Raw genomic sequence first — 55,646 nt, 5'->3', positions numbered from 1 at the left:
ACGCTGTCGGTGCCCAGGGTCTCGGCCTCGTGCGGCTGGCGGATGGCGACGGGGCGGGAGGTGGTGTTCATGGCAAGCTCCGAATTATTCGATGGGTTATAGTTCGCTATCGAACTATATAGGAGCGAATAAGATGCTGTCCATGGGTGAGACGAAATCCGATGCGGTCGACACCATCACCGCGCAGTGGCATCGCGAACGACCCGACCTGAACCTGGAGGCCATGGCCATAATCGGCAGGCTCGGCAGGCTCTCCATCGTGGCCGGGCGGCAGATCGAAGAGGTCTTCGCCGCACACGGCCTACAGCGCGGCGAGTTCGATGTGGTTGCGGCACTACGCCGTTCGGGGGAGCCCTATGAGCTCAACCCCTCGGTGCTCGCCGATACGCTGATGCTCTCGCGCGCCGGGATGACCGGCCGCCTGGACCGCCTCGAACAGGCGGGACTGGTGCGCCGCATCGCGGACGCGGGCGATCGCCGCGCGATCCGGGTGGCGCTTACCGATCGCGGCCTCGAACTCATCGATCTGGTCATCACCGAACACGTGGACAATGAGACCCGCATCCTGTCGGTGCTCTCCGCCAAGGATCGCAAGGATCTGGATCGAATCACCAGACTGTTGCTGGCGGATCTGGAGCGCGGCGACTAGGGCGTCAATTCTTGCGGCGCACAGAGGCTTCCACGACATCCAGGACGGCCGAGAGGTTGTCGTTGGCGTGGCCGGAGGCGATGCGGGCGATCAGGCCGTCCAGTACGAGGTCCAGGTAGCCGAGCAGGACCGTGGTGGGGACGTCGTCGCGCAGTGCGCCTTCGGCTTTGCGGCGCTCCAGGCGCGCGACCGTCGCGGCGGTCAGCTCGACCGAGCGTTCCTCCCAGTTGGCGCGGAATTCGGGATCGTTGCGCAGGCGGCGCGCGATCTCCAAACGCGTTCCGAGCCAATCGAAATCCTCGGGGCGCGCGAGCATATCGCGCATCACCTGGATCAGACCCTGGTTCGCGGCCACCTCGGCCATGCGACCGGCGTCCTCCTGGGCCAGGGCCAGGAACAGTGCGTCCTTATCGCGGAAGTGATGGAAGATCGCGCCCCGGGACAGACCGGTCGCCTCTTCCAGCCGACGCACGGTCGCGCCCTCGTAACCGTATTCGGCGAAACAGCTGCGTGCTCCGTCCAGAATCTGGCTGCGGCGGGCGGCGAGGTGGTCGTCACTGACCTTGGGCATGGACTCCTCCGAAACGGGATGTGCGGGATCTCCACACCGATCATGAACGACCGGTGCGGAATCCCGCACTAGCGACGAGCGAAGCGGCCCTTGCGGACCGCGCGGCGGGATCACGGAAAACCGTTGCCCGCCACCACGACTCGGCCGTGAAACAGCCCTTCCCAGCCGAGTCGTGTGGAGCCGAACTAGCCGCGGATCATGTTCCGCAGCACGAACTGCAGGATGCCACCGTTGCGGTAGTAATCCGCCTCACCGGGGGTATCGATGCGCACGACAGCGTCGAACTCGACCTTGGTGCCGTCGGTCTTGGTGGCGGTCACCTTCATGGTCTTCGGAGTCACACCCTCGTTCAGCTTGGTGATCCCCTCGATATCGAAGGTTTCGGTGCCGTCCAGGCCCAGCGACGCGGCGGACTCGCCGACCGGGAACTGCAGCGGCACAACGCCCATGCCGATCAGGTTGGAGCGGTGGATGCGCTCGAACGATTCGGTGATGACGGCCTTGACGCCCAGCAGGCTGGTGCCCTTGGCGGCCCAGTCACGCGAGGAACCCGAGCCATACTCCTTGCCGCCCAGCACGACCAGCGGGATGCCCGCGGCCTGGTAGTTCTGCGAGGCGTCGTAGATGAAGGCCTGCGGGCCGCCTTCCTGGGTGAAGTCACGGGTGTAACCGCCCGAGACGTCGTCCAGCAGCTGGTTGCGCAGACGGATGTTCGCGAAGGTGCCGCGAATCATCACCTCGTGGTTGCCACGACGCGAACCCAGCGAGTTGTAGTCCTTGCGCGCCACACCGTGCGAGTCCAGGTACTGCGCGGCCGGGGTGCCCGGCTTGATCGGACCGGCGGGGGAGATGTGGTCGGTGGTGACCGAATCGCCGAGCAGCGCGAGCACACGAGCGCCCTTGATATCGGTGACCGGGCTCGGATCCATCGACATGCCCTCGAAGTACGGCGCCTTGCGGACGTAGGTCGAGTTCTCGTCCCACGCGAAGGTGTCGCCCTCGGGGGTGTTCAGGCCCTGCCAGCGCTGATCGCCGTCGAAGACGGTGGCGTAGGAGCTGGTGAACATGTCCCGGCTGATCGCCGACTTGATGGTGTCGTCGATCTCCTGCGGGGACGGCCAGATGTCCTTCAGGAAGACGTCGTTGCCGTCGGAGTCCTGACCCAGGGCGTCGACCTCGAAGTCGAAGTCCATGGTGCCCGCCAGCGCGTACGCGATGACCAGCGGCGGGGAGGCCAGGTAGTTCATCTTCACGTCGGGGGAGATACGACCCTCGAAGTTACGGTTGCCCGAGAGCACCGCGGTGACCGAGAGGTCGTTGTCGTTGATCGCGGCCGAGATCTGCTCCGGCAGCGGTCCGGTGTTGCCGATGCAGGTGGTGCAGCCGTAACCGCCGACGTAGAAGCCCAGCTTCTCCAGGTACGGCCACAGGCCGGCCTTCTCGTAGTAATCCGAGACGACCTGCGAGCCCGGGGCCATATTGGTCTTGACCCACGGCTTGGACGCGAGGCCCTTCTCGACCGCGTTGCGGGCCAGCAGCGCCGCACCGATCATGACCGACGGGTTCGAGGTGTTGGTGCAGGAGGTGATGCCCGCGACCACGACGGCACCGTGATCGAGCACGAAGTCACCGCGCTCGGGATCGGAGACCTTGACCGGCTTGGACGGACGGCCCGCATTGCCGTTGGCGGCGGACTCGACGCTGTTGTCATCGAACGCGGTGCCCGAGGCGACCGGATCGCTGGCCGGGAAGGACTCCTCGATCGCCTCGTCCAGCGCGGTGTGCGGGACCGGATCGTTGGTGTAGGTGCGGATGTCCTTGCGGAACGCGTTCTTGCTGTCCGACAGCAGGATTCGGTCCTGCGGGCGCTTCGGGCCGGCGATGGACGGCACCACGGTGCTCAGGTCCAGCTCCAGGTACTCCGAGTACGCGGGCTCCTTGTCGGCGTCGTGCCACAGGCCCTGTTCCTTGGCGTACGCCTCGACGAGCGCGAGCTGCTCATCGCTGCGGCCGGTGAGGCGCAGGTAGTTGATGGTCTCCTCATCGATCGGGAAGATCGCTGCGGTGGAACCGAATTCGGGGCTCATGTTGCCCAGGGTGGCGCGGTTCGCCAGCGGAACCTCGGCCACACCCTTGCCGTAGAACTCCACGAACTTGCCGACGACGCCGTGCTTGCGCAGCATGTCGGTGACGGTGAGCACCACGTCGGTGGCGGTGACGCCGGGCTTGATCTCACCGGTCAGCTTGAAGCCGACCACGCGCGGGATCAGCATGGAGACCGGCTGGCCCAGCATGGCGGCCTCGGCCTCGATACCGCCGACGCCCCAGCCCAGCACGCCCAGGCCGTTGACCATGGTGGTGTGCGAGTCGGTGCCGACACAGGTGTCGGGGTAGGCCTGGCCGTTGCGGACCATGACCGTGGGGGCCAGGTATTCGATGTTCACCTGGTGCACGATGCCGACGCCCGGCGGGACGACCTTGAAGTCGTCGAACGCGCCCTGGCCCCAGCGCAGGAACTGGTAGCGCTCGCCGTTGCGCTGGTACTCCAGGTCGACGTTGCGCTCGAGGGCGTCGGCGGTGCCGAACACGTCGAGGATGACCGAGTGGTCGATGACCATATCGGCGGGGGAGAGCGGGTTCACCTTGCTCGGATCGCCGCCGAGGGTGGTGACGGCCTCACGCATGGTGGCGAGGTCGACGATGCAGGGCACACCGGTGAAGTCCTGCATGATCACGCGGGCCGGGGTGAACTGGATCTCGGTGTCCGGCTCGGCGGACGGGTCCCAGTTCGCGAGCGCGCGGACGTGGTCCGCGGTGATGTTCGCGCCGTCTTCGGTGCGGAGAAGGTTCTCGGCGAGAACCTTGAGGGCGTAGGGCAGCTTCTCGGTGCCGGGTACGGCCGCGAGGCGGAAGATCTCGTAGGAGTTGCTTCCGACCTCGAGGGTGCCCTTGGCGCCGAAGGAATCAATACTCGTCACTGTCAGCTCCACTCGTCTGTGAATGGGAGGGCCATCGGCGGGGCTGTGCCGGTGGCTCGTCGAGGCGCAGGCCTCGTCCGTACTTCACCCTAACAGTACGCTTGTCCTGTGAGCGCATCGGGGAGGTCCCCGAGCGGCCCGGAGCCGTTCACCCGGGTCCTGCGCCGCGGTCGTGCGAGGTTCATTCAGCGGGACAGTCGCAGCTTACGGCGTGCCGCGGTGCGGTGATGGGACATGTAGTCCAGTACTGTGCGTTCGTGACCGTTCCGCGCGCCTCGGTTTTCACGCCTATGAAGGCGGAACTACCGCCCAACACAGACCTGAAGTCGATCCTGCTCGATTTGGCCGACAATCACGTCGCCGCACCCAAGGATCGCAAGCAGGATGCGCTCGCGGCCATAGCCGCCGATGCGCGCGAACACGGCATCGATCTGAACATCGTTGTGGTGCAGGGCAACCCGGGCATCGAAGCGAATCTGCGCGATCTGGCGACCGAGGTGGGGCAGACCCAGCACGGCACCGTGGTGGTTTTCAGCGACGACTGGGTCGGCACCTTCAGCGACAGTTTCGCGCGGGCGCGGCTGGAATGGGCCGAGGACAAGTCCAAATATCGCGGACCCGATCACACCACCGATGCCGCGCAGGCGTTCGTGGATCGGCTGGAGCAGCCCGAGACGGTGTCCTGGACCGTGATCACGCTGGTCGCGGTGATCGCGCTGGTCGCCATGATCGGCGGGTTGTACGCGGTGAAGGTCAAGCGGGCCGGGGCGGATAAGACGCCGGTGCCCGCGCCGGAGCGTCCGCGCACCCCTGTCGCCTGATTTCCCCTCCTTCTCATCTGGGCCCTGTGCTCGATCGTGCCGCCCGGCCGACTCGAGCCAGGGCCCAGTCTCATTCGCGGGTGCGTCGCTGACGGCCGGAAGGTTTTTCCGGCCGGTCGGCCGCCGGTCGTGTGGTAATCCCAGCCCAAACCGGCTAATGGCTGGCAACGTCTGAATTGCCTTCAAGTCATTCCCGCGTGGCTGATTCACCCTGTGGCTGAAGTGTCGTACGGTTTCGCAACGACGCTGTTGGGGAAGAAGTGTCAGGCGGGTCTCGAGTTTCCAGTGGTAGAGGAATGTTCCATGAGACTCGTGAGGTGTTCCCCGGGGCCAGAGCGGGAACCAGGGAGGTGCGATGCGAAAACCGGCGAAACGACACATGCGCCCGGTTCGAGTCGCCACGGAATTGCTGGCGGCGATGATCGTGGTGACGGTCGGGGTGACCACCGGCCATGCCACACCGCCGCCACCGCCCAATCCCAGCGATAGTGAGATCGCCCAGGCGGGCGCGAACGTCGACGCCACCGTCGGCGAGGTGGGTGCGCTGATCAATCAGGTCGCCACCGCCGAACAACAGCTGCAGCTGCTCGACGACGCCGTCGCCGCGCGCCGCGAAGCCGTGAACAAGGCGCTGGTCGACTTACAGATCGCGCGCGATGCGGCCGATACCGCGGCACAGGCCGTCGCGGGCTGCCAGCGCGAGCTCACCGATGCCGGAGTGCACGTGGGTGACGCGCATCGGCAATTCGACAAGTACGTGGCGCAGGTCTACATGCGACCCGGTTCCACCTCGCTGATCAATTACATGGCCGCGCCGAGTCCGGAGATCGCGCTCGCCCGCGCGCAGGTGCTGACCATCGCCTCGCAGACTCAGCAGCAGGTGGTCGAGGGGTTGCGGCGCGCGCAGGTTGATCAGGCCAACAAGACCTCACTCGCCAAGCAGGCGCAGCAGGCCGCGGATGCCGCGGCCGCCGATGCCGAGGTGAAGAAGACCGACGCCCAGAACGCCGTCGCCGCGGCGCAATCCGAATTCGACCAGCAGGCGGCACAGCGCAACACCCTGCTGTCCCAACGTGATTCGGCCCAGCAGCGACTGGACACCGCGCGCTCCCAGGTCGCCGGGCTGCAGGGCCAGCGCGATGCCTACCTGGCGTGGGATGACCAGCGCCGCAAGGACGAAGCCGCGGCCCGCGCCGCGGCCGTCGCCGCCGGAGCCCGCGTCAACGCCGACCGCACCGCCAATGACCTTGCCTCCCTTGCCGCATCGGGCCACCGCCCGCACACCCAGCTCGGCAACTCCCCGCCCCCGCCGCGCTACACCCTCACCCGCCCCAGCGGTAACCGCGCCAACCTCGTCGAAACCGTCGTCGACCGCGCCATGGCCCAGCTCGGCGTCGAATACGCCTGGGGCGGTGGCGATGAGGACGGCGCCACCCTCGGCATCCGCGACGGCGGCACCGCCGACCGCTACGGCGACTACAACAAAACCGGCTTCGACTGCTCCGGCCTGATGATCTACGCCTTCGCCGGTATCGGCGTCTCCCTCCCGCACTACAGCGGCTATCAATACACCATGGGCTCCCGAGTCCCCGTCTCCGACCGCGAACGCGGCGATATGCTCTTCTGGGGCCCCGGCGGCTCCCAGCACGTCGCCCTCTATATAGGCGACGGCAAAATGATCGAAGCCCCCCAATCCGGCGACGTGGTCCGGGTTTCCGCGGTCCGAGAAGACGGCATCATGCCCTACGCCGTCCGCCTCATCTCCTGACCGGACTGCCGCAGCACCCGGATCTCACGGGGCGGGTGGCAGCGGGAAGTACACCTCGCCGTCCAGCGAATCGGCGTGAATGCCCAAGTCCGACAGGATGTGTACGGCCAATTCGGCCTGTCCGGCGACGGGGACGACCATTGCCGCGCCGTTCGCGTCCTGGCAGGAGGATCTGGTGTCGCAACCGCGATTCCAGAGGGCGGGGATGATCTCGCTGAGGCGGTGGTCGACGCAGGACTCACGTCCCGCGGCCCGGACGTGGAGTTGGCGATGTTCGACGGCGATCAGGCCGCCGTTGGTCTGTTCGCAGTGGGCGCAGAGCGGGTATGGGCCGAGAACCACGTGCCCGGATCGCGCCAGCCGATCCAGGAACAGCTCGCGGTTCTCGGTGGCCGTGGCCAATTGCGTTGTGACTGAACCCGGTTCTCGATCCTGGAGACGCTCGTAGATCCCGATGGATTCATCGATGGCGCGCAATGCGTTCGCGTTCTCTCCGGTGCCCGCCGCGTACACGCTGAGCTGGTGCAGGGCCGCGGCGAGGGCGAGGTTGTACTGCGGGCGACGGGAGGCCAGGCGGCGCAGGATTCGGGCGTGCTCTTCGCCGAAGGGGAGCGCCTCGTGGGGCTGGTCGGCCGCGTTGAGGGATCTGGCGACGATGTCCAGTGCGGCGAGCAGAGCGGGTCCGAAGCGGCGCGGGTCGTCGGGGAGCCGATATCGGCACAGCGCCACCGCTTCACGGCCCGCGGCCGCCGCCTGGTGTCCACGTCCAAGGTCGTCCTGGATATCCGCCCGCACGATGAGCGCCCAGACCAGCTGGAGATCGAAACGAGCTCTCCGAGTGGCGGTTTCGCGGCGGCAGAGCGCCACCGCCTCTTCGGCGGCGGCCAGGGCCTGTTCGTACTGTCGTTGTTCGGACAATCGTCGTGCCAGCAGCCGCAGCAATCCCGCGACAGTCGGGTCGAGGCCGGGCAATACCGTCCCCAGGCGCCGCGCCAATTCGACGGCATTCGCCACCGTCTCCCGATCCTGTTTGCCGCGCTCCAGCACACCGGTGACACGCGATACCCGCATGCGAGTCATACCGCACCACCCCGCTTCATTCACGATCATTCCGTCGATCACGCGACCTCGGCCTACACCAGGATACGGCGATCGTCATGCTTCGAGCCGGGTCGTGACGGGGTGGGAGTGGGCAGGGTGCCCGCGCGCGGTATCGCGGGCGGGCACCGCTGTTCGGCCGTTCCTCGGCCTTCCCCTCCGGACGGAGGCCGAGAAATCGTTCGCTGGCCGGAATCGAAAGTGCCTCTCGAACACTAGGTTCCGTCGACTCGGCGGTTCTACCGTTTTCCTGCCCAGTCACGGTCGTTTTCCGCCCGCTATGCTGCCGCGCGTGCATGAGAACGGCGGTGCGGCGGACGCGGAGTATCTGTCGGAGCGGTTTTCGACCGATGCCGACGATGCGGCGGGGTCGTGGAGTGACTATCTGTATCGGCGGCAGGGGTCGGTGGGGCTGGGATTCGGTGCGGGGGAGTTCAATTCGGATGCGTACGCGCAGAATGTCGGACAGTTTCAAGTCGTGCGGTTCACCTCGGGAGCGCTCGATTACCAGCGGTCGCGGCGGGATGTGCGGTGCGATGGGGACAACAGCTATCGGCTGCTGATACCGCTCGACGGGCGATTCATGTTCGAGCAGGGGGAATCTCGGGAGATCTTCGAGTCGGGACGGGTGTGTTTCTTCCACTGGGGCCGGCCACTGTGGATGACGCACAGCGAGACCATCAGCGCGCTGATCCTGACGGTGCCGGAGCGATCGGTTGATCCGGCTCGCGCCGAGAGCGGGCCGCTCGCGCTGGATGAGCAGCGTCCACTGGTGCGCGCGCTCCGGAGTCAGGTGCGCATGCTGGTCGAGGAAGAGGGTTGGACGGCAGCGGATTTCAGCGTTGCCTGTACCAGCGCGCTGACCCTGCTCGATGGTGCGCTGAATCCGTCGCCGGGTGTCGGATCCGGTCGCCGGGCGCTGGATGCCGAACGCGCGCGCCGTCTGATCGAGGCGCACGCGCATGATCCCCGGGTGACGCCGGAGGCCATTGCCGCGATGCTGGGGATCGGTGAGCGAACGCTGTACAAGGTGATGAAGAGTTCCGGGTATCCGTCGCCGGGTGCGCTGTTGCGCACGATCCGTGTGGAGCGTGCGCATCGGCGACTGTCGGTGGCGCTACCGATCGATATGGACCGGATCGCCTTCGAGGAAGGCTTTCCGAGCACGCGCCGATTCCGGGAAGCCTATCGGGAGTATTACGGGCTTACCCCGGTCCAGATGCGCGCGCGGGTGCTCGGCACGCGGGCTCAACCCGGTACGGAAGCGCCGGAATCGGCTGTCTCGTAACGGTAGTCGTCGAGGGGGAACTCGCGGGTCTGGCGGCGGGCGGCGAAGAAGCTCTCCGGGCGAATATATGTGCTGTCGCCCTGGGAGTTTCGGTAGTAGGTGGGGACGTGGGCGTTGAGCTCGCAGAGGTAGTAGCGGACGCCTTCGGCCTGCCGGTAGATCCTGCGGTGGTAGGCGTCGGCGGCCTCCTTGCGGACCTCGCAGACATCCGCACCGCGCGAACGGGTTTCGCGAATCGCGCGCACCGCGTGGTCGGCTGTGGTTTCCACGAAGGCGTGCCAGCTGGTGCCGCTCCAGGAGTAGGGGCCGACCAGGGTCCAGCGGTTGGGGAGGCCGGGGACCGAGACGCTCTGATAGGCCTGGAGACCTTCCTCTCGGTAGAACTTGGCCAGGTCGAAGCCGTCGCGGCCGATAATCGTTCCGGGGGTGTAGGTTTCGGGATCGGAGAAGACCTCGTAGCCGGTGGCCAGGATGAGGGCGTCGAGCTGGTGCAGTACGCCGTCTCTGGTCAGTACGCCGGTCGGCGTGATTTCGGCGATCGGGTCGGTGATCAGGGTGACGTTATCCCGGTTGTAGGCGGGGAGGTATCCGGTGGACATGGTCGGGCGCTTGGCCAGGACGCCGAAGCCGGGGCTCAGCTTCGCTGCGGTGTCGGGATCTTTGACCACCCGCCGGACGTACCAGCCGTAGCCCGCGATCATCCACGCGTCGAATTTGTCCGCGGCGGGCCGGAATACGCGCATCGGTGAGCGGGAGACCATGCGCAGCAACAGATCCACCACGACGAACGCGACGCCGTTGATGGTCGCCGATACACCGGGGACGGCGAGCGCCGTCTTCATGGCCTTGGGTACCACGAAGTCCGGCTTGGGAACCGACCAGACCGGTGTGCGCTGGAATATCGTCAGGGTGCCGACTTCCGGTGCGATGGCGGGCACGATCTGTACCGCGCTGGCCCCGGTGCCGATGATGCCGACGGCCTTGCCCGCCATGTCGTAGTCGTAATCCCACGAGGTCGGGCGCTGGACCTTGCCCCGGAACGAATTCGCGCCCGGGATGCCGACATCGTCCTTGGGGCGCACGAACGCGCCGATCGCGCTGATCAGGAATCTCGCGGTGACGATCGAGCCGTCCTGCAGATGCAGCGCCCAGAATTTCCCGGCATCGTCCCAAATCTCCCGCACCACATCGGAATTGAAGCGGGTCTTCTCGTACAGCCCGTACCGCCGCGCGATATCGGCGTGGTACCGCTTCACCTCCGGCCCGTACGCGAAGAACCTGGACCAGTTGGGGTTTCGCGCGAAGGAGTACTGGTAGGTGGTCGACGGCACGTCCACGGCGATGCCCGGATATTGATTCTCATGCCAGCTGCCGCCGACGTCATCGGCACGCTCGAGGATGACGATATCGTCGATTCCGCTCATACGCAGTTTCGCCCCGGCCGCGATACCGCCCGGCCCGGCCCCGATAACGGCGACCTCATATTCCGGATGTTCGGTGCCCATGGTCATTTCGCATCAACTCCACTGTTCAGATCGGCGCGGTATTGCGCCCACTCCACGACTTCCCAGGCCACGACCCCGCCGACCCATACGACGGGACTGAGAACACCCGCGAACGCGCCGATCACCCCGTTCTCGCCATTGAGCGGACCGGAAAGGGTGAAAACTCCTGTGAGAGTGCACAGATCGATCACGATCACCACCACGCACAACCTGTTCAACCACGCCGGAAACAGCCCCGTGCGCCGTGAGATGAGCAGTGCCGCAAGCGCGAACGGGATCCACACCGGTCCGAGCATGGCCGCGGAGACGAGCACGGTCACATGCAGGGCGTGCACGATGGAATCGGGCGCGTGCCCGGAGAGCAGCACGGTGCCCGCGAAGATTCCGGACTCCGCGAAGAAGAGGCCGAGCACCAGCACTTCACTGAAGATCGCGGACCAGGTGTAGACCCGATTGCGGCTGGTATCCGCGGCCCACAGCGTGCCGATGAACGCACCCGACCAGATCGCGCCGACCAGGAACATCCCGGCGAGCAGTGCCGCGACCCCGCGCAGCAGCGGATTGTATTCGTCGTAGAACTCCACCGTGCCCGCGATATCCGAACCCTCCGGCATGACCCGGATGAGCAGCACCAGGGTTATCGCGATCATGCCGAGGCAGATCGCGATGACGAGCGCGTACCACCGCTTGATGGTCGCCGGTTCGGTCAGGGCCAGCGCGATGCGGTCGAGCGCGCTCGCGGTGTGCGGCGGGGCCGCCGCGTGCCGGCTCATCGGCCATCGGCGAGCAAAGGTTTGCGACATTGCAGAACTCTTCTCTGAAGCCCCGGAGTCCCTCGATGGCCATCCGGGTCACTGGATATCGAGATTATCTGGATAGTAATGACATCACAAGGGTGCTTCGGGTGCGCTGGCCGGGCGTCCACATGGATAGCCATGAAATACGGATTGATTGACTATTCGGATAGTTGTACTATTTCGACTGTTCGGGCGGTGTGAGCGCCCTGCGGCAGGCTCATCGCCTCGGGATCCGCCGGGCGTCGAGTGAGGGTCGATCAGGAAGTCAGGACATTGGCGTCTAACACCAGAAAACGGGCCGTGCCCGATGTCGAAGCCGCGGTGATCGGAGCGGGTGTCGGCGGTATCGCCGCGGGCTGCCAGCTGCGCCGAGCGGGTATCGACGACTTCGTAATCCTGGACCGCAGAAGCGATTTCAGCGGCACCTGGATCGCGAACACCTATCCGGGCGTCGCTCTCGACGTCCCGTCCACCTCGTACGAGTTCACCTTCGCCCCCAATCGGTGGTCTCGGGTGTTCGCACCCGGTGACGAGGTGCGCGAGTACTGCCAGCGCGTCGCGCGCGAACACGGACTGTACGACCGCGCGCGCTTCGGCACCTCGGTGGAACGCGAGGTGTGGGATGACGAAAACGGTTTCTGGACACTGCATTTGACCGGGGGTGAGACGCTGACCGCGCGCTACGTCCTCAATGCGACCGGATTCTTCCTCGAACCCCGTTCGAACTCGGGCATACCCGATGTGGAGCGGTACACCGGCAAGGTGATGATCTCCGCCGGATGGGATCACTCCTACGATTACCGCGGCAAACGCGTCGCGGTCATCGGCACCGGAGCCAGCTCGATGCAGATCGTGCCGTCGATCGCGCCGGACGTGGCCCAGCTCGATGTCTACCAGCGCACCGCGACCTGGTGTTTTCCCAAGCCGGACTTCGCTTTCGGCCGTATCGGCCAGCGGCTCATGCGATCACCGCGCTTCCACACGCTGGCATACATGGCGAATTGGTATGTGTACCAAGCCCTGGTCGTCGGGGCCGAGCGCATCCCCAAGCGGGCCGCGATGGCCCTGATTACCGGCCTCGAGACCGTACTGCGCGCGGCGTACAGCCTGTACCTGAAAATCCAGGTGACCGATCGCGAGGCCCGTCGCGCCCTGGTGCCCAAGCATGGCCTGATGGCCAATATGCCGACCTTCGGCCGGGGCTTTCTGCAAACCTTCAGCCGCGAAAACGGCACCCTGCTGACCACCCCGATAGAACGCTTCACCGAAACCGGTATCCGCACCACCGACGGTGTGAATCGCGACTACGACATGGTCGTGCTGGCCACGGGATTCAACGTCGCCTCGGATCCCGAGGCGTTCCCGGTCGGTGCGGTCACCGGCCGTGACGGGTTCGATCTGGGAGAGTTCTACCGCGCCAACGGAATGCAGGCGTATGCCGGGGTGACGATCCCCAAACTGCCGAACCGCTGGTTCCTCTACGGTCCGTACGGGTGGAACGGCGTGACGTGGGTGAGCATGATGGAAAGCTCGGCGCTGCACGCGGCCCGGGTCATCGCCGCCGCGCGTGATCAGGGCACACAGGTCGCCGAGGTGACACAGCGAGCGCACGATGTGTGGCACGAAATGATGACCACCAGCCCCTTCACACAGGTCGCGCAAGAGTATCTGGTCGAACGGCAGTTCAAGCAGCATCACGTGCGTAGCTACTTCTTCAATGACCGGGGTGAAGCCCCGATCCTGCGCCCGTCCCGGGGCTTCCGGGATTCGCTCTGGGACCACAGTGAGCGCTTCGACCCGCGGCAGGACTATACCTTCCGGGCTGTAACCCACTCTGCCGCAGCGGATTCGGTCGCGAGCTCCAATGGCGCATCGCCCGAACCCGTCCGCGCGGCACGCGAATAGGATTCAGGCGCAAAACCCTTCAGTCCCGCGCCGGCGGCTGAAGGGTGTCGCGCACTCGCCGGATCCACAGTTCGACGGTATCGCCGAGCAGCTGTGCGGATTCCTCGGCGGTGATCACCTCGGCGGCACTGCCGATTGCCAGGCCCGCTCCGGTGGCGGCGATGGCGCGGATCGCCGCCCCGGCCGCCGGTCCGGTCGTCGGAATGTCCTCGGGCAGAAAGTCTTCCAGCAGGACGCGCCCGGCGGCCACGAATCGTTCGATGGCTTGCGCGGTGGTCGCGCGCTGATGTGCGTCCCGCAGGATGCTGATCAGGTATTCCGCACCCAGGGCCAGCAGCGGGTTGTTCGCCGAGGAGCTCGCCCACCACCTGGTTAGCACATCCATGCGGGCGTGCGCGTCCTCGGGTGCGGCCATGAGCGCGGGCATGAGTTTGGCGACTTCCCTGGCGAGCCCGCGCTGAATCACCTCGAGGCAGAGCGCTTCCTTATTGTCGAAATTGCTGTACAGCGCCCCGATGGTGCGTCCGGCCGCCGCGGCGATCGTCGCAATCGAGGTGGCGTGATAGCCCCGGGTGAAGAACAGCTCTTCGGCGGCGTCGAGGAGATTCTCCCTGGTGCGCGCCTGACTTTCGGCCCGCGTCAATACCTTTCGGCCACCCACGATCCCACCACCTTCCCGGTTGACGCCACCCACTATCGGTATAATACTGCTATGTGAATAGTGATGCTATTTAAGTATCGAGGCTGATCGCGGAAGGGGGTACGGCGGTGCATGATTCGCACGCCGCGTTGCGGGCGGCTTTGGGGGGACCCGACGATGAGGTACTGGCGGCGCTGACGGCGGCCGAATCCGAGCAATTGCTGGGGCTGCTGCGGCAAGCGCGAACCGCGCAACGCCGCAGTCTCGATCACGCGATCGACGACGCCATGAAGGTGCTGCCGCGCTTCCTGCGGATCCCGGCCCGCTCGATTCTGTTCGGAAAGTGAGAAGCCATGGCAGACTTGGTGACTCGCGCCCAGATCACGATGCTGGCGCAACTGCTCGATGTCGAACCCGCCGCGCTGAGCGGTCTGGAACGGCTGGGCGCGGATAAGGTCGAGGCACTGCGCAAGCGCATGTCCGATACGCTGTTCGATTCGCTGGCAACGGTTTTCGCCCGGGTGAGCAAGCTGGCGCCGCTGGTGCCGGACGCGGTCGCCGCGACGGTGGCGGTCAAGGCGATTCCGCCGGAGGTGGCGGGCCGCGGCGGTGGCGCGATCGGAATGGATCATCAGCACCGGGCGGCCGGGTTGGTGGGCAGGATGCCACCGGGCTATCTGGCCGATGCCGCACCCTATGTCGACCCGCGCGTGATTCCCTTCTTCGCACCGAAATTGCCTTTCGCCCTGCTGATTCCGGCCGCCGACGAACTGCTGCGCCGCCGGGACTACCTCACCGCCGCGCGGTTTGTCGAACATGCCACCGATGATTTGATCCGGGCGTTCGAAAACCATGTCCAGGACGATGAGGCCATCGTGCTCACCGGGGCCATGGTGTCGCGCACAGAGGTCCTGAACAGCATTCTGCGGACGGTGTCACCCGAGCGGCGGGCGCGAGTTGTCGCACTGGGAGCGTCCGGGAAGCCCGACGTACTGGTCGCGGCGCTGTCGCTGCTCGCCCGGGTGGATGACGAGTTCGCGCGTCCGATGAGCAGGATGCTGTTCGAAACCCAAGACGCCGAAGGTGTTTCGCGCATCTGCGGTCTCGCTGTCAACGCCGGAGCCATCGCGGAACTGCTCGATGTCGTCGGATATCTGCCCGATGAGACCGCGCGGGTGCTGGCGGGCGCACCGGACCTGCCGAGCACCGCGACCCTGGAACAGGCCGCCACCACCGAGCGCCGAGCCGCCTCGGTACAGCGGCTGCTCGCGTTCGCGGATCGGCCGCGCACCGGGCAATTGCACAATTGACAGCCGCTCCGCGAGCGCCGAGCATCGCGGCCAAGCGCTGTACCGACAGCAGGATTCGAGGAGATGCCATGGTCAAGCGGGTTCCGAAGGGCCGGGTCGCCCGGGGTCGCAAACTCGGCATGCTCGCGGCCGGACAGGCCGCGCGGGGCGCGACCGCCCGGCTGTCCATGATCGGCCGTTCGGAACACGCCCGTGAGGTGCTCTCGCGCCGTTCGACCCTGGACAGCGCCGAACAGCTCGTCGACGTGCTCGGCAATATGAAGGGCGCGGCCATGAAACTCGGCCAGATGCTCGCGGTGATCGATCTGGATCTGGTGCCCGAATCGCATCGGGAGCGGTTCCGCGCCAAGCTGGCGCTGCTGTGCGATCAGGCCCAGGTGATGCCGTTCTCGACTATGCGCGGCGTGCTCGAGGACGAATACGGCTCGCTCAGCAGGGTTTTCCGGGATTTCGACGAGGATCCGATCGCGTCGGCGTCGATCGGCCAGGTGTACCGGGCGGTGCTGCGCGACGGTCGCGAAGTCGCGATCAAGGTGCAGTATCCGGGGGTGGAGAAGGCGGTCCGGTCCGATCTGCGCAATCTCGCGCTGTTCGTGAAGCTTTGGAAGTCCATGTGGCCGGCGCTGTCCAGCAGCGCGTTGATCGACGAGATCACCCGCAACCTGGAGGCCGAACTCGACTACGGCCGTGAGGCGCGCACACAGCGTCTGGTGGCCGAGCACTATCGCGGGCACCCGTACATCGTGGTGCCGGACAGTGTGCTCGAACACTGCTCGGATCGGATTCTGGTCACCGAGTACCTGACCTCGAAACCGTTCGGGCACATGCAAACTTTGCCCGACGCCGACCGCGACCATATCGGCGAGGTGATCTATCGCTTCTATATCGGATCGCTGTTCGAGCGCGGTGAGTTCTGCGGAGATCCGCATCCCGGCAATGTGCTGCTGGCGTCCGATGGACGGGTCGGATTCATCGATTTCGGTCTCTACAACCGCATGGGCCCCGCCGATATCGAATTCGAGCGACAGGTGGCGCGGGCGGCCGTGGAGCATCGCGCCGATGATCTCTACGCGCTGCTGCTGGCGCGCGGCATCGTCGATCCGGCGGCCGGGGTGGATCCGGTGCAGTGCCTCGAATACATCTGGGCCGCATCGGAATGGAATCTGGCCGATCAGGAACTCACCGTCACCCCCGATCTCGCCACCGGGGCGTTGCTGGCCGCGGTGGATCCGCGCCTGGCCGAGTTCAGCGGTATGCGGCATCAGATGCTGCCGCCCGAGCATGTGTTCTCGCGGCGCGCGGACTTCCTGACCTTCGGACTTCTCGGGCAGTTGGTCGCGACCCGGAATTGGCATCGCATCGCCCGGGAGTGGGTCTACGGCGATGAACCGGTCACCGAGATCGGCCGCACGCTGGCGCGGCGGGCGAGCGCCGGAAAGGGCGTGTGAACACAGCCACCGGCGTGGCGTTGGCCAATTGCACAAATCCGGATAATGTCAGTACCTGGAATGCGCGGTATTCCCGCCCGCCCATGACTGACAACGGAGGAAGTGTGGCCGCTCGAAAGGTGCTGACCCGGGCCGAAAGCCAGGCACTGACGCGGGAAGAGCTGATCGAGGCCGCGGAACGCCTGTTCTACGCCGACGGCTACCACGCCACCTCCCTGGCCGCGATCGCCGCCGAGGCCGGTCGCACCATCGGCGCGGTCTACAGCAATTTCGACAGCAAGGAGGCGCTCTGCCTCGAAGTGCTGCGCAGCTGGGCGACGGCGCGAATGTCGCGGCTGGCCAATTCGATCGCCGCCACCGACGGATCGCTGGAACAGCGGCTGGATGCCATCGCCACCTGGTGGGATCGGGAATTGGTCAACGATAACGCGCCCCTGATCCTGGCCGCCGAATACGGCATCAGCGTGCTGCGCGATCCGGCGCAGCAGGCCCGCGCCGTCGAAGCGTGTGAGCGACTGGTGGATTCGGGCCGGGTGCTGATCCTGGACCATCTGCCCGAGAGCGCGGCCGAAGCCGGGCAACTGCTGGAGGACGGAGTGCACGGTGTGCTCGCTGCGGGCATCGGACTGGCGGCGGGCGGCGTGACCGGGCTGACCCCGCCCGGCCGATCCAGCAGCATTCTCACCGCGACAATCGAATTCTGGTTGCAGCGGCTGGGCGCGGCGGTGGGCGGTGCGTCCGCCGGGTGACACCGCTCAGGGTGAACCCGGCCAGCGCCAGCATCCAGAGACTCCACAGCACATAGCCGAGGAAATTGAGCTGCTGTGCGCCCGGGATACGCCACGGTGCGGCCATACCGGTCAGGATGAGGGCCGCCGCGGCGATTCCCGAATAGGTGAACCAGCGCGGGAAACCATTGCGCGACAGCGCCGTTGCCACGAGCAGGGTCCATGCGGCGGTCAACGCGTAGCCGCCGGTCTCGCCCAGCGCCGAGCCGAGTATCAGATTCGCCAGCTCGAATTGATGTGTCGCGGAGGCGTTCTCGGCGGCGTGTGTGGCGCGGTCGGCCAGGGTCGGCACCAGCAGTGGCCAGCGCAGCAGGCCGATCAGCTGAACCACGCCCGCCGCGATTCCGGCGCGTACCGCCCAGCGCATGCGCGGGGAGTCGTCGAGGCGGCCGATCATGATCGCGATGGGGATGAACAACGCCGCACCGAACGCCAGCAGCGAGAACCAGGACACCACGGCGGTCTCGTGCGCCCGGAACAGTGCCAGGACATCCTCGCTCGGACGGGACAGCACCTTCGGATAGTCGAACACCGCGCCCAAGCCGATGAATCCGGCGTTCATGCTCAGCACGGCCGCCGCGATCGGGATCGCGGTCCGGGCCGGAGACGTCGACCTCGTCATCGCCGCGGCTCCATTCCCCGCTGGGCGGTGTCGCCACGGAAAGCGTCGACGGTCCGGCGCAGGGTCTCCTCGAGCGGGGTGGCGTCGAGATCGAAATGCTTTGTCGCGGAAGCGGAATCCATGATGAACGGGCGATCGAACTGATAGCGCAGCTCCCGCATCTCGCGGGCGGCCGGAACGAACAGGCCCGCCGACCAGAGCAGCGCCGCGGGCATCCGCATCACCCTGGCCGGTGCCACGCCCGCGACCGCCGCGAGCAGATCGGCGAGAGCGCGCACCGACACCGGGGGAGCGGAGGGCACATGCCACGCTCTGCCCCAGGCGGTGTCGTCCGCGGCCACCGCGATCAGCAGCGCGGCCACATCGTCGGTGGCGGTCCAGGTATGCGGTGCGTCCAGATCGGCGGGGACCAGGGCGCGGCGGCCGGACAGTAGCGCCGGAAGCAGCAGGGTGGTGGCCGCCGAAACCGCCTGCGGGCCCAGGTAATCGGAGCCGCGCACCTCGGCGGTGCGAATGCGGCCCGCCTGGTGCGCGGCCAGCTGCTCGGTCCACATATCGGCGCGCACGCGTCCCTTCACCGAATTCGGCCGCAGTGCCTGGACTTCGGTGACCGGTCCGTCGAATTCGCCGTAGCCGTAGAGGTTTCCGACGGTGACCAAGACCGCTCCGGAGCGCTCGACGGCGGTGAGCACCGCGCGGTGCAGGGCCGGAAACTCCTGCGGCCAGCGGTGATAGGGCGGTTGCGCGCACTGGTAGACGGCGATCGCGCCCGCACAGTGGGCGGCCAGCGCCGCCGGGTCGGTGGCATCGGCGGCGATGCGTTCGATCCCCGGATGCTCGGGGCCGGAACCGTGGCGGGTGAGCAGGCGAACCCGCGCACCGCCGGTCGCGAGTTGGAGTGCGGTGGCGGTGCCGACGGGGCCCGCTCCGATCACGATGTGCAGGGGCATGAGGTGCTCGATCCGGTTGGGGAAGACTGTGCCGAGAACACTGTTCTCGGGATGGCTCAACGGTAGGCGAGCACGGCGTTCGGAGTCAAGAACAGTGTTCTCTCAACCATCTACCGTTCTCGAACTCGTCGACTGTTCTCTATACTGCGGAGATGTCCGCCGCATCCCTGCGCGCCCGCGTGCGCACCGAAATGATCGAGGAAATCAAGGTCGCCGCGCGCAAACGGCTGGCCACGGACGGCGCGGGGCTCTCGCTGCGCGGGGTCGCCCGCGATATGGGCATCGTCGCCTCGGCGCTGTATCGGTATTTCCCGAGTCGCGATGACCTGCTCACCGCGCTCATCCTGGAGAGCTACGAATCGCTCGGTGCGGCGGCCACGACCGCGTGTGCGGCGGTGCCTGCCGATGATCATCGGGCTCGGTGGCTCGCCGTCTGCGCGGCGGTCCGGGAGTGGGCCACCGCCAACCCGGCCGAATACGGCCTGCTCTACGGCAGTCCCATCCCGGGCTATGACGCCCCGCGCGACACCATCGTGCCCGCCGCCACCGTGGTTCTGCTGCTCGCGGAGATCGCGGCCGCCGCGGAGGGCGCGGGCCGGTTGTCACCGCCGGTGTTCGCGACCGGCCTGCCCGATACCGTGCGCGGTGATCTCCGCATCCTCATCGACGAGCAGGGTTCGGGACTGTCCGAGGAGGTGCTCGATCGCGTATTCCTCGGCTGGACACAGCTTTTCGGCCTCGTCACCTTCGAAATCTTCGGGCGGCTCGGCGGCACGATCAATGCCGTCGCGGACTATTTCGACCATCAGATGAACCTCATGGCCGACCTGATCGGACTGCCCGGTTGATCGGTGGCCGTCGATCGCGGCCGCCACGACCGATGAATTTCGTTCCGCCGTTCCGTCGCAAGTGGTGAGCACGTCCATTCCTTACGGAGGAGAACCATGACCGCTGTACCCGCCCCCGAACTCGTCACCCTCGATCCCGCCGTCACGGCGGCCGTCCGCGCGACCGTGCCGATGGCGGGTCTGCGCGATTTCTACGATGCCTCGTTCGGTGCGCTGGCCAAGACCGTCGCCGCACAGCAGATCGGGATCGCCGGGCCCGCATTCGGCCTCTATCGTGGGCCGATCGCGGATCCGATCGATGTGGAGGTGGGATTCGCCGTCGACGGCGAGGTGGAGCCCGATGGCGCGGTGTTCGCGGGTGCGCTGCCCGGCGGCCGGGTCGCGCGGCTCGTGCACGTGGGTGGCTTCGACGGGCTGGGCGCTTCGTGGGCCCGGCTCGTGGAGTGGGTCGAGAGTCAGGGCCTGACCGGCGCGGATCAGCGCTGGGAGGTGTACGTCACCGAGCCGTCGCCGGAGATGGATCCGAATGATCTTCGTACGGAACTGAATTGGCCGATCGCCGAGTGAGGTCGTCGTCGCGACGCGCCGGTATCGCGTCGAACCCTTGACTTTCCTACTGGGAAAGTGAGACTCTACTTTCCTGATAGGAAAGTAGGGAATCGTCATGGAGAACGTTGCTCCGGATCAGGCTCGCGCCGCTCTCGAGGCGGCCGAGCGAGCGCGGCGTCAGGTGGCCGATGAGGTCGGATTGCCGCGCGTGTACTGGTGGGGGATGGCGGCCGGCTGGATCGTGCTGGGCGTGATCGGCGATCTCGGGCCGGAATGGCTGGTATCGATCGCCACGCTCGTCTTCGGCGCGGGGCACGCGTTCGTGGCCTCGCGACTGCTGGACGGGCGGCGGCGCACCGGCGGCGTGCGGGTGTCGGCGGATGTGGCAGGGCGGCGCACGCCCCTCGTGGTGATCGTCATGCTGTTCGGATTCGTCTGCGTGACAATCGGTTCGGCGTTCGCGCTCAATGCCGACGGCGCGCGGCATGCGGGTATCTGGGCGGCGGTGATCGTCGCGGCGATCATCGGATTCGGCGGGCCGGAGCTGCTGCGGGTGCTGCGTCGCTGGGCGCGCGCATGACCGAGGCGCGGTTCGACGAATTGATTCACCCCAGCACCCGGCTCTCGCTGGTCGCGACCCTCGCCGCGGCCGACTGGGCGGAATTCGCCTTCCTCAAGGATCGTCTGGGGCTCTCGGATTCGGCACTGTCCAAACAGCTCGCGACGCTCGAGGAGGCGGGCTACATCGGTACCGAGCGCCGCCTGGACGGCAGTCGCCGCAAGGTGCGCGCCCGGTTGACCGATGCGGGGCGGGAAGCCTTCCTCGGCCATATCGCCGCACTGCGGGAGATCGTGGCCGGGGTGGCTCCGGATGAATCAGCGCAGTTCGCCGTAGGCGGTGAGGATGCGGTGGATCGACGAGGTGACCGGTAGTTCGCCATCGAGCGGAATCCAGCGGTAGCCGCCGTAATTGGTCAGCCGGATCGGGGCCACATTCGCCACTTCGACCGCGAAATGTTCGCGGCGGACCGGCTTTCCGGCATTGTCCAGATAGTCGAAACTGCCGACGTGCGCGGTGATGTCGGTGACCGTGAGCCCGGTCTCCTCGAGTACCGCCCGCGCGACCGCGGCCGCCAGTGCTTCACCGGGGCGCACCGTTGTGCCCGGTAGGTTCAGCGGCCGGCGGCCCGCCACGTATTCCTCGCGCTCCAGCAACAGCACAGCGCCGTTGTTCTCCAGCACGACGCCGATGCGCAATGCGACCGCATCGGTCTCGGCTTTCGCCTGTAGTTCGGTCAGCACCGATCCGCCGATCGATTGCCGGGGAGAAACCTCGAAATCCCACACTTCGCACCCACATCCCGTACCGCCGGACTCCATCGACCGGCACAGTTTCTACGCTACCGCTGGAAAACCACTGGAAGCCAAGCCGATCCGGACTTTCGGCGCATCTCCGCAGTACGGGCGGGTGCGCCGAAAAGTTTAATGCGTCCGGTACCGGCTGTCACAGTGTCCCGAAGCCTAGTTCACGCCGCTGACAGGAATGCACCGGTTCCGATTTCAGGTCAGCGCCGCGGCCAGACTGTCGGTGGCCTGTATCAGCCACTCCGGATCGCCGTGCCGCCGCCCCCACAGCGCCTCGCGGACCGCACCGGCCTGGGTCCAGCGCCGGGCCCGATCGATATCGATCTCGGCTGCCGCGCAATAGATATCGAGCAGCCGGAGCACGCCCGCCCGCAAATCCGGTGCGCGCAGCAGGGACTCGAAGCGCGGGCTGCGAATGACATTGAGCGCGTCCTGCGCCGGATCGCCGATATGGCCCTTGGGGTCGATCGCGAGCCACGGCTCCCGCTCCGAGGCCAGAATGTTCCCGTCGTGCAGGTCGCCGTGCACGAGCAGGCCGGGTTGATCCGGGCCGAGTTCGCGCAGGGTGGTTATAGCGGCATCGAGGACGGCGCTCGGGATCGGGTAATCGAATTCCGCTGCGGTGGAGAGCATCTCGTCCTCCCAGCGGGCCACCTGATCCGAGAGCCGCGGTAGCGGGAAGGGCGGTGCGACCGCGAGTCGATGCGCGAGCCGCCCCTGGATCCGCACGGCTTGTTCCGGATCGCGCACCGTGGCGAGGGTGCGAAACTCCGCGCGTTCCAACAGCATCGCGAACCGCTCGTCATCGCGTTCGAAGAGCCGCAGCGCTCCGCGCCCGTCCCATGCGGTATAGGCGTCCGGCTCATGCGCGTTGCCCGGATGTGGGAAGGAGACCTTGATCACCGCGGCGGTCGCTCCGCGATGGCGCACCGGAACCACCACCCCGACCATGCCGTGCAGCACCGGACCGTCCGGGGCGCAGTGCCAGCGCCACATCAGCTCATCCACCATCCGGGGCAGGGTCGCGATCCACGCCCGCCCCGCGTCTCCCTCCCGCGCGATCGTGCTGTGCGCGAATCCCTCCGGAATTTCGATCATGAGGCGGCGGGGTTGCAGTTGCACAATGCGGGCTCGGGAACGCTAGGCATTTCCCAATAGTAGGGAAAAACCCAGCGTGGAACCGTTGTGCATATGACGACGCAATGGTGCGCGGTCCCCTCGGCGCGAGGGGGCAGGGGGCGGTTCACCGCCCGGGACGGTTGGATTCTGGTGGCGGTCACGCTGGTGGTCACCGTGGTGCTGGCGGTGCTGCCGTCCGGCCGCGCGCAGGCCGCCCCGATTGTCGGGCCCGCACTGCCCGCGCCCGCCGGATTCGGTTTACCCGCCGGGTACGTGCCGAGCCCGAGTCCGTATCAGACCGGGTATGACATCGCTCAGAACGTCCGGATGAGCGATGGCGTCGAATTGCACGCTTCTATCCGCTATCCGCTGGATCCGGTCACCCAGCAGCCCGCGAAAGGCCCGTTCCCCGTTGTGCTTTCGGTGACACCGTACGGCGCGTACAACGGGCTGCTGGTGTCCGCGATCGGCGGGGTGTTCGAGGAGTACAACCTGCCGGTGCCGGGTGATCTGGGCGGGGTGATCAATTCGGTATCGCAGGAGGTGAGCGCACCGGTCGATCTGGTCAATCGCGGATACATCAATGTCATCGCCGATGTGCGCGGTACCGGGGCGTCCAACGGCCAGTGGTCGCCGATCAGCGATCGCAATGCCCAGGACATCAAGGAATTGGTGGACTGGAGTTCACGGCTGCCGAATTCCAGCGGCAAGGTCGGCATGTTCGGCTATTCGTTCCCGGGCGTGGAGGCCATGCACGCGGCCACCACGATCGGTGAGAATTCGCCGCTGAAGGCGATTTTCGCGATGAACACCGATTACGACCTGCTCCAGGATGTGCTCGGGGACGGGCAGTGGGCGCCGCTGATCTCGCTGTTCGTGGTGATCTGGCCGGGTCTGTGGTTGCAGTACGCGAATCTGTGGGAGGCGGCGCTGGTGGAACCGCAGCGCGCCCTGGGCATTGTCATCGATCGGCTGCGGGGTCTGATCGGCGACAATGGCCAGGGCGTGCTCGGAATCGCCGCGAATCTGCTGACCTCGGGGCTGAACGCCGATAATCCGATTGTCGGGCCGCGGCTGCTGTCGAACGATATCGCGAATATCGTGCACAACGATGTCGCGGTGTACGCCGTCGGCGGTGACGCCGATATCTTCCAGGGCGCGACGTTCAAACTCTATTCGGCATTGCAGAACGCGGCGGCGGGCCGCGATCCGTACGGTCCGATGCCCGCGAACGCGAAACCCGATCCGCGCTACCAGATCCTGCAGGGTCCGTGGCCGCATGTCACCACCGGTTTCGCGCCGACGGGACGCATCCGCACCGAGGAGCACACCGCGGCCTGGTTCGATCACTGGCTCAAGGACATCGACAATGGCGTCGATCGAAACAGCGTCCCGCTCAATGTGATCGACGCGAACGGCAACGCGCTCAGCACGAGCGTCTATCCCTTCACCGAAACCACGCCCACCAGCTACTACCTGGACGGCAACCGGCTGTCGAACAGTCCGCCGAGCGGTGATCAGACGCCGGATCGCTGGGACTACTCACTGATCAACAATCCGTGCAGCCGGGAGTTCAGCAAGGCCACCGGCGGCATCCTGGACTTCGTGCTCAACCTGCTGTCCCTGGGCAATCTGCACGATCCGTGCGCACAGACCGAAATCGGCCCGCAGAACGGATTGACCTACAGCACAGCGCCATTCGATCAGGCCATGACCCTGGCGGGTCCGATCACCGCCGACCTGTTCGCCAGCTCGACCGCCACCGACGCCGCCTTCGACGTCGCCGTCGAGGACGTCGCCCCCGACGGCAGCGTCCGCCAGCTCACCGAGGGTGCGCTCACCGCCACCCGCCGCGCGGTCGACGAGGACCGTTCCTGGCGCACCACCGACGGCACCCTCTACGCCGTCGTGCACCAGAACACCTCCACCTCGGTCCAGCCGCTGGTCCCGGGCGAGGTCACCGAATTCCAAATCCGAGTCTTCCCCACGGTCCAGAAGCTGGACGCGGGCCACAGCCTGCGAATACGCATCTCCAGCAGTAACTTCCCGGCCACCATGCCGCACCCGCTGGATATCCCGGGCCTGCTCGGCTCAACCGTCAATATCGAACACTCCGCCCGTTTCCCCTCGAAAGTCGTTCTCCCGCTTGGACCGGCGACCGCGACCGCCTGGCGGTAGCGAACCCTGCGAGTGCTGACACACTGTCCAGGTGATCAGCACTCGCAGGGAACGCGCCCTGGCGTCGCTGCGCGGACTGGCCGTGGGCGACGCCTTCGGCGCATGCTTCGACGACCCGATCAACCACCCCGCGCTGCGCTCGCGCGCACTGCTGCCCGGCCCGTGGCTCTGGACCGATGACACCGAGATGGCATGCTCGATCTTCGCCATCCTGGACGCGCACGATCGGATCGACCAGGACGCGCTGGCGAAATCCTTCGCCGAGCACTACGACATCTATCGCCGCTACGGACCCGGCACCAGCCGAATTCTGCGCCGGATCCGCCAAAAGGGTGAGCCCTGGCGGGAACTCGCGCCGTTGGCGCGGGGCGGGAGCGGTTCCTGGGGTAACGGCGCGGCCATGCGGATCGCACCGTTGGGGGCCTATTTCGCCGATGATCCGGATCGGGTCGACGTCGAGGCCGCCGCCTCCGCCGAGGTCACCCATACCCATCCGGATGCGGTATCCGGCGCGATCGCCGTGGCCATTGCCGCAGCCATTGTTTCCGCCCGGCCGGAGGTGCGAGGCGATGAACTCCTCGCGGCGGTGGCCGCTCGCACACCTTCGGGCCCCGTTCGCGAGAGTATTCAGCACGCCCGTGTCCTGCACGATTCTGCAACGGCCGCAGCGGAATTGGGGGTCGGCCACAAGACCTCGGCCCTCGATACCGTCCCGTTCTGTCTCTGGGTGGTCGCCCGTCACGGCGATTCCTTCGAACAAGCCTGCTGGACGGCTGCGGGGGCGGGGGCGGGGGCGGGTGGGGATATCGACACCACCTGCGCGATTATCGGCGGGGTTCTGGCTGCCCGATCGGAGTTGAATATTCCTCCGCCGCAATGGGTTTCGCGCTGTGAGCCGTTGCCGGGGTGGGCGGGGGCAGGAATAGGCTCAGGGCCACTGCGGGCAGGGGAATGAAACATAGGGCGGTGAGGACGGATTCGGGGCCGTGGCGGTCGGCCAGTGCGCCCAGGAGGGGGACGAAGAGGCCGCCCGCGCTGACGGCCAGGCCGAGGGTGACGCCGGAGGCGGTGCCGGGTTTGGTGGGGAGGTAGTCCTGGCCGAGTTTGACCAGGACCGCGAAGGGGATGTTGACCGTGATGCCAACCAGGATGGCGGGTAGCAGGGCCAGTTCCGGGCTGGGGGTGATGCGGAGCAGGATGAAGGCGGGAATGGCGGCGGCGCTGCCGAATTGGATGGTGCGGAGCATGCCGACGCGGTCGGCGAGGCGGCCGCCGGTCAGGGTGCCCAGGACGCCACCGGTGAGGAATGCGGTCAGGGCCATACCGCCCAGGGTCTGGCCCGAGCCCAGATGGTTGATCCAGTACAGGGCGATGAAGGTATTCACGCCGAAGAAGATGATCGAGCGGACCACCTCGACGGCGGTCAGCAGCAGGAACGGGGCCCAGCGGTCGCGGCCGTCGAAAGTGTTCGCCGCGAACGTCTTTCGATCCGGACGCTGCTGATATCGCCACAGCACGAAACCCATCAGGGCCGCGGGCGGGATGAACAGCGCGGTCGCGCCGACGCCGAGTGAGACCAGTGCGGGTGTGGCCAGCGCCGGGGCCAGGAAGAATCCGATACTCCCGCCCGCGGCGAACAGGCTCATGGCGGTGGCGCTCGCACCCGCGTCCCGGCGGGCATCCCGCCCGGCGGCCGGATGGAACGCGGCGATTCCGAGCCCGGACAGCAGTAGGAGCAGCCACACCATCGGATAGCTCGGCGCGACACCCGAGAGCCCCGCACCGAGTCCCGCGAGCCCGAGTCCGGCGGGTGCCATCCAGGTCAGCCGCCAGCGATCGGCGATCAGGCCCAGCAGCGGTTGCGGCAGAGCGCTTCCGAGCGTGGCCGCGAGCGCCAACCCGGACGCGGCGACATAGCTGTACTCCCGTTCCAGCACGAAGAACGGAATGCTCGCGGGCACCAGCCCCTGATAGAAGTCGTCCACCGCGTGCGCGATCACCCAGTGCCGCATGCGTTTCCATGCCGAGCGCACCGAATCCCGCTGCTCGACGCCGATTTCCGTACTCGTCACAACCGCCCCTTCCTCGATGGTCGAGGATCAGCGTAGGAATTCCGGTGGCTGTCGGGCTTCCGATAAAATGCCGGAGTATGTCGATAATCGGCCAATACGATCCCGAGGCCACCGCGGCGCAGTATCTGCGCGGCGGCGCTCGGATCGATCGGCATCGCCATCTCGATCACCAGATCGTCTATCCCAGCTCGGGCGCGGCCGAAGTGCACACCGATCGCGGCCGCTGGATCGCCCCCGCCGACCGGGCCGTATGGATTCCCGCGGGCTGCTGGCACGAACACCATTTCCACGGCCCCACCAGCTTCCACTGCGTCGGCTTCGCCCCCGACGGACCCGATCGCGGCACGCCCACGGTGATCACGGTGTCACCCCTGCTGCGCGAATTGATCATGACCTGCTCGGACCCCGAAGACCTGCCCGCCGACGAACTGGCCCGCCTCCGCCGAGTCCTGCTCGATCGCATCCGCCGCAGCCCCGACCAGCATTTACAGCTCCCCGCCGCCCGTGACGAACGCCTTCGCGCCGCCTGCGCACTGGTCGAGGAAGACCTCTCGACCCCGTGGTCGCTGCCCGACCTCGCCCGCCGGGTCGGCGCGGGCGAACGCACCCTGGCCCGCCTCTTCCGCACCGAATTCGCCCTGACCTATCCGCAGTGGCGTACTCGCCTGCGGCTGCACCACGCGGTACAGCTGCTCGCCGACGACATCCCCGTCTCCACGGTCGCTCATCGCTGTGGCTGGTCCACCCCCAGCGCCTTCATCGACGTGTACCGCCAAGCCCTCGGCCATACCCCGGGATCCCGCGTGCGCAGGCCGTGATCCGGTCACCGGCCACGTGGTCTATGTTGCGCCGGTAGCTATTTCGAGATTTCGGGGGAGTGATGGCGGACATCGCCGAGCAGTGGGATTCGATACGCGAGGTTGTCACCCGCGGACGGAAGACGACCGGGCATTTCGCGATCGCTTCGGTGGACGATGACGGGATGCCGAATGTGACGCCGGTCGGAACGGTGTTTCTGCGGGATGACCGCAGCGGGTTCTACTTCGATCAGTACACGAACGCGTTGGCGCGCAACGTGGATGCCGGTTCGCGAGTGTGCCTGCTGGCGGTGGACAGCGGTTCGCTGTTCTGGTTCCGGTCGCTGCTGACGGGCCGGTTCCGGACACCGCCCGGGGTGCGGCTGTACGGCACGGTGGGCCCCAAGCGATTGGCGAATGCGGCTGAGCTCGAACAGGTTCGGCGGCGGGTGCGGCCGATGCTCGCGCTCAGGGGCGGGCGGCTGCTGTGGTCGGATTTCGCCTATGTCCGCGATATCGAATTCACGAGTTTCCGATGGGTGCGGTATCCGGTGATGATGGGGGAGTGAGCGCGAACCCGGCGGGAGTCCTCGACGGAATGGCTTATCGGGCCGACACTGGGGCGCATGGATGATCTCGTGGTGGAGCGGGTGGGCCGGGGGCCGGCGGTGATGCTGGTGCACGGCGGTGCGGGGCCGAGGACCACGTGGGCGGGGTTGGAGGCGTTGGCGGAGCGCTGGACGGTGCTGTCGGTATATCGGCGGGGGTTCGAGCCCAGTCCGCCGGTGTGCGAGCGGCATGATTTCGAGGTCGATGCCGAGGATCTCGCGGCGCTGTTCCGGGCGCATCGCCCGCATGTGGTGGCGCATTCGTATGGGACGCTCGGGACGCTGTTGGCGGCGGCCCGTGATCCCGCGAGTGTGCGGTCGCTGACGATTATCGAACCGCCGCTGTATTTCGTCGCGCCCGATGATCCCGATGTGGTCCGGCTGCGCGGTATCGGTGACGCCGTGCTCACCGATGGTCTTGCCGCCGAACCGGATTCGCTGCGCGAGTTCCTCACGCTCGCGGGTTCCCCGGGGATCGGCCCCGGACCACTGCCCGAGCCGGTGCGGGCGGCCGTGCGGCGCGCGCAGTACGCGCGGCTGCCCGGTGAGATTCGGATCGATCTGGAGATATTGCGCGCCAGTGGCATTCCCGCGCTGGTGGTCTCGGGTGCGCATACGGCCGGGCTGGAGCGAATCTGTGACGGGCTCGCCGCGGCCCTGGGTGCGGAGCGGTTGATCGCACCGGGTGCGGGGCATTTCGTCGCGGCGGCACCGGGTTTCACCGAGCGGCTGGAACGGTTCCTCACCGCCGTTCCGGACACTTCGCAATAGCTGAATCAGGCTGGTGCCGCACCGTTTTCGCTCGCCGCGTCGATCGTCCGGCGTCGGTCGGCGAGACTGCGCGCCAGCGTCGCCTGTAGTCCGCCGATCGTGTACGTGGTGATCCAATCAACGAGTTCGGGTCCGGTGATCTCGACCCGATGCGCGACCCGGCTGGCCTCGATCGCCGAACCCCACATGAGCGCTGCGAGCACCGGTCCGAGCGGGCCCGGATCGCGGTTATTGCGGCGCAGCGTGTCCTCCACGACGGAGGCGATGGCGTCGATGAGGGTATCCAGCAGGCCGTGCCCGAGTTCGGGATCCGGTCCGTCGCCGTTCATGACCGCGCCGACCACCGCCGCACCGTGCGGATGCTCCTCGCCGTAGCGCAATCCCGCGCCGAGCGCGGCCTGGACCATATCGGAAAGCTCACGGCCGGGCAGGGTTTCGTACACCGGCAGCAGCGTGGCCTGCATGACCTCGGCCTCGCGCCGGAAGAGCCGCCGGAACAGCTCCGGTTTCGAGCCGAAATGCGCGTAGAGCGTGGGCTTGGTCGAATTCGCCCGGCGCGCTATGGCATCCATGCTCGCGGCGCGATAGCCGTGCTCGGCGAAGACCGCGCAGGCGGCGTCGAGTAGTTCGTCATCGGTGGGGCGGCGCTGTGTGGGTGGCATCGGCCTCAGCGTATCGCCTGGTGAGAATGCTTTACTTTGAAGTAAAGCTGTGTCAGGGTTGTCCGCGTCACACCGGAGGTAACGGTGTGACGCACAACAACTTTGGAAGTTCTGGTGGTACGACGTGGCTGCTCCGCACTGGCGAATCCTGATCGGCGCTGTATCCATCGCGGTGGTCGCGGCATTCGCACCGCCCACGCACGCCGATGATCCCGGCGGAGTGAGCGCACCGGGCTGGGCGGCGGATTCCCAGCAGCTCACCTATCCCGGAATGACCGTCGACCACGATGTTCCGGTCACCATGAGCGACGGAATCGTGTTGAAGGCCAATGTGTATCGGCCCGCGGACGATCAGGGCCGCGCGATCGAGACACCGTTCCCCACCATCGTCACCATGACCCCGTACACCAAATTGATGAGCGATCTGAGCGCCGAATCCAAGGGTGCGATGGCCGGTCAGATGGGCATCACGCCGGAATTGGTGCGCAGCGGCTATGTCGAGGTGGTCGCCGATGTGCGCGGCACCGGATTCTCCGAGGGCGTATGGGACGTGCTCGGCCCGCGCGAACAGGCCGACACCCTGGAGGTCATCGATTGGGCTGCGCGCCAGCCCTTCTCGGACGGGCGAATCGGCATGTCCGGCGCGTCCTACCTGGGCATCACCGCGGTGCAGGCGGCCGCGCATCGCCCGCCCGCGCTCAAAGCGATCCTGCCGATCATTCCGGGCTCGGATCTGTTCCGCGATATTGTCGGCACCGGCGGCGCGATCGGCATCGGATTCATGCCCATGTGGCTGAGCATCGTCAACGGCACCAAATGGCTGCCCGATCTACAGGCGTTGCTACAGGGGCGATTCGACGCGAAATGGCTGTCGGATCGGCTGTCGGATCCGGCGACCCTGCTCCCGCAACTCTTCGACGCACTGACCGTCTCGGATCTGTCCAGTCTGCCTCCGGCCACGGTCGATCTCGCGGGGTACAGCCAGTGGTATCGCGAACGGCAATCCGATCCGACGCAGATCACCGTGCCCACCTTCGTGATCGGCGGCTGGCACGATATCTTCGCCTACAGCGAGCCCCGCATCTACAACGCGATTCCCTTGCCGCCGGGTCAGAAGCAACTCGTCATGGGCAATGGCTATCACGTCACCGCCACCGCCGATTTCGGCACACCGGCCGGACCCCCGGCGGTCCCCGCTTTGCAGCGCGCGTGGTTCGACAAGTGGCTCAAGGGAATCGACAACGGCATCGACGGCTACGGACCCGTCACGCTCTTCCAGCAGGGCGGCGGCTGGACGACCGCCGACACGTTCCCGCGCGGGGGAGTGAACTACGAACGCCGTTATCTCACCGCCGATTCCAGTGGAACCGCACCGCACGCACTCGCGGACGGCAGCCTGAGCAGCGCACCTCCGAACGCCGCCGCACAGCTGACGGTCGCGCCCGGTGTGCGCGGCCTGTGCTCACGGCAAGCCTCCGAGGGCACCGCGGGCCTGGCCCTGATCCTGGGTTCGGGCTGTGAATGGGATTCGCGTTTCGCCGAAGCCGAGGCGCTCACCTTCACCACCCCCGCCGCCGAATCGCCGACCGCGCTATCCGGGCAGATGAACCTGCACCTGAACACACTCCTGGACGCCACCGACGGTTTCTGGGACGTCTCGGTCAACGATGTCGCCCCCGACGGCACCTCGACGGTCATCTCCAGCGGTCAGCTCACCGCCGCCCTGCGCGCGGTGGACCCGCAGCGCAGCTCCCGCAGCGCGAACGGGGACTATATCGAGGCGTACCACCCGCTGGACGTGACCGCGCGCGATCCGCAAACTCCCGGCGTGCCAACCACTCTCGATATCGGCCTGCTCGCCACCGACGCCGTCATCCAGCCGGGTCATCGGCTGCGTATCGATATCTATGCCGCGAGCATCCCGCGCGCCCTGCCGATCGGGGTGACGGCTCGCGACTCCGGTTACCGCCCCCAGCACATTCGGCTGGACCCGGCCGACCCCAGTTTCGTCAATCTCCCGATCCAGGGTCGCCCCGGCCTGTGAGCCCTATTCGATTCCGAGGGTGACCTCGGTCGACTTGATCAGCACCTTCACCGCGGTGCCGTCGGCCAGACCGAGATCATCCACGGCATCGCGGGTGATCGATGAGGTGATCTCATCCCCGCCATTGAGTCGAATGCGCACAACGGCCATCGCCTCACCGCGGGTAATCGAAATGACAGTGCCATCGAGCTGATTTCGGGTACTCAGTCGCATGCGCCGGAGTGTACGGAGCACCCGCTGTTCGCTGTGGGAGGTGCGATCCGATTCCAGGCCGCCCGGCCCGGCGCGCCGGGTACAGGTGCGCGAAGTCGGCGCGGAATGCGAATACCCGGAGCATCGAAGTTCCCTGGAAATTCTCAGTTTCGAGAGAGAATAGCCAGGTCATCGGCGTGAACGGGCGATGATCGGACGAATGCGCCGATCCGCCCGCGCCGCGACATCGGCATTTGACCCAACCGGGTGCGGCGAACGCGCCGGATACCTGGAATAGTTGGTGCGGCAACGCACTGGACCAAAGCGAAAGCGGGGATGTTGGTGACTTCGACTGATGGTGTGAGCGGGGTAAGTACGGTGAAGGACGCGCCGCCGCCGAACACCCTCGAGCGCGATGTCCAGACCCTGGAAAAGGCGATCTACGAAGTCAAACGGGTGATCGTCGGTCAGGATCGGCTGGTCGAACGGCTGCTGGTAGGTGTGCTCGCGCGCGGTCACGTGCTGCTCGAGGGTGTGCCCGGTATCGCCAAGACCCTGGCCGTGGAGACCTTCGCAAAGGTGGTGGGCGGCAGCTTCTCCCGCGTGCAGTTCACCCCGGACCTGGTGCCCACCGACCTCGTCGGTACCCGCATCTACCGGCAGGGCCGCGAGGAGTTCGATACCGAACTCGGCCCGGTCGTGGCGAACTTCGTGCTCGCCGACGAGATCAACCGCGCGCCCGCCAAGGTGCAGTCGGCGCTGCTCGAGGTCATGGCCGAGCGGCACGTGTCCATCGGCGGCAAGACCTACCCGATGCCTAACCCGTTCCTGGTCATGGCGACTCAGAACCCCATCGAGAGCGAAGGCGTGTACCCGCTGCCCGAGGCGCAGCGCGACCGCTTCCTGTTCAAGGTGGTCGTGGATTACCCCTCCGTCGAGGAGGAGCGCGAGATCATCTACCGGATGGGCGTCACCCCGCCCGAGGCCAAGCCGGTGCTGGACCCGGACGAGCTGGTTCGTCTGCAGAAGGTCGCCGCCAATACCTTCGTGCACCACGCGCTGGTGGATTACGTGGTCCGGGTCATCGCCGCCACCCGTAAGCCCGCCGATTTCGGCATGCACGATGTGGCCGGGTGGATCTCCTACGGTGCTTCGCCGCGTGCCAGCCTGGGCATCATCGCCGCCGCGCGCGCCGTGGCGCTCATTCGCGGTCGCGATTACGTGGTCCCGCAGGATGTGGTCGAGGTGATCCCGGATGTGCTGCGGCACCGCCTGGTGCTCTCGTACGACGCACTGGCCGACGAAGTTTCGCCCGATGACGTGATCAAGCGCGTCCTGCAGACCGTCGGCCTGCCGCAGGTCGCCCCGCAGGCCGTCGCCCCGGGTGGGCAGCCCGCGCCGATGCCCGCCGCGCCGCCGGTCATGGGTCCGCAGGGTGCGCCCGGGATCCCGCAGCCGCCGCAGGGTCAGCAGGGCATTCCGCAGCCGCCGCAGGGGATTCCGCAGGCCCCTAACGGTCAGGTGCCCGGGATTCCCGGCCAGCCCCAGCCCAAGTGAGGCGAGGCCCGGATTCGGTTGCGCCCGTGACGATCTCAAATCCCAGTGGTTCCTCACACGCCCCGCCCTCATTCCGGCAGGGTGAGCTGACAGATCCGCGTCTGGCGGCGGCGTTGAAGACCCTCGAACTCACCGTGCGCCGCCGCCTGGACGGCGTCCTGCACGGTGATCACCTCGGCCTCATCCCCGGCCCGGGTTCGGACGCCGGCGATGCGCGCATGTATCAGCCGGGTGATGATGTGCGCCAGATGGATTGGTCGGTCACCGCCCGCACCACGCACGCGCATGTGCGCCAGACCATCGCGGACCGCGAACTGGAGACCTGGCTGGTGGTGGACCTGTCCGCCAGTCTCGACTTCGGCACCGCGCTGTGCGAGAAGCGTGACCTGGCGGTGGCGGCCGCGGCCGCGGTCACCCATCTGACCAGTGGCGGCGGTAATCGGATCGGCGCGGTCATCGCCAATGGCGAACAGCTGATTCGCATTCCGGCCCGCAGCGGTCGCGTGCACGCGACCGCCATGCTGCGCAAGATCGCCACCACCCCGCACGCCCGCGACGGTGTGCGCGGCGATCTACAGGGTGCGATCGAATCGTTGCGCCGTCCGCAGCGCAAACGCGGTCTGGCCGTGGTCATCTCCGATTTCCTCGGCGATATCGATTGGCAGCGTTCGCTGCGCGCCATTTCCGGCCGCCACGATCTGCTCGCGGTCGAGGTGCTCGATCCGCGCGATATCGAGCTGCCCGATCTCGGTGATGTGGTGCTGCACGATCCGGAGACCGGCCGCACCCGCGAATTCAGTGTGACCCCCACCCTGCGCGCCGATTACGCCAATGCCGCGCAGCGCCACCGCGAACAGGTGGAGCTGGCATTGCGCAGTTGTGGTGCGCCGGTGATGGAATTGCGTACCGACCGGGATTGGATCACCGATGTGGTCCGATTCGTGTCCACCCGGCGCCATACCTTCGGCGCCTCGAATGCCGGGCGGGTGCCACGACAGTGAGTCTTTCGAATTTCACCCACACCTGGTGGCTGGGTTTCCTCGCCGTGGTCGCGATCATGGCGCTTGTGTATGTGCTGGTGCAGCAGCGCCGGCGCAGACACGTCCTGCGTTTCTCCAATATGGAGATGCTGGAGAAGGTCGCGCCGAGTCGGCCGGGCTGGTTCCGGCACGTTCCGATCGCGCTGCTGCTGGTCGGTTTGATGCTGCTCACCTTCGCCGCCGCCGGTCCGACCGCCGCCAAGAAGGTGGCGCGCAACCGGGCGACGGTGATTCTGGTGATCGACGTTTCGCTGTCGATGGAGGCCACAGATGTGCCGCCGAGCCGAATTCAGGTGGCCAAGAAGGCGGCCAAGGAATTCGCGGACGGTCTGACCCCCGGTATCAATCTGGGCCTGGTCACCTTCGCCGGTACCGCGTCGGTGCAGATGTCGCCGACCACCAATCGGCAGGCGGTCAAGGCCGCCATCGACAATATGAAGCTGGCCGAGCGCACCGCCACCGGTGAAGGCATTCTCACCGCGCTGCAATCGATCGATACGCTCGCCTCGGTGCTCGGCGGCGCGGAAACCCCGCCGCCCGCGCGCATCGTGCTGATGTCCGACGGTAAGCAGACCGTCCCGGACGACAAGGACGTCGACAATCCCCGCCACGGCTTCACCGCCGCGCGTCTGGCGAAGGAGAAAGGCGTTCCGGTGTCGACCATTTCGTTCGGTACGACGTGGGGCACCGTCGAGATTCCGGATCAGGACGGCAAAGGCTCACAGCGGGTACGGGTTCCGGTTGATGACGATTCACTGCGCGAGATCGCCAAGTTGTCCGGCGGTGACTTCTACACCGCCTCCAGCCTGGAAGAATTGAACGCCGTCTACGACACTCTGGAACAGCAAATCGGGTACGAGATGACGATGGGTGATGCGAGCAGGCCCTGGCTGATATTCGGTCTGCTGGTGACCGCCGCCGGTGTGGTGACCGCACTGCTCTATCGTCAGCGTCTGCCGTAAATCGGTACCGCGCGCCGAGTCCCGAACACGAACAGATAGGTTTCCCTCTATGTCGAACATCACATCCCGGTCGGTACTGGTGACCGGCGGCAACCGCGGAATCGGTCTCGCGGTGGCACAGCGTCTGCTCGCCGACGGTCACAAGGTCGCCGTCACGCATCGCGGTTCGGGTGTGCCCGAAGGTCTCTTCGGCGTGAAATGCGATGTCACCGATGCGGAGTCGGTGGATCGCGCGTTCGCCGAGGTCGAGGCGCATCAGGGTCCGGTCGAGGTCATCGTCGCCAATGCGGGCATCGTGGACAACACGCTCTTCATGCGGATGAGCGAGGACTCCTTCACCAAGGTCATCGACGCCAACCTCACCGGTGCGTGGCGAGTTGCCCAGCGCGCCAACCGCAATATGCTCAAGGGCCGCTGGGGCCGGGTCATCTTCCTGGGCTCGGTCGTCGGCCAGGTCGGCGCGCCCGGTCAGGTCAACTACGCCGCGGCCAAGGCCGGTCTGGTCGGTATGGCGCGCGCCATCACCCGTGAGGTCGGCAAGCGCAATATCACCGCGAACGTGGTCGCGCCCGGCCTCATCGACACCGATATGACCCGTGAGGACATGACTCCCGAGATGCGGGAGAAGGCACTGGAATTCATCCCCGCCGGTCGCATCGGCCAGGCCGAGGATGTCGCCGCGGCGATCAGCTTCCTGGCCTCCGACGACGCGTCCTACATCTCCGGGGCCATCATCCCCGTCGACGGCGGAATGGGCATGGGCCACTGAGCCTTTCGGCTCAGCCGGACCCCGATCGCACAGGCCACCAGTACTTTCAACGAGGAGAACCAACTAACCCATGAGTGGATTGCTTGCAGGCAAGACCGTTCTGATCACGGGCATCATCACCGATTCGTCCATCGCTTTCCACGCGGCCGCGGTCGCGCAGGAGCAGGGCGCCAAGGTGATCATCACCGGTATTCCGGAGCGGCTGCGGCTGATCGACCGGATCGCCAAGCGCCTGCCGAAGGAGGTTCCCCCGGCCATCGCGCTCGATGTCACCAATGAGGAGAACCTGGGCGAGTTGGCCGGGAAGCTGGCCGAGCTCGCGCCCGAGGGTGTGGACGGCGTCCTGCACTCCATCGCCTTCGCCCCGCGCACCCTGATGGGTCCCGAGGCCAAGCCGTTCCTGGAGGGTCCGGGCCCGGATGCCGCCAAGGCGTTCGAGATCTCGGCCTGGAGCTACGCCTCGCTCGCGCGCGCCGTGCTCCCCGCCATGAACGAGGGCGGCTCCATCGTGGGCATGGACTTCGATCCGCGCACCGCCATGCCGTACTACAACTGGATGGGTGTGGCCAAGGCCGCGCTGGAGTCGGTGAACCGCTACGTGGCGCGAGAGGTGGGCGAGGCCAAGCGGATTCGCTCCAACCTGGTCGCCGCGGGTCCGATCAAGACCCTCGCCGCCAAGGCCATCGCGGGCACCGCCACCGATGACGCCAAGCAGTTGAACATGCTGAACACCTACTGGGACGGCGCATCCCCGATCGGCTGGGATGTCGACGACCCGACGGTGGTGGCCAAGTCCGTGGTGACCCTGCTGTCCGATTGGCTGCCGGGCACCACCGGATCGATCATCTATGTCGACGGCGGGGCCAGCCATAACACCTGGTTCCCGGCTGACGGTTTCAACAACTAGCTGAAGGAGATTACGGCGGTGGTAGTGCAGAATCCCGGCATCGATGCCGGGGAACCCGCTACTGATGAAGTGGACGCACTACTGCTGCTGTCCTTCGGCGGCCCCGAGCGCCCCGAAGACGTGATGCCGTTCCTGGAGAACGTCACCCGGGGCCGGGGCGTACCGCCCGAACGCCTCGCCGAAGTCGCCGAACACTATCTGTACTTCGGCGGGGTCTCGCCGATCAATGCCTTGAATCTCGACATCATCAAGGCGGTCGAGGCCGAATTCGCTTCGCGCGGAATCGATGTGCCGGTGTACTTCGGCAATCGCAATTGGCATCCGATGGTGGAGGACACCGTCGAGGGGATGCGGGTGGACGGAATCCGTTCCGCCCTGGTGTTTCCCACCTCGGCGTGGGGCGGCTACTCCGGCTGCCTGCAGTATCACGAGGACATCGCCCGGGCGCGCGCCGATGTGCTGAACGCGCCCGAATTGGTGAAGCTGCGACAGTATTTCGACCATCCGCTGTTCATCGAATCGGTGGCGGACGGGATTCGCGCGGCCGTGGAATCATTGCCCGCCGAACGGCGTGCCGAGGCCCGGCTGGTCTTCACCGCGCATTCGATTCCGGTCTCGGCCGATATCGCCTCCGGTCCGCCGGGGGAGCAGGGGCTGTACAGCCGTCAGATCGCCGAGGCCGCTCGACTAGCCGCCACCGCAACGGGTTTCGGTGAGTACGACGTGGTCTGGCAGTCCCGGTCCGGACCGCCGCAGGTGCCGTGGCTGGAGCCCGATATCGTCGATCACCTGGATGCTCTTGCGGCGCAAGAGGTACGGGCGGTCGTGGTGTGCCCGATCGGGTTCGTCTCCGATCATCTCGAGGTCATCTGGGATCTCGACAATGAGGCGAAACAGCGTGCGGCCGAACTGGATATGGCGTTCGCGCGCGCCGGAACCGCGGGTGCGGATGCGCGTTTCGCTCGCATGGTGGTCGATCTCGTCGAGGAGCGGCTCACCGGTGCCGAACCGGTCAAGTTGAGCGATATGCCCAGCCTGGGCTGCACCCGCAATGGAATGCCCTGTCTCCCGGGCTGTTGCGAGTTGCCCGCGCGCCCGCAGCGATAGCGGCGCGTCCTGCGCGATCGGGGAATTTCTCCGCGCGCGGAATGCTTGGATGCAGGCATGACAAGTGCTGATTTGCTGGTCGACGCCTTCGGCCGGGTCAAGGAGAATGTGCACGGCGCGGTCGCGGGCTTGACCGATGCGCAGCTGTCCGAGCAGGTGGAGGCCGGTGCGAATTCCATCGCCTGGCTCATCTGGCATCTCACCCGGGTACAGGACGACCATATCGCCGATGTGGCGGGCCTGGAGCAGGTCTGGACCGCGCAGGGGTGGGCCAAGCGATTCGATCTCGTCTTCGATGACGCCGCAACGGGTTACGGTCATGATTCCGCCGATGTAGCGCAATTGTCCGGTATCTCGGCGGAGTTGCTGCTCGGGTATTACGACGCCGTGCACGATCAGACCATCGGCTATGTCTCAGGGCTGGTCGATGCCGATCTGCCGCGCATTGTCGATACCCGGTGGGATCCGCCGGTCACTTTGGGCGTGCGGCTCATCAGCGTCGTCGATGACGATATTCAGCACTCCGGCCAGGCCGCGTTTGTCCGCGGTGTCCTGTTGCGCCGGGGCTGAGACCCTCACCGCCCACACCGGCCCGGTCAAATGTATTGTGTCGCAGGTGGACAGGGCTAATGGTGGTCGCGTAGAGCGTGACCGAGGTGTCGGTGCCGGTAATTCCCGTGGGACGGCGACCAAGAAGCGTGCGCTGGGCGCGCCCGACTACTTCGTCTGGGCGCCGGTGCTCAGCCTGTTCCTGGCGGCCGGCATCTGCATGACCATCGGGCAGTCCATGTCGCTCGCGGTGATCCTGGTCGTGATCGCCGTGGTCATGGTGGTGCTCGATATGTGGATCAACCGCTAGCTATTTCAGGACGTTCACCGCGCGGGCGATGACCAGGCTCACGGTGATCAGTGAGATCCCGGACTGCACCATCATGGTCAGTTTCGCCCATCGCGACATCGGCATCACATCGGTGGGGCTGAACGCGGTCGCATTGGTGAACGACAGGTACAGGTAATCCAGGAACTGCGGCTCCCAGTCGGGATCCGCCAGTTCCGGATTCTGCATCTGCACGAACAGGAAATCCGGATACGGCTTGCGTGCGTGCGCCCGGGCCGCGGGGCCGCCGCGATCCAATTCCCAATACCAGAGCGCGAATACCAGAAAATTCGACAGCCACACCGCCACCCCCGAACCGAGCAGCCCGGCCGCGTTATTGCTCACCTGCCCGTCGATCAACCCGCGCACCAGATTCACCACCGCCCACACCATGGCGAACGCGAGCAGCCCCATCAGGCACAGCCCCACCCGCCGCAGCCATACTTCCTCGCGATCGATCCGGAACGGGCTGGCCGCGAACAGAATCAACAGCAGCACGAAACCGATGGACGGCACCGTCCACCACTCTCCCAGCCGCAACCAATCCGGCATAACGGCCTGCAACACCAGGAACCCGACCATCGCCGCGGTGGCCAGCCACCGCGATTCCCCGGCCGTCCGCCGCGCCCACGCGGGGACCTGATCATCGGGACTGGTGTTCTCCGAGCTGCTGGTCACCGCAGCAGTATCACCCGGGGATTCGCGCGCGCCGCGCAACGACCCAACGAATGGCGTCTCCGATGCGTCGTGCGCGGGTCAGCCATTGGGGAGGATAACGGCGCGGCCGTTGATCTTTCCGTCGTGCAGGCGCTCATATGCCAGTGGGGCGTCGTCCATGGCGAAGGTTTCGACGTGGACTTCGACATCACCGGCGCGGGCTATATCGAGCACCTCGATGAGTTCGGCGCGGGTGCCCCAGTACGGGGAGGTCACGGTCGTCTCATAGGGGAGGGAGCCGAAGCCGACCGAGACTCGGCCCGCGCCCAGACCGACCAGCGTGATGTCGGATTCGATCGCGGCGGCGCCGGTGGCGATATCGGCGGTCGCGGGCGCGCCGACGAAATCGAGCACCAATTCCGCGCCGCGTCCTTCGGTCAGGGTTCGAATGTGTTCTACCGCAGTCGAATCCGATAGGAGCGCCTCGTGCGCGCCGACCTGCCGGGCGAGTTCGAGCTTATCGTCGGAGACGTCGAGGGCGATCACCCTGGTCGCGGACATCGCGCGCAACAGCTGGATCGCCACATGGCCCAGGCCGCCCGCACCGAGCACCACGGTCGTACTGCCCGGCACCAGCTTGGGCAGGGAGCGTTTGATTGCGTGATAGGGAGTCAGGCCCGCATCGGTCAGGGCCACATTGCGGACGGGATCGAGGTCGCCCAGCGGCACCAGATGCCGGATATCGTCGACGATCATGTATTCGGCGATCGCGCCGGGCGCGCCGAGGCCCGGTGGGAAGATCTTCAGCTCCCGGGCTCGCAGACAGTAATTCTCTTTTCCGACAGCGCATTTGGCGCACGCACCGCAACCCCAGGGGCCGTAGACCGCCATCGCCGCACCGATCTCGACACCCTTGACGCCCGCGCCGAGCGCGGCCACGGTGCCCGCGCCCTCGTGGCCGAGGGTCAGCGGGAGCGGGAATTGGATGGCCTCGGCGGGCAGGCTCATGATCGCGATATCGGAGTGGCAGACCCCGGCGGCGGTCATCCGCAGCAGGATCTGACCGGGGCCCGGTTCCGGATCGGGCAGGGTCACGACCTCCGGCGCTGATCCGACTGTTCGGTACTGCACGGCCTTCATGCGGTCCTCCTCTTCCGAGTGACTATCCGCGGGCGTGATGATCCGTTCAGGGTTGCGCTATTCCCGAGCATAGTTGGGGGCGGCCGGTGGTTCGGCGAGGGAGAGGCTGTTGCCGTCGGGGTCCAGGACTTCGACGTGGCGGACGCCGTTGCCGTAGGTCTCGAGGAGGCCGTGCGGGATGTCGTGGGCGGTCAGGCGGGCGAGGGTGACGTCGAGGTCGGTGACGGAGAGGGTGACCATCGCACCGCCGACTCGTTTCGCGCGGACCTCGCGATCGTCGATGACTATCCAGGCGTTCTCGCCGACCTGCCAGAGAGATTCGAGACCGACCGTGCGGTCGGGTGGGCGGCCGAAGAAGATTTCGTACCAGCGGACGGACTCGGTTCGGTCGCGCACGCACATGATGGTGAAGAGGTCCATCGTTCGCTCCTGTCCACGGTGTCGAAGGTTGGACCGGGTGGGGGAGGGAATTTCATCGGTGGGCGGTGGGATGAGGTGTTCATCGTTGCGGACGCGCGGGCGGACAGTGTTGTATTCACGGCGAGTGGAACTGTCGTCTTCGCAGGTGGCGGGGTCGTAGCTTCACCGGGTATGACGACCGAGCTGCCTGAAGATCCGACCGCCAACTGGAGTTTCGAGACCAAGCAGGTCCATATCGGGCAGACGCCCGACGGTGCCACCAGCGCCCGGGCGCTGCCGATCTATCAGACCACCTCGTACACGTTCCGCGATACCGCGCACGCGGCCGCGCTGTTCGGGCTGGCCGAACCGGGGAACATCTACACCCGCATCATGAATCCGACGCAGGACGCGGTGGAGCAGCGGGTCGCCGCGCTCGAGAGCGGTGTGGCGGCGCTGCTGCTGGCCTCCGGGCAGGCGGCGGAGACCTTCGCGATTCTGAATATCGCGGGGGCCGGTGATCACATCGTGTCGAGTCCGCGACTGTACGGCGGCACCTACAACCTGTTCCGGTACACGCTGCCCAAGCTCGGCATCGAGGTGAGTTTCGTCGAGGATCCCGACGACCTCGAACAGTGGCGGGCGGCGATTCGCCCGAATACCAAGGCTTTCTACGGTGAGACCATCTCCAACCCGCAGAACCACATTCTCGACATTCCCGGCATCTCCGAGGTCGCGCACGGTTCCGGCATTCCGGTCATCGTCGACAATACCGTCGCCACCCCGTACCTGATCCAGCCGTTCGCGCACGGTGCCGATATCGTCGTGCACTCGGCCACCAAATACCTGGGCGGGCACGGCACCGCCATCGGCGGTGTGATCGTCGACGGCGGCACGTTCGATTGGCGCTCGGGCCGTTTCCCCGGCTTCACCGAACCCGATCCGAGCTACCACGGCGTCGTCTACGCCGACCTCGGCGCACCCGCCTACGCCCTCAAAGCCCGCGTCCAACTCCTCCGCGACCTGGGCTCCTCCATCTCCCCCTTCAACGCCTTCCTGATCAGCCAGGGCCTGGAAACCCTCAGCCTGCGCCTCGAGCGCCACGTCGCCAACGCCCAGGCGGTAGCCGAATTCCTCACCGGCCGAGACGAAGTCACCACCGTCTCCTACGCGGGCCTGCCCTCCTCCCCGTGGTACGACCGCGGAAAGCAGTTGGCCCCCAAGGGCGTAGGCGCCATCATCGGCTTCGAACTCACCGGCGGCGTCGACGCGGGCAAACGCTTCGTAGAAGCCCTCACCCTCCACAGCCACGTAGCCAACATCGGCGACGTCCGCTCCCTGGTAATCCACCCCGCCTCCACCACCCACTCCCAGCTGACCCCGGAGGAACAGCTCGCAGCAGGCGTAACCCCCGGCCTCATCCGCCTGGCCGTGGGCATCGAAGGCATCGACGACATCCTCGCCGACCTCCGCGCGGGCTTCGCCGCCGCCTCCTGACCCCTCGACACCGCTCGGCACTTCCTCGAACAGGGGAGGTGCCGAGCGGTCGTTTTCTACAGGCTGCGGGCGATGACCAATCGCTGAATCTGATTGGTGCCCTCGAAGATCTGGGTGATTTTGGCTTCGCGCATGTAGCGCTCGACGGGGAAGTCCTGGGTGTAGCCGTAGCCGCCGAAGACCTGGACGGCGTCGGTGGTGACCTTCATGGCGGCGTCGGTGGCGATGAGTTTGGCGACGCTGGCCTGGCGGGAGTAGGGGAGGCCGGCGTCGCGGCGGCGGGCGGCGTCGAGGTAGGTGGCGCGGGCGGAGTCGACGGCGGCGGCCATATCGGCCAGGAGGAAGCCCAGGCCCTGGTGGTCGATGATGGGGCGGCCGAAGGCTTCTCGGTCCTTGGCGTAGGCGATGGCGTCGTCGAGGGCGCGCTGGGCGATGCCGGTGGCGACGGCGGCGATGCCGAGGCGGCCGGAATCCAAGGCACTGAACGCGATCGACAGGCCCTGGCCGGGGTCGCCGATGAGACGTTCGGCGGGGAGGAAGGCGTCGTCATAGGCGGCGGTGGTGGTGGGGACCGCGCGCAGGCCCATCTTCTCCTCGGGCTTGCCGAAGGACAGACCGGGGGTGTCGGCGGGGACCAGGAAGCTGGAGATGCCGCGGGAGCCTTCGCCGGTGCGGGCGAACAGCGTGTAGTAATCGGCCTTGCCGCCGTTGGTGATCCAGGCTTTGCTGCCGGTGATGCGGTAGCCGCCCTCGGTTTCGGTGGCGCGGCAGCGCAGTGCGGCGGCATCGGAACCGGCATGCGCTTCGGACAGGCTGTACGCGCCGATCAGATTGCCGGACAACATATCCGGGAGCCAGCGCTGTTTCTGCTCGTCGGTGCCGTACACGAACAGCGGATGGCAGGACAGGCTGTGCACGCTCACCGCGACCGCGACCGCCGCCCAGCGCGCGCCCAGCTCCTCGAGTACCTGCAGGTACACCTCGTACGGCTGCCCGCCACCGCCGAACTCCTCCGGGTACGGCAGGCTCAGCAGCCCGGCCTGCCCGAGCGCGCGGAACGCCTCGTCCGGATACCGCTCCTGCTTCTCGTACTGCGCGGCGATCGGCTCGAGCACCTTGTCCGCGATATCGCGGGTCAGCTCGATGAGGTCGCGGGCTTCGGGCGTGGGGAGCAGGCGGTCGACGGGCATGGCTTCCATTCTCCGAGGGGTCCGGACGGCGGCGCGTACGCCACCGGCATCAGCCTGCACATTACGACCAGCATCCAATTGCGTGCAAGGCAGCACGCAATTTCGAGGGTTGGCTAGACTGACGCGGTGGTATCCGCCCTGCCCCCGAACAAGCATCAGGAGAAGAGCCTGCGCACGCGGGCGCTGCTGCTCGACGCCGCCATCGACAGCCTCGCCGAGGTGGGGTACGCCAGCGCGTCGATCGCCGATATCACCGCGCGGGCGGGCGTGACCCGGGGTGCGCAGCTGCACCACTTCCACACCCGGCAGGAATTGTTCGCCCAGACCATCGAACATCTGACGCAGCGGCAGCGGGAAGCGTTGCAGCGCAAGGCGCGTACGCCGGGAGCATCGCCGGGGGAGATCCTGGTCGAGTTGGTGACCGCGCCATTCGCGGGCAAGCTCGGCAAGGCGGCCGTCGAACTGTATGTCGGCATCGCCAATGAGAAAGAGTTGCGGCGCAATATGTTGCGCGTACAGCACGACCTGACCGTGGAGTTGCTCGACGCGTGCGGTGCGCGCATCGAAGTCCCCAGGGCGCGACTGGAATCGGCGTTCTGGCTGACCATCAACCTGGTGCGCGGCGCCACCCTCGACGAGATGGTCGGGCGAGATCGCTTGCGCCGCAAGCAGGTTCTCGCCGAATGGGCGCGGATTGCCGACGATTTACTGACCTGAGGTCGAAACGGGACGCTTGACGGCCGCGATATACCGGTCGTAGGGACGTTCTGAATCAGCGCTCGGCGCACCGCCGGGCGCGGCCTCGGGGGAGGACATCGCCATGGCGATGAATCGTCGGTCTGTGCTGCGTGCGGCCGCGCTCGGAGTAGCGTTGTCGGTCGTGGATCTGGGGGCGCTGTCCGGCTGTATGCCGGAATCGGCTGCCGGACAGGTGGATTGGAATGCCCTGCGGCAGGCGCTGGCGGGCGCGTTGATACTGCCCGCCGATACGGATTACGCGAGCGCGAAGCTGGCGTACAACCCGCGCTTCGATGATCGGAAACCGGCGGCCATCGCGCGCTGTGCGAATGCCTCCGATGTACAGCGGTGCGTCGCCGTCGCCGCCGAATCCGATGTGCGGATCGCCGCGCGCAGTGGCGGGCACAGCTATGCGGGTTACTCCACCCCGGACGGCGGGCTGATCGCCGATGTGGGGCCGATGAATTCGGTGCAGGTCGCCGCCGACGGCACGGCGGTGATCGGCGCGGGCGCACGACTGATGGATGTGTACTCGGGGCTGGCGCGGGCCGGGCGCTGCCTGCCGGGCGGATCGTGTCCGACGGTCGGGATCGCCGGGCTCACGCTCGGCGGGGGACTGGGCGTGCTCACCGGCAAGTACGGATTGACCTGTGACTCGCTGCTTTCGGCGCAGGTGGTCACCGCGGACGGGGTGCTGCGCACGGCGTCCGCGGAATCGGAACCGGAGTTGTATTGGGCGCTACGCGGGGGTGGCGGCGGAAACCTGGGAGTCGTCACCTCATTCACCTTCCGGACCGTGGCGGCTCCGCAGTTGGCGGTATTTCAATTGCGATTCCCGGCAGGTGCTTTCACCGAGGTGATGGGTGGCTGGCAGTCATTCACGCAATCCGCGCCGGACGAATTCTGGTCCACCCTCGGAGTGTCCGCCGGAAATCCGCCGACCTGTCGCATCAACGGCTGCTATGTCGGCTCCGAGAGCGATTTGAACACGCTGGTCGATAAACTGGTCGCGGCGACCGGATGTCAGCCGTCGAATCGGTACTCGCTATCCAAGGACTATCTATCCGCGATGATGTATTTCGGCGGCTGCGCGAATTACACGGCGGAGCAATGCCATCCGTCCTGGAATGGCGCGGGGGTACTCGGTCGTGAATCGTTCATGGCGTCCTCGCGGGTGCTCACCGGGCCGCTATCGGATCCCGGCAAGCTCACCGCGCTGCTGACCGGCCGCACGGGTATGGACATCCTGCTCGACAGTCTGGGCGGAGCGGCGAGCCGAATCGGCGTCGCGGATACCGCGTTCCCGCATCGCGAGGCGCTGGCCACCGCGCAGATCTATGTCGGCGCGACCACGCCGGACGCCCGTGCCGGGGTGGGTGAGGTGCGGGACGCGCTCGGCGATCTCACCGGCAATACCGCGTACGTCAACTACATCGATCAGGATCTGGGGAACTGGGCGGATGCCTATTACGGCGGGAACGCGCCACGGTTGCGGCGGACCGCCCAGAAGTACGATCCGCACAACGTTTTCGCCTTCGACCAGTCGGTGACCAAGTGCTGATTCAGAACGGCGCGGGCAGTCGCGTGTAGACGCCGGGGTATCCGGGCTGCGCGGCACCGCGTCCCCATGAGGTGAGGCCGACCAGTTTGCCGTCGATGAGTAGTGGCCCGCCGCTGTCGTATTCGCCGGTATCGGCCCGGGTTGATCCGGCGCACACCATTTCCCGGGCATCGAACGCGCCCGGATACGCGCGAGCGCAGTCCGCGTCATCGACCATGGGTACGGTGGCGGCACGCAATCGAGTGTTCGAGGCATCGCCGTCCGAGGTCGCGCCCCAGCCGAGGACCGTGGCCGAAGTGCCCTGAGGTGCGGCGATCTGGATGGGCGGCCGCGTCTGCGCGTGTTTCAGGGTGAGGATCGCGATGTCGTGGTGGTAGACGTCGACCCCGTCGACGGTGTCCTGCCGGAAGTCCGGATGCACGCGCACCGCTACGACGCTCACCGTGAATCCCGTACCCGAGCTGAGGTCGGCGCGATCGAAGGTCACCGTCAGCGCTTCGGGGGGCAGTGCCGCCAGCGGCACACAGTGCGCGGCGGTCAGCACCTGATCCGGTGCGATGAGTGCGCCGCCGCAGAACTGGCCGGACGGCCGATCGAAGAATATCGGACTGCCCACCGCGACCAGCCAGGGATACGCACCCGTATCGACCTGCGCGCCGCCGATCACCGCGCCGGCGGGCAGCGCGGTGGTGCACCCGAGGAACACCGTGGTCAATGCCGCGATACGGCGGGGGAGTGACACTCCCGCACTGTACCGAGCCGTGCTCCGCGTGGGCTGTGAGCTGTCGGTGCGGCTGAGTATCGTCGGCCGTATGACGTCTTGGAATGAGTTCGCCGAGGCAGCGCCGCGGATCGCCGAGATCTTCACCCGTCGTCACGCCGCCACCGGCAAATTGTGCATGCTCGCCACCCTGCGCTCGGATGGCTTCCCGCGCATCAGCCCGCTGGAACCCGCGCTCTTCGAGGGCGAACTATGGCTCGTCGGTATGCCCGACACCACGAAATTCAAGGATTTGGAACGCGATCCGCGCTTCTGCCTGCACACCGCCACCGTCGACACCCATGTCGCCGACGGTGATGCGAAGCTGTTCGGCACGGTGCGTGATGTGCATGATCCGGCCCTGCATCAGCGCTGGGCCGAGGCACTCTATGCCGAATCGGGCTTCGATCTACGTGGGCGCGACTTCGACCACTTCTATGCCGCCGATCTGACGGGCGCGTCCTCGGTGGAGGTCGGTGACGGGCATATGGATGTCACCGTATGGAAGCCCGGTCAGCCGGAGCGGGTCGTCCGCAAGCACTGATGAACACGACACCGCGACAGCAGACCGTGCAAGATTGCAGTGAGTGCAATTGTGCGCGAACTGCATTCACGCACGAACTGCCGAACAAGGTGTGTTTCAACGGTTCTCATACCCCGCGAACTGGCGATTCGCCGGAAGAACCGGATAGCGGTGTGCCCCTTGGCTATCGGGAGCGTCCCTCACGCATCCCGGGCGCGACCGTATGGGTACGCGATATCACCGTCGATGCCACCGCCCCGGTTCTCCCGGACGGCTGCATGGACCTGCTCTGGATGAACGGCCGCCTGACGGTGGCGGGCCCGGATACCCGGGCGTACCACCCGACCATAGGCCCTGCCACCCGAATCGCGGGCATTCGCTTCGCTCCCGGAGCGGCGCCCGCTCTGCTGGGCGTCCCCGCCAATGAACTCTGCGATGGCCGCCCGGATCTCTCCGACCTGTGGACCCCCGCGCAGTCCCGTCGCGCCCTGGCACTCCTGGAATCCGCGTCCTCATCGACCGCCGGTCTCGAGGCGATAGCCGAATGGCGAGCCGCCGATACGATCCCCGTCGACCCGATCGTCCCCCGTATCGTGACGGAACTGCGCTCCGGCGCGACCACGATCGCGGACCTCGCCGCCGATCTCGGCCTCGGCCCCCGCCGCCTGCACCGTCTCTCCCTGGCGGCCTTCGGCTACGGCCCCAAAACCCTCACCCGAATCCTGCGCATGCAACGCGCCCTGGCCCTGGCCCGCGCGGGCACCCCACTCGCGGAAACAGCCTTCCGCACAGGCTATTCCGACCAATCCCACCTCTCCCGCGAAATCCGTGATCTCGCGGGAATGCCCCTCACCGAATTACTCGCCCGCTAACCCAGCGCCGCATACAAATCCACGCCATTCCCATCCGGATCGAGCACGGTCGCATACCGCTGCCCCCAAAACGCATCGAACGGCTTCAACTCCCCCCGATACCCCGCCCCCACCAATTCCTCGAATTTAGCGTCGACCTCAGCCGCCGTTTCACACCGGCAAGCCAACCCCATCCGCCCGGTTCCCCCCTTCCACTCGGGATGAAACGAAAGAATCGTCCCCTCGGTATCCAACGCCAACCGCACCCCACCCCCGAGCGCGGCCTCCACATGCGGCTCCCCTTCGGCCCCCTCCCCGAACCCCACCCCGAGCCGCCGATAAAACCCCACGGCAGCCCCCATATCCGCAACAACAATTCCCACAACATCAATCTGAAAAGTCATACCCGAACCGTAAGCCCGCCCACCCCACCCCGTCTTGAACAAATCGGACACCGGCATGTCCGCCCCCGCCGAGCGTCCGCAGGACCGCGTTCGTACCTAGTCGCGGGCGTGGACTGCGGCTAGGCGGGCGGAGCGGATGGCGTTCCAGAGGGGGCGGAGGAGGGTTTCCTGGGCGGCTATGGCCGTGGCTGAGGTGGGGGCGGAGGCGGGGGCTCGTTCGGCGACGGTGAGGATGGCGGCTACCTGGTCGGCGGTGTCGAGGATGCGGCGGGCGCGCAGGGGGAGGGAGTCGGGGTATTGGTGTTGGGAGAGGGCGGCCAGTTCGTCTTCGATGAGGTCTCGGGGGCTGGGGCCGTTGGAGTCGACGGTGGTGGTGTGCAGTTGCTGGAGGGCGTCGGCGGCGTCGCGGACGGCTTGGCGCATGGCGTATTCGGCTTCGCCGAGGGGCATATCGGGTTCGATGGCGTAGGGGATGGGCGTCGAGTAGACGCGCCACTGCAACGTGTCGTCGTCGGTCCAGATCGGGACCAGGCCGGTGCCGTCGCTGCCGGGCGCGCCGACGAACAGGCCCTCGCCCGCTTCGGTTGCGGCGGCGGCGAATTCGGTGCCGACCGGGACACCGCGCACATCGCCGGGGACGGGGAGTACCAGGCGCACCTGGGCCTGCGGACCGGTCGATGCCTCGCGAATCAGTTTGAGCAGCACCATGATCCCGGCGCCCGCGGGCTCGGAGGACTCGTCGGCGGCCCACGGTAATCCGGTGTGGCCGCCGGTGACGGGGTCCCCGGCGGCAACGGTTTGGCGGGGCGCCCAGGCGCGCAGTGCATCCAGCACATCGTCAGGGGCGCTGCGGCCGGCAAGCCAAGAGCCTGCCCAGACCGTCAGCGTCGCGCTCGGGGTACTCATCCTTAGAGGATAACTGGCCGGGAACTATGGTTCAGGGGGGAAATCGATCAACCGTTCGACGGCACGATTCGCCCGCCTTCGGGACAATGGGCAGCGATGTTCGACGATCGAAGGCCGGGGAGATGAACGGTTCCATAGTGCTCGGCTTGGTCGCCTCCCTCTTCGGAGGATTGTGCGTAGCCCTGGCCACCTACCTCACCACGCGCGAGCGCAGCGCCGCCGAAACCCGCAAACTGGTGGCGGAGACGCAACGCGTGCGCATCGAGACCACCAAGACGTTCCTGGAAGCCAAGGCGCTGCCCGGTTTCGCGTCCTCGGAGGGCAAGCTCCTCACGGGATGGGTACTGAGCGAAAGTGATCCGGGCAAATACGAAATCGGCATCGACCGCACGGTGCGCGGTCGGCACAGCCCCGCCGGTTATGTCCGCTCCCGCCCCGACGCCACCGGCTTCGGCACCCTGATGCAGATGATCAAGGCCGAACAGTACCGAGGCAAACGCATTCGCCTGTCCGCCTACGTCAAAACCGCCGCGCCCGCCACTTCCGCTGTCGCCCTGTGGATCCGAGTCAACGGCGGCAAGGGCGAAATCCTCCGCTTCGACAATATGGAGGATCGCCGCATTCGCGGCACCACCCGCTGGACCCAGCACCACGTGGTGACCGACGTCCCCGACACCGCCCAGTACATAGCCTTCGGCCTACTCCTGGAAGGCTCCGGCGAGGCCCGCCTCAGCGATATGGACCTCGAACCCGTAGGCCCCGATATCGCCGCCACCGCCACCGAACTCCTCAACGACGACGAATTCCCCGACCGCCCGGTGAATCTCGACTTCAACGTCGACTGAGCGCCGTCGGCGCGCACTCCGATGGCTCGATCGACCCGTTCCGACGCCCCCAGGTGAACGGGGGTTCGCCATTTGGTGACGGGATCGAGTGCTGTTGGTCTACAGCATATTTCGAGGTCTGCCGATGTTTTGCGGTGGTGGCACGATGAACGGGAAGGCGCTTCGGAGTAGAACGAGGGCGGGGCAATGGCCGGTGTGCGTACTCGGGAACGGGTCGTGGGATCGCGGGTTTCGCCTGCGCGGGCGATCAACGGGTGGTTGGTCGGGAGCGCGTTCGCTTTCGGGGTCTTCCAGATGGTGGTGCTGCCGTTGACGCTGCTACCGCATGATGCGCGGTGGGGGTGGGTGCTGGTCGCGGGGGTGCTGGGGACCACGCCGTTCTGGTCACTGATCCACGAGGCGATACACGGCACGCTGCTCACCGATCGGCGGCGAAATGATCTGTGCGGGCGCGGGTTGGCGGTGTTGTACGGATCGCCCTTCGCGATGTTGAAGACCGGGCATCTGCTGCATCATCGGTTCAGTCGCACGCGGGAACGCGCCGAGGTCTACGACCCGGCCACGTCGAGTTGGATCCGGTTCGCGCCCGGGTACTACCTGCGTCTGTTCGGCGGGCTGTATGTGCTGGAGGTCGCCGCGGTGCCGTTGGCGATATTGCCCGCGCGTGCGATTCGGCTCTTCGGCCGGCGCGTGGACGCACCGGATTCGGTGGCGGGGTTGCTGTTCGAGCGAATCGCGCAGGCGAGACTTATCGGGCAGTTCCGCACCGATGCGGCGGCGATCGCGATCCTGTTCCCTGCCGCCTTCATCGCCTACGGCAGGCACGGGTGGATGCTGCTGGCAGCGCTGGGTGGCCGGGCGATGATTGTTTCCCTGTCCGACAACGCCTATCACTACGGCACCGATCTCGACGCCCCGCTGGAGGCGTTGAATCTGCGCCTGCCCCGCACCCTGGAACGCTTCGCGCTCAGCTTCAATCTGCACGGCGTGCACCACCGTCATCCGGGCCTGCGCTGGTACGAGCTGCGGGAGAAGTTCGATCGGAGCGGCGGTAAGTACGATCTCGGCTGGGGTCCGGCAGCGGCACGCCAACTGCGCGGGCCGATCAAGCTGGACCAACCCGATTCGACTGCACCGCAATCGGTTCGCCGCTGACGCTATTCCGGCTCGGTGACGAAATCGATGAGCCGTTCCACCGCCCCGATGAGCGGCGTCTCCAGATCGCGATAGGAATTGACCGCGTTGTAGACCCGCCGCCACCCCTCCTGCGGCGTACCCCAGCGCAGCCGCTGACAGATGCCGGTCTTCCAATCCTCACCGCGCGGAACCTCCGGCCAGGCGTCGATCCCGACCACGGACGGCCGAACCGCCTGCCACACATCGATATACGGATGCCCGGTCACCATGACATGCGGTCCGAGCCCCTGGGTGAGCCCGGTCTCCTTGGACCCGGTGACCAGGTGATCGACCAGCACCCCCACGCGACTCCCGGGCCCGGGCCGGAATTCGGCGAGCCGCGCGCCGAGATGATCCAAACCTTCGAGCTGTTCGACCACCACGCCCTCGACGCGCAGGTCATGCCCCCACACCCGTTCGACCAGCGCCGCGTCGTGCACACCTTCCACCCAGATGCGACTGGCCCTGGCCACCCGGGCGCGAGCGCCTTCGACACGAGTGGAACCCGAGGCCGAGCGCGTGGGCTGTTTGGGCGCGGTGGCGGTCGGCCGCACCAGCGTGACGGGTTCCCCGTCGATCAGAAATGCCGCCTCGCGCAACGCGAACAACCGCACCCGCCCGCGCCCGTCGTCGAGTTTGACGAAGTCCCCGTCATAGGTCCGCTCGAATCCGATTACGGCGCCGCAGAACCCGCTGGCGGCGTCCTCGGCGACGAGATCGCGTTCGGCGATCACCTTCGGTATCTCGCGCTTTCGGGTTCGCGCATGCCCGGAGAAGATGTCGCCGCTGTAGATGTCACGCCCGTTCACCGCATCGAAGGTACCGGGTGCGCCGGGAAACTCCCCGCTCCGACGCGCGTTTTCGATCCGAGTAGCGATTCGGGGGCCGGCGCGGGCGATCTTGCGCAGCCCCGCGCGAGAAGGATTACTGTGGTTGTCGTGGCCGCAATCGTTTGGCTGGTCGCGGGGCTACTCCTCGCGGCGGCGGAGATGCTCACGGGTGATCTGACGCTGCTCATGCTGGGCAGTGCCGCGGTGATCACAGCGGGTGTGGCGGGTGTGACCGGCGCTCCGCTGGTGGTGGACGCGGTGGTCTTCGGTATCGCCGCGATCGCACTGATTTTTCTGGTTCGCCCACTTCTGTTGCGCCGCTACGCGACTCCGCCGCCCACGCCCACCGGTGTGGACGCGCTGCCGGGTAAGACCGCGCGTGTGCTGGAAGCGGTCGACGAGCATGGCGGCCGGGTGAAACTCGACGGTGAGGTGTGGAGCGCTCGCGCGTTCGATCCGCAGGAGCATTATCCCGAGGGCACGACCGTCTACATCATGAGGATCGACGGCGCTCATGTCGTCGTGTGGAAGGGGCCTTAGATGGCTGTACTGATAGTCGCCGTGGTACTGGTCCTATTGGTGGTGGTGGTCGTCTTCAAGTCGGTGGCGCTGGTGCCGCAGGCCGAGGCCGCCGTCATCGAACGACTGGGCCGCTATTCGCGCACCGTATCCGGTCAGCTGACATTCCTGGTGCCGTTCGCGGACCGGGTCCGCGCCAAGGTGGATCTGCGCGAGCGGGTGGTGTCGTTCCCGCCGCAGCCGGTCATCACCCAGGACAACCTGACCGTGCAGATCGATTCGGTGGTGTACTTCCAGGTCACCAGCCCGCAGGCCGCGGTCTACGAGATCAGCAATTACATTGCGGCCGTTGAGCAATTGACGATCACCACGCTGCGCAACGTGGTCGGCGGCATGACCCTGGAAGAGACGCTGACCTCCCGCGATCAGATCAACCATCAGCTGCGCGGGGTGCTGGACGAGGCCACCGGCCGCTGGGGTCTGCGCGTATCGCGCGTGGAGCTCAAGGCCATCGATCCGCCGCCCTCGATTCAGGAGTCGATGGAGAAGCAGATGAAGGCGGATCGTGAGAAGCGCGCCATCATCCTGACCGCCGAAGGTCAGCGCGAGGCCGCGATCAAGACCGCCGAGGGCCAGAAGCAGGCGTCCATCCTGTCGGCCGAAGGCTCCAAGCAGGCATCGATCCTGTCCGCGGAGGGTGAGCGGCAATCCCGCATCCTGCGTGCCCAGGGTGAGCGCGCGGCCGCCTACCTGCAGGCGCAGGGCCAGGCCAAGGCCATCGAGAAGGTGTTCGCCGCCATCAAGAACGGCAAACCCACCCCCGAACTGCTGGCCTACCAGTACATGCAGACCCTGCCGCAGGTCGCCAAGGGCGATGCCAACAAGGTGTGGCTGGTCCCGAGCGATTTCGGCAAGGCGCTGGAGGGTTTCGCCCGCAATTTCGCCACCGAGGGCAAGGACGGCACCTTCCGCTACGAACCGGTCGCGGACACCGAACCCGCCGAACGCCCCGAGGACGACACCGACGAGGTAGCCGACTGGTTCAGCACTGCTACGGACCCGGCCGCCGAACGCGCGGTCCGCGCCGCCGAGGCCGATGCCCGCACTCCGTCGGACCCGTCCGCACTGCCGCAGCCTCGACCGCGCGCGGAAACACAACTGCCGCCTGCACGTCCGCAGCAGCAGCCGGAAGCCAAACAACCGGATCCGCCGACGCAGCAGCAGTATCGGCAGGACCCGCCCGGTGATCAGCGCTGGCAGCAGCCCCCGCCGCCCGGACGCCCGCTGGGCCGCTAGCTCGCAGACCGTCCGAAGGTTCGGTGATCACGATCACCGAACCTTCGGCGTTTCAGCTCACGCGATCGTGCACGCGACCGCGGTCAGCGTCGTGGAGAAATGCTCATTGGTCTGATGCGTATTCACGCTGACCGCCGCCGCGGTGCCCTTGGGCGTGGCGACCGCAAAGGTGCTGAAGCCGGGAATCCCACCGGCGTGCCCCCAAACCTGTTTCACATCCCTGCCATCGCTGCCGCAGGGCAGCCGCAGCCGGATCAGGCCGAGTCCGTAGGCCATCGCGGTGGACTGCGCCATCGGGATGGTCTGCTGCATTTGCGCGAGTTGCGGTGCGGGCAGCAGCTTTCCGGACACCAGCGCGGTGAAGAATCGATTCAGATCGGCTCCGGTGGAGATCATCGCACCGGCGGCTCCCGCCCAGGCGGCCTCGGTATCGGTGGCATCGACCCAGGTGTTGTCAAGCTTGCGGTAGCCGAGGGGATGGGGATCGCGCAGCTCGGTGTCACCCGCCGACGGAAAATAGGTGTCGCGCAATCCGAGTGGTTCGAGAATGCGGCTGCCGATCTCATCCGCGAGTGAGCGGCCGGTCATCTGCTCGATCAGCATGTCCAGCAACACATAGTTGGTATTGGTGTATTCGAATCGCGCACCCGGTGCGAACTGCGGCGGCATGGTTATCGCGATGGCGACCAGGTCCGGCGGCGTGAGATCGCGATACGCCTTACCGTCACCGGTCTGATCGAGCTGCTGCGGAAGCTTGTGCGAGGGATCCTCGGGCGCGAAATCCGCGAGCCC

58 protein-coding genes and 1 pseudogene (2 of these 59 running past the window's edge) are annotated in these 55,646 nt (G+C 66.6%); 36 read left to right on the top strand and 23 right to left on the bottom strand.

Annotated features, from left to right (window positions below; translation table 11 throughout):
• On the bottom strand, positions 1-71 hold the 5' end (the start) of the coding sequence (locus ACFC0O_RS01195) for a cupin domain-containing protein (protein WP_375952642.1). The gene continues 427 nt to the left of window position 1, outside the view; the window shows 71 of its 498 coding nt (coding positions 1-71); the start codon lies at positions 69-71; the stop codon falls past the left edge of the window.
• Positions 72-142: 71 nt separating this feature from the next.
• Here ACFC0O_RS01195 and ACFC0O_RS01190 point away from each other — a divergent pair, with 71 nt between their 5' ends.
• Positions 143-649 carry a MarR family transcriptional regulator gene (locus ACFC0O_RS01190; RefSeq protein ID WP_364635184.1) on the top strand — a complete coding sequence of 169 codons (507 nt, stop codon included), beginning with the start codon at positions 143-145 and terminating at the stop codon, positions 647-649.
• 4 nt (positions 650-653) lie between these two features.
• Here ACFC0O_RS01190 and ACFC0O_RS01185 read toward each other — a convergent pair whose 3' ends face one another.
• Both ACFC0O_RS01185 and acnA read right to left on the bottom strand, forming a co-directional pair.
• The gene (locus ACFC0O_RS01185; RefSeq protein ID WP_375952639.1) at positions 654-1,220 is read right to left on the bottom strand and encodes a TetR/AcrR family transcriptional regulator; all 567 of its coding nucleotides are present in this window, start codon (positions 1,218-1,220) and stop codon (positions 654-656) included.
• A 185-nt stretch (positions 1,221-1,405) separates the two neighbouring features.
• Positions 1,406-4,198 carry an aconitate hydratase AcnA gene (acnA, locus tag ACFC0O_RS01180; protein ID WP_375952636.1) on the bottom strand — a complete coding sequence of 931 codons (2,793 nt, stop codon included), beginning with the start codon at positions 4,196-4,198 and terminating at the stop codon, positions 1,406-1,408.
• A 257-nt stretch (positions 4,199-4,455) separates the two neighbouring features.
• Between acnA and ACFC0O_RS01175 the strand changes: the two genes are divergently transcribed.
• On the top strand, positions 4,456-5,019 hold the full coding sequence (locus tag ACFC0O_RS01175; protein ID WP_375952633.1) for a DUF6676 family protein: 564 nt from the start codon (positions 4,456-4,458) through the stop codon (positions 5,017-5,019).
• 355 nt (positions 5,020-5,374) lie between these two features.
• A complete protein-coding gene (locus ACFC0O_RS01170) occupies positions 5,375-6,787 on the top strand; it encodes an NlpC/P60 family protein (protein WP_375952630.1) in 1,413 nt (470 codons plus the stop codon).
• A 24-nt stretch (positions 6,788-6,811) separates the two neighbouring features.
• On the opposite strand, the gene ACFC0O_RS01165 is transcribed toward ACFC0O_RS01170, so the two are convergent.
• A complete protein-coding gene (locus tag ACFC0O_RS01165) occupies positions 6,812-7,867 on the bottom strand; it encodes a hypothetical protein (protein ID WP_375952627.1) in 1,056 nt (351 codons plus the stop codon).
• Between the two features lie 310 nt (positions 7,868-8,177).
• Here ACFC0O_RS01165 and ACFC0O_RS01160 point away from each other — a divergent pair, with 310 nt between their 5' ends.
• Positions 8,178-9,173: a helix-turn-helix domain-containing protein gene (locus ACFC0O_RS01160; protein WP_375952624.1), complete on the top strand. Its 996-nt coding sequence runs from the start codon at positions 8,178-8,180 to the stop codon at positions 9,171-9,173.
• Here ACFC0O_RS01160 and ACFC0O_RS01155 read toward each other — a convergent pair.
• Positions 9,134-10,678, bottom strand: a complete 1,545-nt coding sequence (locus tag ACFC0O_RS01155; protein WP_375955867.1) for a flavin-containing monooxygenase — start codon at positions 10,676-10,678, stop codon at positions 9,134-9,136. The genes ACFC0O_RS01160 and ACFC0O_RS01155 overlap by 40 nt on opposite strands.
• 2 nt (positions 10,679-10,680) lie before the next feature.
• Positions 10,681-11,481 carry a hypothetical protein gene (locus ACFC0O_RS01150; protein WP_375952621.1) on the bottom strand — a complete coding sequence of 267 codons (801 nt, stop codon included), beginning with the start codon at positions 11,479-11,481 and terminating at the stop codon, positions 10,681-10,683.
• 294 nt (positions 11,482-11,775) lie between these two features.
• On the opposite strand from ACFC0O_RS01150, the gene ACFC0O_RS01145 reads away from it, so the two are divergent.
• Positions 11,776-13,380, top strand: a complete 1,605-nt coding sequence (locus tag ACFC0O_RS01145; RefSeq protein ID WP_375952619.1) for a flavin-containing monooxygenase — start codon at positions 11,776-11,778, stop codon at positions 13,378-13,380.
• Between the two features lie 19 nt (positions 13,381-13,399).
• On the opposite strand, the gene ACFC0O_RS01140 is transcribed toward ACFC0O_RS01145, so the two are convergent.
• Entirely contained in the window at positions 13,400-14,041 is a 642-nt protein-coding gene (locus ACFC0O_RS01140) for a TetR/AcrR family transcriptional regulator (RefSeq protein ID WP_375952616.1), read from the bottom strand.
• A 107-nt stretch (positions 14,042-14,148) separates the two neighbouring features.
• Between ACFC0O_RS01140 and ACFC0O_RS01135 the strand changes: the two genes are divergently transcribed.
• The 4 genes from ACFC0O_RS01135 to ACFC0O_RS01120 all read left to right on the top strand — a co-directional run bounded on the left by ACFC0O_RS01135 (position 14,149) and on the right by ACFC0O_RS01120 (position 17,527).
• Positions 14,149-14,367: a hypothetical protein gene (locus tag ACFC0O_RS01135; protein ID WP_375952614.1), complete on the top strand. Its 219-nt coding sequence runs from the start codon at positions 14,149-14,151 to the stop codon at positions 14,365-14,367.
• Positions 14,368-14,373: 6 nt separating this feature from the next.
• The gene (locus ACFC0O_RS01130; RefSeq protein WP_375952612.1) at positions 14,374-15,330 is read left to right on the top strand and encodes a hypothetical protein; all 957 of its coding nucleotides are present in this window, start codon (positions 14,374-14,376) and stop codon (positions 15,328-15,330) included.
• A 68-nt stretch (positions 15,331-15,398) separates the two neighbouring features.
• The gene (locus tag ACFC0O_RS01125; RefSeq protein WP_375952609.1) at positions 15,399-16,778 is read left to right on the top strand and encodes an ABC1 kinase family protein; all 1,380 of its coding nucleotides are present in this window, start codon (positions 15,399-15,401) and stop codon (positions 16,776-16,778) included.
• Positions 16,779-16,882: 104 nt separating this feature from the next.
• A complete protein-coding gene (locus tag ACFC0O_RS01120; protein WP_375952606.1) occupies positions 16,883-17,527 on the top strand; it encodes a TetR/AcrR family transcriptional regulator in 645 nt (214 codons plus the stop codon).
• Here ACFC0O_RS01120 and ACFC0O_RS01115 read toward each other — a convergent pair.
• Both ACFC0O_RS01115 and ACFC0O_RS01110 read right to left on the bottom strand, forming a co-directional pair.
• Positions 17,460-18,188, bottom strand: coding sequence for a DUF4386 domain-containing protein (locus tag ACFC0O_RS01115; protein ID WP_375952603.1), 729 nt, complete (start codon positions 18,186-18,188; stop codon positions 17,460-17,462). The genes ACFC0O_RS01120 and ACFC0O_RS01115 overlap by 68 nt on opposite strands.
• Positions 18,185-19,138: an NAD-dependent epimerase/dehydratase family protein gene (locus ACFC0O_RS01110; protein WP_375952600.1), complete on the bottom strand. Its 954-nt coding sequence runs from the start codon at positions 19,136-19,138 to the stop codon at positions 18,185-18,187. The genes ACFC0O_RS01115 and ACFC0O_RS01110 overlap by 4 nt, the downstream gene beginning before the upstream one ends.
• Positions 19,139-19,290: 152 nt before the next feature.
• Between ACFC0O_RS01110 and ACFC0O_RS01105 the strand changes: the two genes are divergently transcribed.
• From ACFC0O_RS01105 to ACFC0O_RS01090, 4 genes are all read left to right on the top strand, one after another.
• A complete protein-coding gene (locus ACFC0O_RS01105) occupies positions 19,291-19,986 on the top strand; it encodes a TetR/AcrR family transcriptional regulator (protein WP_375952598.1) in 696 nt (231 codons plus the stop codon).
• Positions 19,987-20,082: 96 nt separating this feature from the next.
• Complete coding sequence (locus tag ACFC0O_RS01100) at positions 20,083-20,553, top strand: GyrI-like domain-containing protein (RefSeq protein ID WP_375952595.1); 471 nt, start codon at positions 20,083-20,085, stop codon at positions 20,551-20,553.
• A gap of 97 nt (positions 20,554-20,650) precedes the next feature.
• Complete coding sequence (locus ACFC0O_RS01095; RefSeq protein WP_375952593.1) at positions 20,651-21,115, top strand: hypothetical protein; 465 nt, start codon at positions 20,651-20,653, stop codon at positions 21,113-21,115.
• Entirely contained in the window at positions 21,112-21,468 is a 357-nt protein-coding gene (locus tag ACFC0O_RS01090) for a winged helix-turn-helix domain-containing protein (protein ID WP_375952590.1), read from the top strand. The genes ACFC0O_RS01095 and ACFC0O_RS01090 overlap by 4 nt, the downstream gene beginning before the upstream one ends.
• Here the strand turns inward: ACFC0O_RS01090 and ACFC0O_RS01085 are convergent.
• Positions 21,412-21,882, bottom strand: coding sequence for an NUDIX hydrolase (locus tag ACFC0O_RS01085; RefSeq protein WP_375952587.1), 471 nt, complete (start codon positions 21,880-21,882; stop codon positions 21,412-21,414). The two genes, ACFC0O_RS01090 and ACFC0O_RS01085, sit on opposite strands and share 57 nt — an antisense overlap.
• 213 nt (positions 21,883-22,095) lie before the next feature.
• A complete protein-coding gene (locus ACFC0O_RS01080) occupies positions 22,096-22,998 on the bottom strand; it encodes an aminoglycoside phosphotransferase family protein (RefSeq protein WP_375952584.1) in 903 nt (300 codons plus the stop codon).
• 93 nt (positions 22,999-23,091) lie between these two features.
• Between ACFC0O_RS01080 and ACFC0O_RS01075 the strand changes: the two genes are divergently transcribed.
• Positions 23,092-25,197, top strand: coding sequence for a CocE/NonD family hydrolase (locus ACFC0O_RS01075; protein ID WP_375952581.1), 2,106 nt, complete (start codon positions 23,092-23,094; stop codon positions 25,195-25,197).
• Between the two features lie 31 nt (positions 25,198-25,228).
• Positions 25,229-25,990 (top strand): annotated as a pseudogene (locus ACFC0O_RS01070) (ADP-ribosylglycohydrolase family protein); the annotation flags it as partial.
• Positions 25,991-26,021: 31 nt separating this feature from the next.
• Here the strand turns inward: ACFC0O_RS01070 and ACFC0O_RS01065 are convergent.
• On the bottom strand, positions 26,022-27,209 hold the full coding sequence (locus ACFC0O_RS01065; RefSeq protein WP_375955865.1) for an MFS transporter: 1,188 nt from the start codon (positions 27,207-27,209) through the stop codon (positions 26,022-26,024).
• Positions 27,210-27,346: 137 nt separating this feature from the next.
• Here ACFC0O_RS01065 and ACFC0O_RS01060 point away from each other — a divergent pair, with 137 nt between their 5' ends.
• From ACFC0O_RS01060 to ACFC0O_RS01050, 3 genes are all read left to right on the top strand, one after another.
• Entirely contained in the window at positions 27,347-28,087 is a 741-nt protein-coding gene (locus ACFC0O_RS01060; protein WP_375952578.1) for a helix-turn-helix domain-containing protein, read from the top strand.
• Positions 28,088-28,149: 62 nt separating this feature from the next.
• Entirely contained in the window at positions 28,150-28,635 is a 486-nt protein-coding gene (locus tag ACFC0O_RS01055) for a pyridoxamine 5'-phosphate oxidase family protein (RefSeq protein ID WP_364635124.1), read from the top strand.
• Positions 28,636-28,692: 57 nt separating this feature from the next.
• The gene (locus ACFC0O_RS01050) at positions 28,693-29,445 is read left to right on the top strand and encodes an alpha/beta fold hydrolase (protein WP_375952575.1); all 753 of its coding nucleotides are present in this window, start codon (positions 28,693-28,695) and stop codon (positions 29,443-29,445) included.
• A 5-nt stretch (positions 29,446-29,450) separates the two neighbouring features.
• Here the strand turns inward: ACFC0O_RS01050 and ACFC0O_RS01045 are convergent, their stop codons facing one another.
• Entirely contained in the window at positions 29,451-30,107 is a 657-nt protein-coding gene (locus ACFC0O_RS01045) for a TetR/AcrR family transcriptional regulator (protein ID WP_375952572.1), read from the bottom strand.
• A gap of 124 nt (positions 30,108-30,231) precedes the next feature.
• On the opposite strand from ACFC0O_RS01045, the gene ACFC0O_RS01040 reads away from it, so the two are divergent.
• Positions 30,232-32,151, top strand: a complete 1,920-nt coding sequence (locus ACFC0O_RS01040; protein WP_375952569.1) for a CocE/NonD family hydrolase — start codon at positions 30,232-30,234, stop codon at positions 32,149-32,151.
• A 3-nt stretch (positions 32,152-32,154) separates the two neighbouring features.
• On the opposite strand, the gene ACFC0O_RS01035 is transcribed toward ACFC0O_RS01040, so the two are convergent.
• Positions 32,155-32,364, bottom strand: coding sequence for a molybdopterin-binding protein (locus ACFC0O_RS01035; RefSeq protein ID WP_375952566.1), 210 nt, complete (start codon positions 32,362-32,364; stop codon positions 32,155-32,157).
• Between the two features lie 315 nt (positions 32,365-32,679).
• Between ACFC0O_RS01035 and ACFC0O_RS01030 the strand changes: the two genes are divergently transcribed.
• From ACFC0O_RS01030 to ACFC0O_RS00995, 8 genes are all read left to right on the top strand, one after another.
• The gene (locus tag ACFC0O_RS01030) at positions 32,680-33,900 is read left to right on the top strand and encodes an AAA family ATPase (RefSeq protein WP_364635108.1); all 1,221 of its coding nucleotides are present in this window, start codon (positions 32,680-32,682) and stop codon (positions 33,898-33,900) included.
• A 32-nt stretch (positions 33,901-33,932) separates the two neighbouring features.
• Positions 33,933-34,901, top strand: coding sequence for a DUF58 domain-containing protein (locus tag ACFC0O_RS01025; protein WP_364636082.1), 969 nt, complete (start codon positions 33,933-33,935; stop codon positions 34,899-34,901).
• The gene (locus tag ACFC0O_RS01020) at positions 34,898-35,902 is read left to right on the top strand and encodes a VWA domain-containing protein (RefSeq protein WP_364635105.1); all 1,005 of its coding nucleotides are present in this window, start codon (positions 34,898-34,900) and stop codon (positions 35,900-35,902) included. Before ACFC0O_RS01025 ends, ACFC0O_RS01020 begins: the two co-directional genes overlap by 4 nt.
• A gap of 49 nt (positions 35,903-35,951) precedes the next feature.
• A complete protein-coding gene (gene fabG1, locus ACFC0O_RS01015; protein WP_364635102.1) occupies positions 35,952-36,671 on the top strand; it encodes a 3-oxoacyl-ACP reductase FabG1 in 720 nt (239 codons plus the stop codon).
• A gap of 70 nt (positions 36,672-36,741) precedes the next feature.
• Positions 36,742-37,578 carry an NADH-dependent enoyl-ACP reductase InhA gene (inhA, locus tag ACFC0O_RS01010; RefSeq protein ID WP_375952561.1) on the top strand — a complete coding sequence of 279 codons (837 nt, stop codon included), beginning with the start codon at positions 36,742-36,744 and terminating at the stop codon, positions 37,576-37,578.
• A gap of 24 nt (positions 37,579-37,602) precedes the next feature.
• Positions 37,603-38,685 (top strand): ferrochelatase, encoded by a 1,083-nt coding sequence (locus tag ACFC0O_RS01005; RefSeq protein ID WP_375955862.1) that lies wholly within the window; start codon positions 37,603-37,605, stop codon positions 38,683-38,685.
• Positions 38,686-38,742: 57 nt separating this feature from the next.
• Complete coding sequence (locus ACFC0O_RS01000) at positions 38,743-39,255, top strand: DUF664 domain-containing protein (protein ID WP_375952558.1); 513 nt, start codon at positions 38,743-38,745, stop codon at positions 39,253-39,255.
• 46 nt (positions 39,256-39,301) lie between these two features.
• Complete coding sequence (locus ACFC0O_RS00995) at positions 39,302-39,544, top strand: hypothetical protein (protein ID WP_375952555.1); 243 nt, start codon at positions 39,302-39,304, stop codon at positions 39,542-39,544.
• On the opposite strand, the gene ACFC0O_RS00990 is transcribed toward ACFC0O_RS00995, so the two are convergent.
• The 3 genes from ACFC0O_RS00990 to ACFC0O_RS00980 form a co-directional block, all read right to left on the bottom strand.
• On the bottom strand, positions 39,545-40,240 hold the full coding sequence (locus tag ACFC0O_RS00990; RefSeq protein ID WP_375952552.1) for a hypothetical protein: 696 nt from the start codon (positions 40,238-40,240) through the stop codon (positions 39,545-39,547). It abuts the gene before it with no gap.
• A 78-nt stretch (positions 40,241-40,318) separates the two neighbouring features.
• Positions 40,319-41,359, bottom strand: coding sequence for an NAD(P)-dependent alcohol dehydrogenase (locus ACFC0O_RS00985; RefSeq protein ID WP_375952549.1), 1,041 nt, complete (start codon positions 41,357-41,359; stop codon positions 40,319-40,321).
• A gap of 57 nt (positions 41,360-41,416) precedes the next feature.
• Positions 41,417-41,779, bottom strand: a complete 363-nt coding sequence (locus tag ACFC0O_RS00980) for a VOC family protein (RefSeq protein WP_375952546.1) — start codon at positions 41,777-41,779, stop codon at positions 41,417-41,419.
• Positions 41,780-41,950: 171 nt separating this feature from the next.
• On the opposite strand from ACFC0O_RS00980, the gene ACFC0O_RS00975 reads away from it, so the two are divergent.
• Positions 41,951-43,255: a bifunctional o-acetylhomoserine/o-acetylserine sulfhydrylase gene (locus ACFC0O_RS00975; protein WP_375952543.1), complete on the top strand. Its 1,305-nt coding sequence runs from the start codon at positions 41,951-41,953 to the stop codon at positions 43,253-43,255.
• A gap of 56 nt (positions 43,256-43,311) precedes the next feature.
• Here the strand turns inward: ACFC0O_RS00975 and ACFC0O_RS00970 are convergent, their stop codons facing one another.
• Positions 43,312-44,445 (bottom strand): acyl-CoA dehydrogenase family protein, encoded by a 1,134-nt coding sequence (locus ACFC0O_RS00970; RefSeq protein WP_375952540.1) that lies wholly within the window; start codon positions 44,443-44,445, stop codon positions 43,312-43,314.
• Between the two features lie 126 nt (positions 44,446-44,571).
• On the opposite strand from ACFC0O_RS00970, the gene ACFC0O_RS00965 reads away from it, so the two are divergent.
• Together ACFC0O_RS00965 and ACFC0O_RS00960 are read left to right on the top strand one after the other, a co-directional pair.
• Positions 44,572-45,162 (top strand): TetR family transcriptional regulator, encoded by a 591-nt coding sequence (locus ACFC0O_RS00965; protein WP_364635078.1) that lies wholly within the window; start codon positions 44,572-44,574, stop codon positions 45,160-45,162.
• 103 nt (positions 45,163-45,265) lie between these two features.
• A complete protein-coding gene (locus ACFC0O_RS00960; RefSeq protein ID WP_375952537.1) occupies positions 45,266-46,744 on the top strand; it encodes an FAD-binding oxidoreductase in 1,479 nt (492 codons plus the stop codon).
• Between the two features lies 1 nt (position 46,745).
• Here the strand turns inward: ACFC0O_RS00960 and ACFC0O_RS00955 are convergent, their stop codons facing one another.
• Complete coding sequence (locus tag ACFC0O_RS00955) at positions 46,746-47,486, bottom strand: trypsin-like serine protease (RefSeq protein ID WP_375952535.1); 741 nt, start codon at positions 47,484-47,486, stop codon at positions 46,746-46,748.
• A gap of 70 nt (positions 47,487-47,556) precedes the next feature.
• On the opposite strand from ACFC0O_RS00955, the gene ACFC0O_RS00950 reads away from it, so the two are divergent.
• Together ACFC0O_RS00950 and ACFC0O_RS00945 are read left to right on the top strand one after the other, a co-directional pair.
• On the top strand, positions 47,557-48,048 hold the full coding sequence (locus tag ACFC0O_RS00950; RefSeq protein WP_364635072.1) for a pyridoxamine 5'-phosphate oxidase family protein: 492 nt from the start codon (positions 47,557-47,559) through the stop codon (positions 48,046-48,048).
• Positions 48,049-48,200: 152 nt separating this feature from the next.
• Positions 48,201-48,899 (top strand): helix-turn-helix domain-containing protein, encoded by a 699-nt coding sequence (locus tag ACFC0O_RS00945; protein ID WP_375952531.1) that lies wholly within the window; start codon positions 48,201-48,203, stop codon positions 48,897-48,899.
• Here the strand turns inward: ACFC0O_RS00945 and ACFC0O_RS00940 are convergent.
• Positions 48,896-49,282, bottom strand: coding sequence for a VOC family protein (locus ACFC0O_RS00940; protein ID WP_375952528.1), 387 nt, complete (start codon positions 49,280-49,282; stop codon positions 48,896-48,898). The genes ACFC0O_RS00945 and ACFC0O_RS00940 overlap by 4 nt on opposite strands.
• Positions 49,283-49,378: 96 nt before the next feature.
• Positions 49,379-50,188 carry a hypothetical protein gene (locus ACFC0O_RS00935; protein WP_364635060.1) on the bottom strand — a complete coding sequence of 270 codons (810 nt, stop codon included), beginning with the start codon at positions 50,186-50,188 and terminating at the stop codon, positions 49,379-49,381.
• 122 nt (positions 50,189-50,310) lie between these two features.
• On the opposite strand from ACFC0O_RS00935, the gene ACFC0O_RS00930 reads away from it, so the two are divergent.
• Together ACFC0O_RS00930 and ACFC0O_RS00925 are read left to right on the top strand one after the other, a co-directional pair.
• A complete protein-coding gene (locus ACFC0O_RS00930; RefSeq protein ID WP_375952525.1) occupies positions 50,311-51,033 on the top strand; it encodes a hypothetical protein in 723 nt (240 codons plus the stop codon).
• Between the two features lie 216 nt (positions 51,034-51,249).
• Positions 51,250-52,188 (top strand): fatty acid desaturase family protein, encoded by a 939-nt coding sequence (locus ACFC0O_RS00925; protein WP_375952522.1) that lies wholly within the window; start codon positions 51,250-51,252, stop codon positions 52,186-52,188.
• Between the two features lie 2 nt (positions 52,189-52,190).
• On the opposite strand, the gene ACFC0O_RS00920 is transcribed toward ACFC0O_RS00925, so the two are convergent.
• Complete coding sequence (locus tag ACFC0O_RS00920; protein ID WP_375952519.1) at positions 52,191-53,018, bottom strand: DUF3097 domain-containing protein; 828 nt, start codon at positions 53,016-53,018, stop codon at positions 52,191-52,193.
• A 129-nt stretch (positions 53,019-53,147) separates the two neighbouring features.
• Between ACFC0O_RS00920 and ACFC0O_RS00915 the strand changes: the two genes are divergently transcribed.
• Both ACFC0O_RS00915 and ACFC0O_RS00910 read left to right on the top strand, forming a co-directional pair.
• Positions 53,148-53,579 carry an NfeD family protein gene (locus ACFC0O_RS00915; protein WP_364635052.1) on the top strand — a complete coding sequence of 144 codons (432 nt, stop codon included), beginning with the start codon at positions 53,148-53,150 and terminating at the stop codon, positions 53,577-53,579.
• The gene (locus ACFC0O_RS00910; protein ID WP_375952516.1) at positions 53,580-54,854 is read left to right on the top strand and encodes an SPFH domain-containing protein; all 1,275 of its coding nucleotides are present in this window, start codon (positions 53,580-53,582) and stop codon (positions 54,852-54,854) included.
• Positions 54,855-54,911: 57 nt separating this feature from the next.
• On the opposite strand, the gene ACFC0O_RS00905 is transcribed toward ACFC0O_RS00910, so the two are convergent.
• Positions 54,912-55,646, bottom strand: the 3' portion of a protein-coding gene (locus tag ACFC0O_RS00905) for a serine hydrolase domain-containing protein (RefSeq protein ID WP_375952513.1). The gene runs 438 nt beyond the window's last position; 735 of the gene's 1,173 nt are visible here — the last part of the coding sequence; its start codon lies beyond the right edge, outside the window; the stop codon is at positions 54,912-54,914.

Origin of the sequence: Nocardia sp. NPDC056100, assembly GCF_042266325.1 — a bacterium.
In the GTDB taxonomy this organism is placed as follows: Bacteria; Actinomycetota; Actinomycetes; order Mycobacteriales; family Mycobacteriaceae; genus Nocardia.
The sequence above is the reverse complement of the archived record's forward strand: the minus strand, read 5'-3'. Positions and strand labels throughout refer to the sequence as shown.

Excerpts from the sequence above, each read along its gene's own strand:
- ACFC0O_RS01190 (WP_364635184.1), top strand. The coding sequence starts at position 143 with ATGGGTGAGACGAAATCCGATGCGGTCGACACCATCACCGCGCAGTGG.
- ACFC0O_RS01185 (WP_375952639.1), bottom strand. The coding sequence starts at position 1,220 with ATGCCCAAGGTCAGTGACGACCACCTCGCCGCCCGCCGCAGCCAGATT.
- ACFC0O_RS01170 (WP_375952630.1), top strand. The coding sequence starts at position 5,375 with ATGCGAAAACCGGCGAAACGACACATGCGCCCGGTTCGAGTCGCCACG.
- ACFC0O_RS01165 (WP_375952627.1), bottom strand. The coding sequence starts at position 7,867 with ATGACTCGCATGCGGGTATCGCGTGTCACCGGTGTGCTGGAGCGCGGC.
- ACFC0O_RS01155 (WP_375955867.1), bottom strand. The coding sequence starts at position 10,678 with ATGGGCACCGAACATCCGGAATATGAGGTCGCCGTTATCGGGGCCGGG.
- ACFC0O_RS01150 (WP_375952621.1), bottom strand. The coding sequence starts at position 11,481 with ATGTCGCAAACCTTTGCTCGCCGATGGCCGATGAGCCGGCACGCGGCG.
- ACFC0O_RS01130 (WP_375952612.1), top strand. The coding sequence starts at position 14,374 with ATGGCAGACTTGGTGACTCGCGCCCAGATCACGATGCTGGCGCAACTG.
- ACFC0O_RS01125 (WP_375952609.1), top strand. The coding sequence starts at position 15,399 with ATGGTCAAGCGGGTTCCGAAGGGCCGGGTCGCCCGGGGTCGCAAACTC.
- ACFC0O_RS01115 (WP_375952603.1), bottom strand. The coding sequence starts at position 18,188 with ATGACGAGGTCGACGTCTCCGGCCCGGACCGCGATCCCGATCGCGGCG.
- ACFC0O_RS01110 (WP_375952600.1), bottom strand. The coding sequence starts at position 19,138 with ATGCCCCTGCACATCGTGATCGGAGCGGGCCCCGTCGGCACCGCCACC.
- ACFC0O_RS01105 (WP_375952598.1), top strand. The coding sequence starts at position 19,291 with ATGTCCGCCGCATCCCTGCGCGCCCGCGTGCGCACCGAAATGATCGAG.
- ACFC0O_RS01100 (WP_375952595.1), top strand. The coding sequence starts at position 20,083 with ATGACCGCTGTACCCGCCCCCGAACTCGTCACCCTCGATCCCGCCGTC.
- ACFC0O_RS01095 (WP_375952593.1), top strand. The coding sequence starts at position 20,651 with ATGGAGAACGTTGCTCCGGATCAGGCTCGCGCCGCTCTCGAGGCGGCC.
- ACFC0O_RS01090 (WP_375952590.1), top strand. The coding sequence starts at position 21,112 with ATGACCGAGGCGCGGTTCGACGAATTGATTCACCCCAGCACCCGGCTC.
- ACFC0O_RS01080 (WP_375952584.1), bottom strand. The coding sequence starts at position 22,998 with ATGATCGAAATTCCGGAGGGATTCGCGCACAGCACGATCGCGCGGGAG.
- ACFC0O_RS01075 (WP_375952581.1), top strand. The coding sequence starts at position 23,092 with ATGACGACGCAATGGTGCGCGGTCCCCTCGGCGCGAGGGGGCAGGGGG.
- ACFC0O_RS01065 (WP_375955865.1), bottom strand. The coding sequence starts at position 27,209 with ATGCGGCACTGGGTGATCGCGCACGCGGTGGACGACTTCTATCAGGGG.
- ACFC0O_RS01060 (WP_375952578.1), top strand. The coding sequence starts at position 27,347 with ATGTCGATAATCGGCCAATACGATCCCGAGGCCACCGCGGCGCAGTAT.
- ACFC0O_RS01055 (WP_364635124.1), top strand. The coding sequence starts at position 28,150 with ATGGCGGACATCGCCGAGCAGTGGGATTCGATACGCGAGGTTGTCACC.
- ACFC0O_RS01050 (WP_375952575.1), top strand. The coding sequence starts at position 28,693 with ATGGATGATCTCGTGGTGGAGCGGGTGGGCCGGGGGCCGGCGGTGATG.
- ACFC0O_RS01045 (WP_375952572.1), bottom strand. The coding sequence starts at position 30,107 with ATGCCACCCACACAGCGCCGCCCCACCGATGACGAACTACTCGACGCC.
- ACFC0O_RS01035 (WP_375952566.1), bottom strand. The coding sequence starts at position 32,364 with ATGCGACTGAGTACCCGAAATCAGCTCGATGGCACTGTCATTTCGATT.
- ACFC0O_RS01030 (WP_364635108.1), top strand. The coding sequence starts at position 32,680 with ATGTTGGTGACTTCGACTGATGGTGTGAGCGGGGTAAGTACGGTGAAG.
- fabG1 (WP_364635102.1), top strand. The coding sequence starts at position 35,952 with ATGTCGAACATCACATCCCGGTCGGTACTGGTGACCGGCGGCAACCGC.
- inhA (WP_375952561.1), top strand. The coding sequence starts at position 36,742 with ATGAGTGGATTGCTTGCAGGCAAGACCGTTCTGATCACGGGCATCATC.
- ACFC0O_RS01000 (WP_375952558.1), top strand. The coding sequence starts at position 38,743 with ATGACAAGTGCTGATTTGCTGGTCGACGCCTTCGGCCGGGTCAAGGAG.
- ACFC0O_RS00985 (WP_375952549.1), bottom strand. The coding sequence starts at position 41,359 with ATGAAGGCCGTGCAGTACCGAACAGTCGGATCAGCGCCGGAGGTCGTG.
- ACFC0O_RS00980 (WP_375952546.1), bottom strand. The coding sequence starts at position 41,779 with ATGGACCTCTTCACCATCATGTGCGTGCGCGACCGAACCGAGTCCGTC.
- ACFC0O_RS00975 (WP_375952543.1), top strand. The coding sequence starts at position 41,951 with ATGACGACCGAGCTGCCTGAAGATCCGACCGCCAACTGGAGTTTCGAG.
- ACFC0O_RS00970 (WP_375952540.1), bottom strand. The coding sequence starts at position 44,445 with ATGCCCGTCGACCGCCTGCTCCCCACGCCCGAAGCCCGCGACCTCATC.
- ACFC0O_RS00960 (WP_375952537.1), top strand. The coding sequence starts at position 45,266 with ATGGCGATGAATCGTCGGTCTGTGCTGCGTGCGGCCGCGCTCGGAGTA.
- ACFC0O_RS00950 (WP_364635072.1), top strand. The coding sequence starts at position 47,557 with ATGACGTCTTGGAATGAGTTCGCCGAGGCAGCGCCGCGGATCGCCGAG.
- ACFC0O_RS00940 (WP_375952528.1), bottom strand. The coding sequence starts at position 49,282 with ATGACTTTTCAGATTGATGTTGTGGGAATTGTTGTTGCGGATATGGGG.
- ACFC0O_RS00935 (WP_364635060.1), bottom strand. The coding sequence starts at position 50,188 with ATGAGTACCCCGAGCGCGACGCTGACGGTCTGGGCAGGCTCTTGGCTT.
- ACFC0O_RS00930 (WP_375952525.1), top strand. The coding sequence starts at position 50,311 with ATGAACGGTTCCATAGTGCTCGGCTTGGTCGCCTCCCTCTTCGGAGGA.
- ACFC0O_RS00910 (WP_375952516.1), top strand. The coding sequence starts at position 53,580 with ATGGCTGTACTGATAGTCGCCGTGGTACTGGTCCTATTGGTGGTGGTG.